Origin of the sequence: Streptomyces griseicoloratus, from assembly GCF_014534645.1 — a bacterium.
GTDB classification, from domain to species: Bacteria; Actinomycetota; Actinomycetes; order Streptomycetales; family Streptomycetaceae; genus Streptomyces; species Streptomyces griseicoloratus.
Map to the genome: position 1 here is coordinate 1 of NZ_JACVQF010000222.1, position 55687 is coordinate 55687.

At 74.0% G+C, this 55687-nt stretch carries 53 protein-coding genes (1 of these 53 cut by a window edge); 35 read left to right on the forward strand and 18 right to left on the reverse strand.

What is annotated here, in order from left to right; translation table 11 throughout:
* Nucleotides 1-668 precede the first annotated feature (668 nt).
* From H0H10_RS29600 to H0H10_RS29610, 3 genes are all read left to right on the forward strand, one after another.
* Nucleotides 669-1337: a TetR/AcrR family transcriptional regulator gene (locus H0H10_RS29600; RefSeq protein ID WP_188184210.1), complete on the forward strand. Its 669-nt coding sequence runs from the start codon at nucleotides 669-671 to the stop codon at nucleotides 1335-1337.
* A 175-nt stretch (nucleotides 1338-1512) separates the two neighbouring features.
* On the forward strand, nucleotides 1513-3135 hold the full coding sequence (locus H0H10_RS29605; RefSeq protein ID WP_188184348.1) for an MDR family MFS transporter: 1623 nt from the start codon (nucleotides 1513-1515) through the stop codon (nucleotides 3133-3135).
* Between the two features lie 225 nt (nucleotides 3136-3360).
* Nucleotides 3361-3813 carry a flavodoxin family protein gene (locus H0H10_RS29610; RefSeq protein WP_188184211.1) on the forward strand — a complete coding sequence of 151 codons (453 nt, stop codon included), beginning with the start codon at nucleotides 3361-3363 and terminating at the stop codon, nucleotides 3811-3813.
* A 42-nt stretch (nucleotides 3814-3855) separates the two neighbouring features.
* Here the strand turns inward: H0H10_RS29610 and H0H10_RS29615 are convergent, their stop codons facing one another.
* Together H0H10_RS29615 and H0H10_RS29620 are read right to left on the reverse strand one after the other, a co-directional pair.
* On the reverse strand, nucleotides 3856-4788 hold the full coding sequence (locus tag H0H10_RS29615; protein WP_188184212.1) for a M56 family metallopeptidase: 933 nt from the start codon (nucleotides 4786-4788) through the stop codon (nucleotides 3856-3858).
* Between the two features lie 6 nt (nucleotides 4789-4794).
* A complete protein-coding gene (locus H0H10_RS29620) occupies nucleotides 4795-5181 on the reverse strand; it encodes a BlaI/MecI/CopY family transcriptional regulator (protein ID WP_188184213.1) in 387 nt (128 codons plus the stop codon).
* Between the two features lie 309 nt (nucleotides 5182-5490).
* On the opposite strand from H0H10_RS29620, the gene H0H10_RS29625 reads away from it, so the two are divergent.
* On the forward strand, nucleotides 5491-6738 hold the full coding sequence (locus tag H0H10_RS29625; RefSeq protein ID WP_373566921.1) for a phytase: 1248 nt from the start codon (nucleotides 5491-5493) through the stop codon (nucleotides 6736-6738).
* Between the two features lie 23 nt (nucleotides 6739-6761).
* Here the strand turns inward: H0H10_RS29625 and H0H10_RS29630 are convergent, their stop codons facing one another.
* From H0H10_RS29630 to H0H10_RS29640, 3 genes are all read right to left on the reverse strand, one after another.
* Complete coding sequence (locus tag H0H10_RS29630; RefSeq protein WP_188184215.1) at nucleotides 6762-8450, reverse strand: tetratricopeptide repeat protein; 1689 nt, start codon at nucleotides 8448-8450, stop codon at nucleotides 6762-6764.
* Between the two features lie 121 nt (nucleotides 8451-8571).
* The gene (locus H0H10_RS29635; protein ID WP_188184216.1) at nucleotides 8572-9243 is read right to left on the reverse strand and encodes a lytic polysaccharide monooxygenase auxiliary activity family 9 protein; all 672 of its coding nucleotides are present in this window, start codon (nucleotides 9241-9243) and stop codon (nucleotides 8572-8574) included.
* A 209-nt stretch (nucleotides 9244-9452) separates the two neighbouring features.
* Nucleotides 9453-11471: a DUF1996 domain-containing protein gene (locus H0H10_RS29640; RefSeq protein WP_188184217.1), complete on the reverse strand. Its 2019-nt coding sequence runs from the start codon at nucleotides 11469-11471 to the stop codon at nucleotides 9453-9455.
* Nucleotides 11472-11742: 271 nt separating this feature from the next.
* On the opposite strand from H0H10_RS29640, the gene H0H10_RS29645 reads away from it, so the two are divergent.
* The 18 genes from H0H10_RS29645 (at nucleotide 11743) to H0H10_RS29730 (ending at nucleotide 28171) form a co-directional block, all read left to right on the forward strand.
* Nucleotides 11743-12195 carry a hypothetical protein gene (locus H0H10_RS29645; RefSeq protein ID WP_188184218.1) on the forward strand — a complete coding sequence of 151 codons (453 nt, stop codon included), beginning with the start codon at nucleotides 11743-11745 and terminating at the stop codon, nucleotides 12193-12195.
* A gap of 119 nt (nucleotides 12196-12314) precedes the next feature.
* Nucleotides 12315-12968: a class I SAM-dependent methyltransferase gene (locus H0H10_RS29650; protein WP_188184219.1), complete on the forward strand. Its 654-nt coding sequence runs from the start codon at nucleotides 12315-12317 to the stop codon at nucleotides 12966-12968.
* Nucleotides 12969-13081: 113 nt separating this feature from the next.
* Nucleotides 13082-13399 (forward strand): gas vesicle protein GvpO, encoded by a 318-nt coding sequence (locus H0H10_RS29655; protein WP_188184220.1) that lies wholly within the window; start codon nucleotides 13082-13084, stop codon nucleotides 13397-13399.
* A gap of 34 nt (nucleotides 13400-13433) precedes the next feature.
* The gene (locus H0H10_RS29660) at nucleotides 13434-13946 is read left to right on the forward strand and encodes a gas vesicle structural protein GvpA (protein ID WP_188184221.1); all 513 of its coding nucleotides are present in this window, start codon (nucleotides 13434-13436) and stop codon (nucleotides 13944-13946) included.
* A complete protein-coding gene (locus H0H10_RS29665; protein WP_188184222.1) occupies nucleotides 13943-14716 on the forward strand; it encodes a GvpL/GvpF family gas vesicle protein in 774 nt (257 codons plus the stop codon). Before H0H10_RS29660 ends, H0H10_RS29665 begins: the two co-directional genes overlap by 4 nt.
* Before the next feature lie 4 nt (nucleotides 14717-14720).
* A complete protein-coding gene (locus tag H0H10_RS29670; RefSeq protein ID WP_188184223.1) occupies nucleotides 14721-14981 on the forward strand; it encodes a gas vesicle protein GvpG in 261 nt (86 codons plus the stop codon).
* Nucleotides 14978-15688, forward strand: coding sequence for a hypothetical protein (locus H0H10_RS29675; protein ID WP_188184224.1), 711 nt, complete (start codon nucleotides 14978-14980; stop codon nucleotides 15686-15688). The genes H0H10_RS29670 and H0H10_RS29675 overlap by 4 nt, the downstream gene beginning before the upstream one ends.
* A gap of 55 nt (nucleotides 15689-15743) precedes the next feature.
* A complete protein-coding gene (locus H0H10_RS29680; RefSeq protein ID WP_188184225.1) occupies nucleotides 15744-16088 on the forward strand; it encodes a gas vesicle protein in 345 nt (114 codons plus the stop codon).
* The gene (locus H0H10_RS29685) at nucleotides 16085-16927 is read left to right on the forward strand and encodes a GvpL/GvpF family gas vesicle protein (protein WP_309141926.1); all 843 of its coding nucleotides are present in this window, start codon (nucleotides 16085-16087) and stop codon (nucleotides 16925-16927) included. The genes H0H10_RS29680 and H0H10_RS29685 overlap by 4 nt, the downstream gene beginning before the upstream one ends.
* Complete coding sequence (locus H0H10_RS29690; RefSeq protein WP_223180628.1) at nucleotides 16924-17172, forward strand: gas vesicle protein; 249 nt, start codon at nucleotides 16924-16926, stop codon at nucleotides 17170-17172. The genes H0H10_RS29685 and H0H10_RS29690 overlap by 4 nt, the downstream gene beginning before the upstream one ends.
* Nucleotides 17169-17471, forward strand: a complete 303-nt coding sequence (locus H0H10_RS29695) for a gas vesicle protein K (RefSeq protein ID WP_188184226.1) — start codon at nucleotides 17169-17171, stop codon at nucleotides 17469-17471. Before H0H10_RS29690 ends, H0H10_RS29695 begins: the two co-directional genes overlap by 4 nt.
* 91 nt (nucleotides 17472-17562) lie before the next feature.
* Entirely contained in the window at nucleotides 17563-18723 is a 1161-nt protein-coding gene (locus H0H10_RS29700; RefSeq protein WP_188184227.1) for a substrate-binding domain-containing protein, read from the forward strand.
* Between the two features lie 118 nt (nucleotides 18724-18841).
* Entirely contained in the window at nucleotides 18842-20173 is a 1332-nt protein-coding gene (locus H0H10_RS29705; protein ID WP_188184228.1) for an ABC transporter substrate-binding protein, read from the forward strand.
* A 25-nt stretch (nucleotides 20174-20198) separates the two neighbouring features.
* Nucleotides 20199-21188 (forward strand): carbohydrate ABC transporter permease, encoded by a 990-nt coding sequence (locus H0H10_RS29710; RefSeq protein WP_188184229.1) that lies wholly within the window; start codon nucleotides 20199-20201, stop codon nucleotides 21186-21188.
* The gene (locus H0H10_RS29715; protein WP_188184230.1) at nucleotides 21185-22048 is read left to right on the forward strand and encodes a carbohydrate ABC transporter permease; all 864 of its coding nucleotides are present in this window, start codon (nucleotides 21185-21187) and stop codon (nucleotides 22046-22048) included. Before H0H10_RS29710 ends, H0H10_RS29715 begins: the two co-directional genes overlap by 4 nt.
* The gene (locus tag H0H10_RS29720; RefSeq protein ID WP_188184231.1) at nucleotides 22045-23076 is read left to right on the forward strand and encodes a hydroxyacid dehydrogenase; all 1032 of its coding nucleotides are present in this window, start codon (nucleotides 22045-22047) and stop codon (nucleotides 23074-23076) included. Before H0H10_RS29715 ends, H0H10_RS29720 begins: the two co-directional genes overlap by 4 nt.
* The gene (locus H0H10_RS29725) at nucleotides 23073-24977 is read left to right on the forward strand and encodes a DUF2264 domain-containing protein (protein WP_188184232.1); all 1905 of its coding nucleotides are present in this window, start codon (nucleotides 23073-23075) and stop codon (nucleotides 24975-24977) included. Before H0H10_RS29720 ends, H0H10_RS29725 begins: the two co-directional genes overlap by 4 nt.
* Nucleotides 24978-25891: 914 nt before the next feature.
* Nucleotides 25892-28171 carry a catalase gene (locus H0H10_RS29730; RefSeq protein WP_188184233.1) on the forward strand — a complete coding sequence of 760 codons (2280 nt, stop codon included), beginning with the start codon at nucleotides 25892-25894 and terminating at the stop codon, nucleotides 28169-28171.
* 54 nt (nucleotides 28172-28225) lie between these two features.
* On the opposite strand, the gene H0H10_RS29735 is transcribed toward H0H10_RS29730, so the two are convergent.
* Nucleotides 28226-29107, reverse strand: coding sequence for a diacylglycerol/lipid kinase family protein (locus tag H0H10_RS29735; protein ID WP_188184234.1), 882 nt, complete (start codon nucleotides 29105-29107; stop codon nucleotides 28226-28228).
* Nucleotides 29108-29180: 73 nt separating this feature from the next.
* Nucleotides 29181-30776, reverse strand: a complete 1596-nt coding sequence (locus H0H10_RS29740) for an FAD-binding oxidoreductase (protein WP_188184235.1) — start codon at nucleotides 30774-30776, stop codon at nucleotides 29181-29183.
* 71 nt (nucleotides 30777-30847) lie between these two features.
* Between H0H10_RS29740 and H0H10_RS29745 the strand changes: the two genes are divergently transcribed.
* Together H0H10_RS29745 and H0H10_RS29750 are read left to right on the forward strand one after the other, a co-directional pair.
* Nucleotides 30848-31465 (forward strand): TetR/AcrR family transcriptional regulator, encoded by a 618-nt coding sequence (locus H0H10_RS29745; RefSeq protein WP_188184236.1) that lies wholly within the window; start codon nucleotides 30848-30850, stop codon nucleotides 31463-31465.
* A complete protein-coding gene (locus H0H10_RS29750; protein WP_188184237.1) occupies nucleotides 31462-33042 on the forward strand; it encodes a glycerol-3-phosphate dehydrogenase/oxidase in 1581 nt (526 codons plus the stop codon). Before H0H10_RS29745 ends, H0H10_RS29750 begins: the two co-directional genes overlap by 4 nt.
* Nucleotides 33043-33064: 22 nt before the next feature.
* Here H0H10_RS29750 and H0H10_RS29755 read toward each other — a convergent pair whose 3' ends face one another.
* Complete coding sequence (locus H0H10_RS29755) at nucleotides 33065-33319, reverse strand: hypothetical protein (RefSeq protein ID WP_309141927.1); 255 nt, start codon at nucleotides 33317-33319, stop codon at nucleotides 33065-33067.
* A gap of 171 nt (nucleotides 33320-33490) precedes the next feature.
* Between H0H10_RS29755 and H0H10_RS29760 the strand changes: the two genes are divergently transcribed.
* A complete protein-coding gene (locus H0H10_RS29760; RefSeq protein WP_188184239.1) occupies nucleotides 33491-33856 on the forward strand; it encodes an STAS domain-containing protein in 366 nt (121 codons plus the stop codon).
* 31 nt (nucleotides 33857-33887) lie between these two features.
* On the opposite strand, the gene H0H10_RS29765 is transcribed toward H0H10_RS29760, so the two are convergent.
* Together H0H10_RS29765 and H0H10_RS29770 are read right to left on the reverse strand one after the other, a co-directional pair.
* Nucleotides 33888-34238, reverse strand: coding sequence for an ATP-binding protein (locus H0H10_RS29765; RefSeq protein WP_223180629.1), 351 nt, complete (start codon nucleotides 34236-34238; stop codon nucleotides 33888-33890).
* A 347-nt stretch (nucleotides 34239-34585) separates the two neighbouring features.
* Nucleotides 34586-35920, reverse strand: coding sequence for a glycoside hydrolase family 10 protein (locus tag H0H10_RS29770; RefSeq protein ID WP_188184241.1), 1335 nt, complete (start codon nucleotides 35918-35920; stop codon nucleotides 34586-34588).
* A gap of 353 nt (nucleotides 35921-36273) precedes the next feature.
* Between H0H10_RS29770 and H0H10_RS29775 the strand changes: the two genes are divergently transcribed.
* A complete protein-coding gene (locus H0H10_RS29775; RefSeq protein ID WP_188184242.1) occupies nucleotides 36274-38835 on the forward strand; it encodes a SpoIIE family protein phosphatase in 2562 nt (853 codons plus the stop codon).
* A 112-nt stretch (nucleotides 38836-38947) separates the two neighbouring features.
* On the forward strand, nucleotides 38948-41701 hold the full coding sequence (locus tag H0H10_RS29780) for a SpoIIE family protein phosphatase (RefSeq protein ID WP_188184243.1): 2754 nt from the start codon (nucleotides 38948-38950) through the stop codon (nucleotides 41699-41701).
* A 139-nt stretch (nucleotides 41702-41840) separates the two neighbouring features.
* Here the strand turns inward: H0H10_RS29780 and H0H10_RS29785 are convergent, their stop codons facing one another.
* Entirely contained in the window at nucleotides 41841-42014 is a 174-nt protein-coding gene (locus H0H10_RS29785) for a CsbD family protein (RefSeq protein WP_188184244.1), read from the reverse strand.
* A gap of 150 nt (nucleotides 42015-42164) precedes the next feature.
* On the opposite strand from H0H10_RS29785, the gene H0H10_RS29790 reads away from it, so the two are divergent.
* Nucleotides 42165-42311, forward strand: coding sequence for a hypothetical protein (locus H0H10_RS29790; RefSeq protein WP_188184245.1), 147 nt, complete (start codon nucleotides 42165-42167; stop codon nucleotides 42309-42311).
* 33 nt (nucleotides 42312-42344) lie between these two features.
* Here the strand turns inward: H0H10_RS29790 and H0H10_RS29795 are convergent, their stop codons facing one another.
* Nucleotides 42345-43856: an MFS transporter gene (locus H0H10_RS29795; protein ID WP_188184246.1), complete on the reverse strand. Its 1512-nt coding sequence runs from the start codon at nucleotides 43854-43856 to the stop codon at nucleotides 42345-42347.
* A gap of 198 nt (nucleotides 43857-44054) precedes the next feature.
* On the opposite strand from H0H10_RS29795, the gene H0H10_RS29800 reads away from it, so the two are divergent.
* Nucleotides 44055-45419 (forward strand): FAD-dependent oxidoreductase, encoded by a 1365-nt coding sequence (locus H0H10_RS29800; protein ID WP_188184247.1) that lies wholly within the window; start codon nucleotides 44055-44057, stop codon nucleotides 45417-45419.
* Between the two features lie 76 nt (nucleotides 45420-45495).
* Here H0H10_RS29800 and H0H10_RS29805 read toward each other — a convergent pair whose 3' ends face one another.
* The 4 genes from H0H10_RS29805 to H0H10_RS29820 form a co-directional block, all read right to left on the reverse strand.
* Complete coding sequence (locus tag H0H10_RS29805) at nucleotides 45496-45870, reverse strand: roadblock/LC7 domain-containing protein (RefSeq protein ID WP_188184248.1); 375 nt, start codon at nucleotides 45868-45870, stop codon at nucleotides 45496-45498.
* Between the two features lie 63 nt (nucleotides 45871-45933).
* Nucleotides 45934-46461: a roadblock/LC7 domain-containing protein gene (locus H0H10_RS29810; RefSeq protein WP_188184249.1), complete on the reverse strand. Its 528-nt coding sequence runs from the start codon at nucleotides 46459-46461 to the stop codon at nucleotides 45934-45936.
* A gap of 38 nt (nucleotides 46462-46499) precedes the next feature.
* Nucleotides 46500-47279: a hypothetical protein gene (locus H0H10_RS29815; RefSeq protein ID WP_188184250.1), complete on the reverse strand. Its 780-nt coding sequence runs from the start codon at nucleotides 47277-47279 to the stop codon at nucleotides 46500-46502.
* The gene (locus H0H10_RS29820) at nucleotides 47276-47674 is read right to left on the reverse strand and encodes a hypothetical protein (protein WP_188184251.1); all 399 of its coding nucleotides are present in this window, start codon (nucleotides 47672-47674) and stop codon (nucleotides 47276-47278) included. The genes H0H10_RS29815 and H0H10_RS29820 overlap by 4 nt, the downstream gene beginning before the upstream one ends.
* A gap of 232 nt (nucleotides 47675-47906) precedes the next feature.
* Between H0H10_RS29820 and H0H10_RS29825 the strand changes: the two genes are divergently transcribed.
* Together H0H10_RS29825 and H0H10_RS40275 are read left to right on the forward strand one after the other, a co-directional pair.
* A complete protein-coding gene (locus tag H0H10_RS29825) occupies nucleotides 47907-48968 on the forward strand; it encodes a YihY/virulence factor BrkB family protein (RefSeq protein WP_188184252.1) in 1062 nt (353 codons plus the stop codon).
* Between the two features lie 39 nt (nucleotides 48969-49007).
* Nucleotides 49008-49340, forward strand: a complete 333-nt coding sequence (locus tag H0H10_RS40275) for a hypothetical protein (RefSeq protein WP_223180630.1) — start codon at nucleotides 49008-49010, stop codon at nucleotides 49338-49340.
* A 3-nt stretch (nucleotides 49341-49343) separates the two neighbouring features.
* Here the strand turns inward: H0H10_RS40275 and H0H10_RS29835 are convergent, their stop codons facing one another.
* Nucleotides 49344-50138, reverse strand: a complete 795-nt coding sequence (locus tag H0H10_RS29835) for an SDR family NAD(P)-dependent oxidoreductase (protein WP_188184253.1) — start codon at nucleotides 50136-50138, stop codon at nucleotides 49344-49346.
* Nucleotides 50139-50329: 191 nt separating this feature from the next.
* Between H0H10_RS29835 and H0H10_RS29840 the strand changes: the two genes are divergently transcribed.
* Nucleotides 50330-51493 carry a hypothetical protein gene (locus H0H10_RS29840; RefSeq protein ID WP_188184254.1) on the forward strand — a complete coding sequence of 388 codons (1164 nt, stop codon included), beginning with the start codon at nucleotides 50330-50332 and terminating at the stop codon, nucleotides 51491-51493.
* Here H0H10_RS29840 and H0H10_RS29845 read toward each other — a convergent pair.
* Nucleotides 51486-52172 carry a maleylpyruvate isomerase N-terminal domain-containing protein gene (locus H0H10_RS29845; protein WP_188184255.1) on the reverse strand — a complete coding sequence of 229 codons (687 nt, stop codon included), beginning with the start codon at nucleotides 52170-52172 and terminating at the stop codon, nucleotides 51486-51488. The genes H0H10_RS29840 and H0H10_RS29845 overlap by 8 nt on opposite strands.
* A gap of 339 nt (nucleotides 52173-52511) precedes the next feature.
* Between H0H10_RS29845 and H0H10_RS29850 the strand changes: the two genes are divergently transcribed.
* The 3 genes in view from H0H10_RS29850 to H0H10_RS29860 are tightly spaced (at most 28 nt apart) and all read left to right on the forward strand, a layout consistent with a single transcriptional unit that may run on beyond the window.
* Complete coding sequence (locus tag H0H10_RS29850; RefSeq protein WP_188184256.1) at nucleotides 52512-53072, forward strand: (2Fe-2S)-binding protein; 561 nt, start codon at nucleotides 52512-52514, stop codon at nucleotides 53070-53072.
* The gene (locus tag H0H10_RS29855; protein WP_188184257.1) at nucleotides 53069-54061 is read left to right on the forward strand and encodes an FAD binding domain-containing protein; all 993 of its coding nucleotides are present in this window, start codon (nucleotides 53069-53071) and stop codon (nucleotides 54059-54061) included. Before H0H10_RS29850 ends, H0H10_RS29855 begins: the two co-directional genes overlap by 4 nt.
* Nucleotides 54062-54089: 28 nt before the next feature.
* Nucleotides 54090-55687 carry the 5' portion of a xanthine dehydrogenase family protein molybdopterin-binding subunit gene (locus H0H10_RS29860; RefSeq protein ID WP_188184258.1) on the forward strand. Its footprint extends 532 nt past the window's final position, so only the first 1598 of its 2130 coding nucleotides appear in the window; it begins with the start codon at nucleotides 54090-54092; its stop codon lies beyond the right edge, outside the window.

Below are 55687 nucleotides of genomic sequence, written 5' to 3' on the forward strand. Positions count from 1 at the left end.
AGCCGTGCGGCCGGGGGCGAGCCCGGAAGAAGCGGCGCTCCTCCAGCCGTGCGGCCGGGGGCGGGCCCGGAAGAGGCGGCGCTCCTCCAGCCGTGCGGGCCCCTGCGCCCCGTCCCGCGGCTGCGGGCCGCCGCCGCGGGACACTGCGGCAGGCTCGTGGCCCTGATCGAGACTCCCCGCGCGGTTCACCGTCGTCGCTGTACGCTCCCCCGGCGAGTGCGCCGGCTGCGCCTCCCAGGTGCTCACGGCGTCCCGCCGGACCGCATCGACGACGCGGCGGAGGCGTTGGCGGCTGCCGCCGCGCGCGGGCCGCTGCTGATCGTCTGCTCCTCCGGGCCCGATCCGCCATGGGCTGTGCCCGGCCGGCGGACCAGGGTGTCGATGCGGCGCGCCGGCCTGGTCCGGCGGACGGTCACCCGGCCGAGCGCCCGGCCGGGGCACGGCCCCGTGGCCCAACCGGCCCACCGAGGGCGCCGTCCCCGGAGACCTGATGCGGCTGACGGCCGGCTGAGGAGCCGCCCAGGTCACGGCACCGTGCGCCGCCCCTCCGGCCCGGGCAGGGAAGCCGCGTCGGCCGGCTGCCTCGCGGGCGCCGCGCCTCGGGGACGGTCCGGGCGATCAGCCCCGGGACCCGCGATAATTTTGCATGTCATGCATCTTTGCATAGCATGCAACTTATGTCGGAGAAGGGCGCCGCGGGGGGCGGACTGCGCGAGCGGAAGAAGCGGGCGACGCGAGCCGCCCTCGCCGAGGCGGCGATACGGCTCGCGGCCGCTCACGGGGCGGAGAAGGTCACCGTCGAGGCCATCAGCGCGGCCGCGGGGGTGTCGGTGAGGACGTTCTTCAACTACTTCGACACACGCGACGACGCCTACGTCGTCATCGACGCGGACGCCGGTGCCCGCATCCGGCGCTCGGTCCTCGACGCGCCGGCGTCGCTCACCCCCCTGGAAGCCCTGCGCGAGGCCATGGCGGCGGAACTCGCCGAGGCGGAGCAGCAGCACGAACTGTGGCGGCTGCACGCCGAGGTGCTGCACGCTTCGCCGCACCTCCTGGTGCGCAGCCTCGGCGCGCACATGGCGGACGAGACCCTGCTGGCCGAGGCCATCGCCGCCCGGATCCGCCCCGGCACCCGCACCGGCGACCCGGCCGCCACCGACGAGCAGCGGCGCGAGGCGCTCGACCTCTACCCGCGGCTGCTCGCCGCGGTGGCGGCCACCGCGGTGCGGACCAGTGTGGAGCACTGGTTCGCCCGTCAGGAGGAAGCCGCCTTCCTTGACGTCTTCCAGGAGGTGTTCGACCTCCTCGCCGCCGGACTGCCCGCACCGCGCGCGTAGTCGCCGCACCGGCCGCCCGCCTCCCGGAGGACGGCCGTCGCCCCCCCGTTCGTCCCGCGCCCCCGGTGCGCCGACAGCAGTCGTCGTCCGGTCCCGTGCGGACCACCAGCCGATCACCACCGAAAGAGATGCCGTGACCGCAGCCCAGGCGCCCGCCGACGCGCCACCCACCTCAATGGACCAACGTCAGATACTCCAGGCGATGTCGGGCCTGATGGCCGGCATGTTCGTCGCCATCCTGGCGGGCACCGTCGTGTCCAACGCGCTGCCCACGATCATCGCCGACCTGGGCGCCAGCCAGTCCTCGTACACCTGGGTCGTCACGGCCGAGCTGCTGGCCATGACCGCGACGGTGCCCCTGTGGGGGAAGCTGTCCGACCTCTTCAACAAGAAGCTGCTGCTCCAGCTCTCGCTGGGCATGTTCGTGGTCGGCTCGCTGCTGGCCGGCTTCTCCCACGACACGACTCTGCTGATCTTCAGCCGGGTCGTGCAGGGCATCGGCGCGGGCGGCCTGACCGCGCTCGCGCAGGTCGTCATGGCCGCCGTCATCCCGCCCCGGGAACTGGGCAAGTACTCCGGCATCTTCGGTGCCGTCTTCGCCATCGGCACCGTGGCCGGGCCGCTGATCGGCGGTGTGCTGGTGGACACCGACTGGCTGGGCTGGCGCTGGTGCTTCTTCATCGGCGTGCCGTTCGCCCTGCTGGCCATCTTCCTGTTGCAGCGCACGCTGAAGCTGCCCACCGTCAAGCGCCAGGTGAAGATCGACTGGCTCGGCGCCTTCCTCATCGTCGCCGGCGTCTGCGCGCTGCTCATCTGGGTCTCCCTGGCGGGCAACCAGTTCGACTGGGCGTCCTGGCAGACAGCCGCACTGGTCATCGGTGGCGTGCTGCTGCTGGGCCTGGCGGTCCTCGTCGAGGCCCGCACCGCCGAGCCGGTCATCCCGCTCGACATCTTCAGGAACCGCACGGTCACCCTGACCACGGTCGCCAGCCTCCTGGTCGGTGTCGCCATGTTCGGCGGGACCGTCTTCCTCTCCCAGTACTTCCAGGTCTCCCTGGGCAAGTCGCCGACCATCGCGGGTCTGATGAGCCTGCCGATGATCCTGGGACTGCTGGTGTCGTCCACCGTCGCCGGGCAGCTGATCAGCCGGACCGGCAAGTGGAAGAGCTACCTGGTGGCGGGCGCGGTCATCATGACCGCCGGCCTCGCGCTGCTCTCCCTGATCGACGCCGACACCCACTTCGGGCTGCTCAGCATCTACATGGCGGTGCTCGGCATCGGCGTCGGCATGCTGATGCAGAACCTGGTGCTCGCCGCCCAGAACGACGTTCCAGCGGCCGAGCTGGGCGCCGCGACCTCGGTGCTGTCCTTCTTCCGCAGCATGGGCGGCACCATCGGCACCAGCGTCCTCGGCGCCATCCTCGCCAACCGGGTCGCGAGCGAGATGACCAAGGGGCTGGAGAAGGCAGGCGTCGCCGGCGCGGCCGAGGGCGGCTCCGGCGGCGGCGAGGGCAGCGTCCCGGACATGAGCACGCTGCCCGGCCCGATGCGGGAGATCGTGGAGCACGCCTACGGTGTCGCCACCGCCGACCTGTTCCTGATCGCCACGCCGTTCGCGCTGCTGGCGCTGGTCGCCGTGGTCTTCATCAAGGAGAAGCCGCTGAAGACCACCAGCGGCATGGAGCGGCTCGCCGAGGAGGCCGGGGAGGCGGCCGTCGAATCGGCCGTCGTCCCCGGACAGCGGTCCGGCGGCAGCCCGTCGACCGCGGACAGCGGACCGGCGGCCCCGGTCGGCTGAGCCGTCGGCCGGTACCGTCGCGGGACCGTGCGGGGCTGCCCACCGTGAGTGGTGGTCAGCCCCGTCCGCATGTCCGGCCGGTACGGCCGTCGAGAACGGAACGGAGTCCGCCTGTGCGGTGACCGTCCCGGACCGGTGCCGTTCCAGGGCGTTCCCCGGCGTTCCCCCGCGTTCCCCGGCGTCGCCTCTTGCGGGCGCCGGGGGCGGGGCGGCAGGCTGCCGGCTGTGGCCACCTTGCTGATCGTCCATCACACGCCGTCGCCGAACTGCCAGGCGATGCTCGAAGCCGTCGTCTCCGGGGCGACCGCGCCGGAGATCGAGGGGGTGCGGGTGGTGCGGCGGGCGGCGCTGACGGCCACGGCGGTCGACGTACTGGAGGCCGACGGGTACCTGCTGGGCACGCCGGCGAACCTGGGCTACATGTCCGGCGCCCTGAAGCACTTCTTCGACCAGATCTACTACCCGTGCCTGGACGAGACCCGCGGCCGGCCGTTCGGCTACTACGTGCACGGCGGCAGCGACACGACGGGCGCGGTGCGGGGCATCGAGTCGGTCACGACGGGGCTCGGCTGGCAGCGGGCGGCTCCGGCGGTGAACGTGACCGGCGAGCCCGCCAAGGCCGACCTCGCCGCATGCTGGGAACTGGGGGCGGCCCTGGCCGCCGGGCTCATGGACTGACCGCCGCCCCGCGGGCCGTGGCCGGGGCGGGCCGGCCGGTGCTCACAGGGGCGTCGCGGCGCGGAGGATGAGGAACATCGTCACGGCGGAGTTCGCCGACGACATCGCCGACACGGCGGTGCCGGCCGCCGCGGCCCACGCCGCGAGTCCCACCGAGGCGAACGCGGACGGCCAGTCGCGCACCGCGGGGGCGGGGCCGAGCAGGGCCGCCACCCGGCGCGGCACCGGGCCCGGCGCCGCGAGTCCGGCCAGCGTGGCGACCGGGGTGCCCCGGGAGACGAGGGCCGCCCTGCCGATCGCCCTCGCCACCGTCCGGCGGCTGCCGACCGCCCGCGCGGCCTCCTCGTCCGCCCACCGCTCCGCGGTGTAGGTCACGGACGTCCGCAGGGGCCGCAGGAAGGGGTTGGCGATGGCGGCGAGCCGGACGGCGAGCAGGAACCGGTGGTGCCGGGCGGCCAGATGGGCCCGCTCGTGGGCGAACAGCGCCCGGCGCTCCGCGGGCCGGAGGCAGCCCAGCAGGCCCGTGGTCACCACCACCCGGTCCCGGCGGCCGCCGGGCAGCGCGTACGCGTAGGGCACGTCGTCCGGAAGGACGGCGACCGAGGTACCCGGCAGCCCGGCGAGCGCGCGGTGGGCGCCGCGGCGCACCCGGCCGTGCCGCCACAGCATCCGCGCCGAGGCCGCGACCACCGCGCACAGCGCGGGGATCGCCGCCTTGCCGACCACCTCGTCGTACGGCACCGCGGCCCGGACCTCCGGGTCCGACCAGCCGTCGGGCAGCGGGTTGCCGGGCAGTTGCGCGGTGCCGACCACCATGACCAGCGCCAGGCACACGGTGCTGCACACGGCCATGACCGCCGCCACGCCGGTGAGCAGCCGCGTCGCGGTCCGCGGGTGCAGACGCTGCTCGGCCAGACGCGCCATCGGCCACGCCGTCAGCGGCAGGACCAGCGGCAGAAAGACGAAGAGCCCCATGAGGCGTCAGTCTTCCCTCTCGTCGCGCGAGTGATCCAGCAGCTCGCGCAGCAGCCGCTCGTCGTCCGGGCCGAGGCCGGTCACGAAGCTGGCCAGCACCGCCCCCCGGTCGCTCTCGGCGTCCAGGACCTTGCGCATCTTCCGGGCGGCCAGGCCGGCATGGTCCGAGGCGGGCGTCCAGGCGAAGGACCGGCCCGCGCGCTCCCGGGTGACGGCGCCCTTGTCCAGCAGCCGGGTCAGGATCGTGATCACCGTGGTGTAGGCGAGGTCGCCGCCCAGGCGCTCCTGCACCCAGCCGGCCGTCGCCGGGCCGTCGGCCTCGCGCAGCGCCGACAGCACGAGCGCCTCCAGTTCGCCCTGCCCCCGTCGCCGGGGACGCCGGTGCTCCGTCACGGCCTGTCTCCCTTCCGCCCGCCGTCCGTTTTCCGAGGCGCCATCGTATAGACGCCGGGCGCGGCCCGTGTGGCCCGGCCGGACGGGCCGGGGAGACCGGCCGCCGGCCCGGCCGCGACCGGCACGTCCCAGCCGGCCGGGGGACGCCGTTCCCCCGGCGGACGCCCTTCCTTCACCGGAAGGGCTCCGTCCCGACGGACTCGACGCACAAGATCACCCGGTGCACTCTGTCATGTCTTCGACTTTAGGAGTACCGGCGTGACCAGGTACCACCTCGGCCGGCTGGCCGTCTGCGCCCTCACCGCGGCGGTGGCCGTCCTGCCCGCGACACCGGCCGCGGCCCACGGCGGCGCCGTCCTGCCGGCCATACAGCCCCGGGCCGAGACGCCCACCCTGTACGACGACGAAGCCGGCGGGAACGCCGACGCCGACGACCCGGCCATCTGGCGCAACCCCGCCGACCCCGACCGCAGCCTCGTCGTCGCCACGGCCAAGGAGGGCGGGCTGCGCGTCTACGACCTCGACGCGCACCTGGTGCAGTCGATCGCCGCTCCCCCGGCACCGGGCCCCGACGACGCGCCCGGCCGCTTCAACAACGTCGACCTCGTCCACGGCCTGCGCCTGACCACCGGCCGGGCCGACCTCGCGGTCACCACCGACCGGGGCAGCGACCGCCTGCGCATCTACCGCGTCGACCCGGCCGCCCCGGGCCGCCCCCTCACGGACGTCACCGACCCGGCGGCCGCGCCGGTCTTCTCCGCCGACCAGGCCGAGATCAACGAGGAGCGCACCGCGTACGGCCTCGCCACCTGGACGGACCGGTCCACCGGCCGCTCCTACGCCCTGGTCAGCCGGCGCGAGCGCACCACGCTCGCCCTGCTGGAACTGACCCCCACCGCCTCCGGACGCGTCGGTTACCGCAAGGTCCGCACCCTCGACCTGCCCGCGTCCTTCCGCCTGCCGGACGGCACCTCCTGGTCCCCCTGCGCGGAGCCCGGCGAACTGCCCCAGGTGGAGGGCATGGTCGTCGACCCGGCGAACGGCACCCTCTACGCCGGGCAGGAGGACGTCGGCGTCTGGCGTCTGCCCGCCGACCTGACCGGCACGCCGCGGCTGGTGGACAAGGTGCGCGAGTACGGGGTCGCCGCCACGTACGACGAGGCCGCCGACGAATGCGTCGCCGGCCACGACCCCGGGTACGGCGGCGCCCGTCTGTCCGCCGACGTCGAGGGGCTGACGCTCCTTCAGGAGAGCGACGGCGACGGCTACCTGCTGGCGTCCAGCCAGGGCGACGACACCTTCGCCGCCTACGACCGTGAGCTCGGGGAGGACAACGAGTACGAGGGCGGCTTCCGCGTCACCGCCGCCTCCGCCGCCCTGGACGGCTCCGAGGAGTGCGACGGCGCCGCGGTGCTGAACCAGCCGCTTGGCGACCGCTTCCCCGACGGCCTGCTGGTGGTGCAGGACGGCCACGACACGCCGGGTGACGGCGAACGGGCCGCCACCGGCTTCAAGTTCGTCGACCTCGGCGACGTCAAGGACGCGCTCGACGACTGACGGCCGGCCCGGTCGGGGCCCGGTCAGTGGTCCGTGGCGCAGCAGCCGCCGGCCTCCCCGGCGGACGGGACGGCTTCGAGACGGCAGAAGCAGGACGCCCCGATCGGCACGTCCGCCAGCGCGGTGGCGAGCTGGAGCTGCTGCGCCACGATCCGCGCCTCCCCCTCCCTGCCCAGACGCGTCAGGCACTCGTGGAGTCCGTGCAGGGACCAGACGTTGCCGGGGTGCCGCAGGGGGCGGGGAAGGGTGTCGTCCAGTCCCAGGTCCGCCCGGTAGACCGCCTCGGCCTCGGCCACCCGCCCCTGCTCCAGCAGCAGGGCGCCGTAGGCGTGCCGGGTGGGCTGCATCCAACCCCACGGTTCGTCGTAGGGGAGGTTGTCGTCCAGCTCGATGGACCGTCTCAGGGCGGCGAACGCGGCGTCGTGGTTGCCCTTGCGGTACTCCAGTTCGCCGTCGAGCATGGCCGCGGCGACGGCGAGGATGTCGACGCAGGTGTTGTTGAACAGGGTGCGTGACTCCGGCACCCGGGCCGTCGCCTCGTGGAACAGCGTGCGCTCGGCCTCGGCCTCGGCGGTCCGGCCGGTGGCCGAGAGCGCGACCCCGCGGGCGTAGTGCAGCATCGCGGTCGTCACGCAGTACAGGCGCGGGTCGCCGGGCAGCGGCAGCCGGAGGATGTCGTCCCAGCGGCCGAACCGGATCAGGACGTGCACCCGCATGGCCAGGAAGCCCTCCAGCCAGTCGGCCATCGGCGGGCTCTCGACGCGCAGGAGTTCCTCGGGGATGGACTCCTCCAGCTGCGCGGCGGTCTCCAGGGCGAGCCGGGAGCGGCCGAGGAACATCGCGCCGTAGATCTTGAAGTGGTAGTTGTGCGACCGGTAGAGGGTGTAGAAGTTCATCGTCCCGGCGCGGGCGCGGTACCTCTCGTCGGCGGCGATCGCTGCGGCGTTGTCCGAGACCACGCGCCGGTAGTCGCCGCAGAGGACTTCGAGGTGCGACGGCATGTGGAGGAGGTGCCCGGCGTCGGGGACCAGGTCGCGCAGCCGGTCGGCGACCGTCAGGGCGGCCTCGGGGGTGGCGGACATCTCCATCAGGTGGACGTACATGTGCACGACGCCCGGGTGCTCGCGGCCGGCCTCGGTGGCCAGCGCCCGGTCGAGCACCGCCTTCGCCTCCAGGGTGCGGGCGCCCTCGGCGGGCAGGCCCGTGCGCAGGTCCCACAGCTGCCAGGGGGTGAGGTTCATCAGCGCGTCGGCGTACAGCGTGGCGACGTCGAGGTCGTCGGGGGCGAGTTCGTACGCCGCGCGCATGCTCTCGGCGTACGGCAGGTTCCACACCGAGCAGTCCTCGGCGGCCCGCGCCTGCGGGTAGCGGGCGCGCAGTGCGCCGATCAGGGCGCGTTCGACGGGGCCGGCACCCTCCGCCTTCTCGTGGGCGAGCTCCACGGCGGCGTGGGCCCGGTCGACGGCCCGTGTCAGCTCCCGCTCGTCGAACGCCTCCCACGGCTTGTTGTAGTTCGGGCCGAGGGCGTAGGCGATGCCCCACTGGGCCATGGCGCAGTCGGGGTCGGCCGCCGCGGCGGCCTCGAAGCAGGAGACGGCCTCCTCGTGGTTGAAGGCGTACGTCCACACCAGCCCGCGGTCGAACCACGTCTGGGCCTCGGGGGACGAGGTCGTCACGGGGCGGCCGTGGGCGCCGAGGTCGTAGTAGTCCATGGGGGGACGTATACCGCAGACCGGGTGGGCCACGCGGCGCTTCGCGGGACGCTCACGCCGAGCGGTGTCCCCGCCGGGCGCGGCGCGCCCGGCGGGGGTGGGGGGACGGGAGTGGCCGGGATCAGCGGAAGTCGACGTCGCTGCACAGGAAGTAGGTCTGGTCCATGTGCGACGCCTGCCAGATCGTGTAGACGACGTGCCGGCCGCTCAGGCCCGAGGTGCTCACCGGGATCTCGTAGTTCTGACTGGGCGCGTAGCGGCCGGTGCGCGCGACCAGCTGGAGGTCGTCCCAGCCCAGGGCCTGTGTGGCGGGGTCGAAGCCCTGCCGGGTGACGTAGACCAGGAAGTAGTCGGCACCGTGACTGGCCTGGTCGTAGAGCTTGACGGTGAAGTCGTCGCCGACCTGCGTGGTCTTCCAGGCGCCCACGGCGTCCAGGGAGTTGTAGCGGCCGCCCTCGGTCCGGCCGCCGCTGCACAGCTGGCCGTCGGGGACGACGGCCTGGAAGTTGCCCGCGGAACCGTTGCGGTACAGGCCGTTCCAGTTCCACATGGCGTTGGGGTTGTCCTGCCAGGCCTGCCAGCACATGGGGTCCTGCTGGGCCATCGCGGGGTTCTGGAAGTCGCTGCCCCAGCGCAGCCAGCAGCCGTAGTTGCGGGAGGCGGGGTCGACGACGGAGCCGTGCGCGACGGCGGTGCCGCTCCACGGGATCAGGGTGAGCAGGGCCGCGGCCAGGGCGCTCAGGACGAGAGTCGCACGACGACGCCGCCCGTTGACGCGATCATGACAAGCCATGAAGACCGGAATCCTTCCTTCGCGTGGGGGGATCTCAGACGGTGGGAGCGCTCCCAGGCATAGGCTGCAACCGACGAAACAGAACGGCAACATTCGATTGCGCCAGTTCCCCTTCGACGGTGGCCGGTTCCCTGCGTTGGGCACGACGGCGGGCGGGGACCCCGCCCCGCCCGCCCGTCGTCAGGGTGTCGACAGTGTCGCCGGGGACGTCACCCCGTACGCCGCCTGGACCGGAAGAGCACCAGACAGCCGACGGCGACCAGGACTCCGCCGGCCGCGGCCGGCCACAGGCCGAGACCCGAGCCCGTCTCGGCGAGCCCGCCCCGCGTCGCCTGCGGTTCGGACGCCGGGGCGGCGGCCGCGGCGTCGGCGTCCGGTGTGACCTCGGGCGCGGTGGTGGCGGCCGCCTTCGGTGCGGGGCCGCCGGAGGCGTTCTGCTGGGGCTGTGCCGGGGGTGGGGGGTTCTCGGTGGTCTCGGCTGTGTCGCCGTTGTCCTTGTTCTGGTCGTCGTCCCTGTTCTCGCCGTTGTTCTCGTTCTCGCCGTTGTCCACTCCGGGTCGGCCGTTCTGGCCGTTCTGGCCGTCCTGGCCGCTGCCGCCGTCCGGGGTCTCGGAGGCGTCGGGGGTCTCGGAGACGTCGGGGCTCTCGGGTGCGGGGGTCTGCGTCGGCTGCTCCTGCGGGTTCTCGCCCTCGCCCTCGCTCTCGCCGGGGTCCGGTGCGGGAGGCGCACCCGCTCCGCACTCCCGGCCGCTGTTGATGCAGTCGACCATCTCCCGCATCAGGTCCTCGTCGAAGACGTTGATGAAGTCGCTGTGGTCCGTGACCGGCTTGTGCAGCTGCTCGGGGAAGGAGTCCACGGCGAACAGCGGCGTGGTCCTGCCCCCGTCCCGGAGGCTGGGCGCGTCGACGTCGTACACGATGCGCTGCACGAGCCTCGGGATGGGCCGGAACCCGTCGGGGCAACTGCCGTCGGCGGCGGCGAAGGCCACGTGGGTGCGGTGGTTGGCGCTGTCGGTGTTCCGGCCGTCCCAGCAGCTCTGGAAGGTGAAGGTGCGCACCACGTCGCTGCCGGCCGGGCAGAGCGGGTACTTGTCCTTCAGCTGCCGGTCCTCGAAGCCGGTGCAGCTCCAGGAGGCGTTCGCGTTGGCGGTGCCGTTGACGAACGCCTTGGCATCGCCGGTGATGATGCGCAGCAGCCGCGGCATGGCGGTGACCTCGCCGCGCTCGTTGCCCACGAACGTCAGCGTCACCTCGGCCGGGGTGACGATCTCGCCGGCGTTGCCCTCGATGCCGCCGCCGGGTGACTCGGCGTCCTGTTCACGGGTGCCGTTCTGGAGGCGCAGCACGGGCCAGTAGTAGGACGACTTGTCGCGCTGGTCGGCGCAGCTGGTGTCGGCGGCGGCCAGGTCGTCGTCGCCGGCGAAGGCGTTGTTGGCCTGGTTGCCGACGTAGTCGTGGAAGTGGTGGGCTCCGTTGGTGACGCCGGGGGCGGCGATGACGTTGTCGGAGTTGAACAGACCCTCCGCGTTGACACCGCAGCTGGTGGTGAAGGTGCCGCGCGAGGCGTCCGCCGCCTCGCGCGCGCCGGCCGCTTCGGGCCGGACGGTGGTGATGTCGGCGTAGTCCCCGGCGACGGGCCCGTTGCCGGCCTGTCCGCCGTTGCCCGGCTGCCCGGCGTCGGCCCCGTCGTCCGACTTCCCCTCGCCGCCGCTCGGTCGGCCGGCCCCGTCCTGGCCGCCGTCCGTCGTCCCGGCGTCCTCGGTGGTGACCTCGACGCGGCGCAGCGAGCAGTCCGCCAGGGCTTCGAGGCCCTCAGGACGGTCACCGGCGCGGTCGATCGCGGCCGTGATGCGTTCGATGGTGGCGGCCCGTTCCTTCGCCAACGGGTCGAGCAGGGCGCTCTCGTCGAGGGTCCCGTCGTCCGCGGCGCGGGCCGTCTCCTGGAGTTGGCGGTAGGCCGCGGCGATCTGCTCGTCCAGGCGGGCGAGTTCGGTGTCGACGTCGGACCTGGCCTGCTCCGGGACGGTCGTCAGCCGCTCGCTCGGATCGGGGCAGTCGACGGTGGCCGCGACGCCGGAGGTGCCCAGCGGGACGGGGTCGTTCGGAGGTGCCGTCGCTGAGGCGTACACGTTGACGGCGACCAGGCCGCCGCCGCCCAGTATCAGCGCGGCGGCCGCGAAGGTCGCGCGTCGGGCGCCCGTCGGGCGTCTGCGCCTGTTGTGTCCCAAGGCGTGCTCCTACGTCATGGCGGACTCGGGCAAGGAAAATCCCCCGGCTCCATACGGAACCGGGGGCCGGAGCGTTCAACCGCCCCGCGGATTGCCGGAAACCCCTCACCTCACGTACGCGCCGCGACCCCACTGTCCGGGTACCGGTCCTCCCGCGGGACCGCGGCCGGCAGCAGCCGGGCGCGGTCGTTTGGCGGCCGTGGCCGGGGAACCCGGCTCCCAGTCGTGCACGCGCGCGTACCACCGCGCCCAGGCCGAGGGAGTCCCCCGCATGCGCTCAGTCACCAAGGGCCTGCTCGCCGGAGCCGCCGGCACCGCCGCGCTGAACCTCACCACCTACGGCGACATGCTGCTGCGCGGCCGCTCGTCCAGCGACACGCCGGCCCAGGTGGCGGGCCGGCTGGCCGACCGGGCCGGTGTCGGACTGGGTGAGGAGGCGTCGAAGTCCAACCGCGAACAGGCCGCCGGCGCGCTCCTCGGCTACGTCACCGGCCTCGGGGTCGGCGTGGCGTACGGGCTGCTGCGGCGCGGGCGCGGACCGCTGCCCGAGTGGGCGGCCGGGCCGGTGCTCGGCGCCGCGGCCATGGCGGGCAGCGACGTGCCGGCCGCCGCGCTCGGGGTGACCGACCCCACCCGGTGGGACCGCACGTCGTGGGTGTCGGACGCCGTCCCGCACCTGGTGTACGGCTTCACGACCGCGTCGGTGTACCGGGCGCTGCGCTGACCCGGTCACCGGCGGGTGCTCTTGTCGGCGGCCCGCCCGCGGTGGAACGATGCGGCGGTGCCCGGACCCGGACCAAGGCACCGGCACCGGCACCGGCACACCCCACCGGAGGAGGCGTCGTGACCGACGAGGAGCACCGGCCGCAGGCCGCCGCCGTGTTCGACGCGCTGGGCGCCGCCTACGAGAAGGCGTTCGCGGATTCCGAGGCGCACCGGCGCTCGCTGGAGTGGCTGCTCGGGCGGCTCGCGCCGGGCAGCCGGGTGCTGGACGTGGGCAGCGGCACCGGGCGGCCCACCGCCGCGACCCTCGCGGAGGCCGGCCACGACGTGCTGGGCATCGACGTCTCCCCCGTCATGGTGGACCTCGCCGCCCGGCAGGTGCCCGCCGCTTCCTTCCGCCGCGCCGACATCCGCGACACACCGCTCGAGGACGGCTCCTTCGACGCGGTGTGCGTGTACTTCTCGCTGCTCCAGATGGACCGTCGCGAGCAGGCCGAGGTCGTACGGCGACTGGCGCGGGCGCTGAAGCCCGGGGGGCATCTGGTCCTGGCCACGGTGCCGCTGGACGTCGAGGGCGTCGAGGGTCTGTTCATGGGGCAGCCCGTGCGCGTGACCAGCTTCGCCACGCCGGACCTGACCGGCCTGGTCCACGGGGCCGGCCTGGAGGTGCTGGACCGGGAGGAGCTGCTGTTCACTCCCGCCCACCCGGACGCCGTGCCGGAACCGCACGTCTTCCTGCACTGCCGGCGCCGGTTCGCGGCACCGCACGCCTGACCCCGGCCACGTACCCGGGGCGTGGTGCCGGCCGCCGTGCGCGGCCGGCCACCGCAGCCCGTATGGGGTAACAGCACACGCGCCGAACGGGCCGCGCGGCCAGAGTGGTCAGCATGACAGAACCTGGCGAGCGGCGGCGCGGCACGACTTCCCCCACCTCGCGCGGGCCTGCCGTGCGCAGCGCCCGGGACGCCGCCCGGCGCGCCGCGGACGGGTTGTCCGAACTCGTCCGTCACCGCATGGAGGGTGTCTCGGCGGTGTGCCGCAGCGAGGACGACGGCTGGATCGTCAACGTGGACGTGCTGGAACTGGCGCGCATCCCGGACACCACCAGTCTGCTCGCCACCTACGAGGTCGAACTGGACCCGGAGGGCGATCTGCTGCAGTACCGCCGGATCGCCCGCTACCGGCGCGGTGCCCAGGACCAGTGACCGGCCCCCGAGCCCCGCTCCCGGAAGGACCGCCGTGATCACCTACGACGACGACATAGTCTGCGCGCCCCGCGCCGGAACCCTTTACGACGTACTCGACCTCATCCTCGACCGCGGCATGGTGATCGACGTCTTCGTGCGCGTCTCCCTGGTCGGCATCGAGATCCTCAAGGTGGACGCCCGGATCGTCGTCGCCAGCGTCGACACGTATCTGCGGTTCGCCGAGGCCTGCAACCGCCTCGACCTGGAGCACGACGTGCGCTCCAAGACCGTTCCCGAACTGTTCGGCGGCCCGGTCGCCACGACCCTGGGCAGGGCCGGCGCCAGGCGCACGGCGCGCTCCCTGACCGACAAGGTGCGGGACCTGCTCACCCCCGAGGAGGAGCGGGAGGAGCCCGCGCGCCGCACCGGCGCCCGCGAGGAGCGCGGCCGGAGCCCCCAGCGGCCCCGGACCCGGCCGGCCGAGCACCCCCGCCACGAGCACCCCCGCCACGAGGAAGACCGGCCGCGCCCGCGCCCACGCCGGCGCCAGGAGACGGAGGAATGACCGTGCCCACAGCCACCGGCACCACCACTGCCGGCACCACCGCCCTCGACGCCCTGTACGTCTACGGCATCGTGCCCGCCGGTTCCCGTGCCCCGCGGTCCCCGGGGGTGAACGGCGCCCCGGTACGGCTGCTGACCGAGACCGGACTGTGCGCGGCGGTGTCGACGGCGCCCGTGCGGCTCCGGGCCCGGCGCCGCGACCTGATGGCCCATCAGGCGGTACTGGACGAACTGACGGCTCAAGGGCCCGTGATTCCCATGCGGTTCGCGGTCGTCTCTCCCGAAGCCGGCGTCCTGCGCTCGGAGTTGCGGACCGGCGCGGCGCACTGGGAGAAGCAGCTCGACGTCGTCCGGGGCTGTGTCGAGATGAACGTCAAGGGAACGGTCGTGCCCGGCTGTTTCGCCCAGCTGGTGCGCCGGGACGAGAAGCTCCGGGCGCTGGCCCGCCGGACCCGGCAGCGGCCGGACTACGAGGCCAACGTCCGGCTCGGCGAGGCGCTCGCCCGGGGCGTCCGCCGCGAGGCGCGGCGCGCGGCACGGGAGGTCCTGAACCATCTCGCCCCGCTCGCCGTCCGCTCGGTGCAGGGTTCGCTCGACGACGAGCAGGTGCTGAGCACGTCGTTCCTGGTGCGCTCCGCCGACGAGCCACGCTTCCGGCAGGCGGTGGACGCCCGGGCGCGCGACGTGGGGGACCGGCTGGCCCTCAGCGTGACGGGTCCCTTGCCGTGCTACAGCTTCGTCGACCCGCGTCCCGCACCGGCCAGGCGGTGAGGCGGTGGGCATCGTGAGCGGACTCCTGCTGCTGCCACTGGCCCCGGTACGCGGCACGATGTGGGTCGCCGACCACCTGCTCCAGGAGGCCCGGCGCCAGGCCCACGACCCGCGTACCGTCCACGCCCGCCTGGCGGCGCTCAACCGGGCTCTGGACGAGGGCGCCATCGGCGAGGCGGCCTTCGAGCGGGAGGAGGAGCGGCTGCTCGCGCTCCTCGAACGCCGGGCGACCACGCAGGGAAGGCATCAGGGAGGGCACCCATGAACGACAACAGAGCGGCCCTGACGGCGGCCGTGGCCGGCGGGTACTTCCTGGGCCGCAGGCGGAAGGCCACACTGGCCATCGTGGTCGGCGCCTGGCTGGCGGGCCGCCGTCTCGGCCTCTCCCCCGGCGACATGCTGTCCCAGGGACTGGGCAGGCTCCGGACACCTCAGTTCCAGGACCTGACGGACCAGGTGCGCGGCGAGCTGCTGACCGCCGGACGCGAGGCCTTCGCCGCCGCCGCGAACCGCCGCCTCACCGGCTTCGCCGACGCCCTCCGCGACCGGACGGACGCACTCAAGGGCACGAGCCGTCGCGACGGTGAGGAGTACTACGAGGACTACGAGGGCTACGAGGACGACGAGGACGGCAGGGAGTACGCGGACGACAGGGACAGGGAGTACGCGGAGTACGACGACACGGGGTACGACGACCGGTACTACGACGACGACTCGGACGGCTACCGCTACGAGGACGAGGAAGGTTACCCCGAGGACGAGGCGGGCGCGGACGAGGAGGAGGACGCCGGGCCCGCACCCGAGCCGCTCCGGAACCCGCCTGCGCGCAAAGCCGCACCCGGCCCACCGGCGAAGAAGACCGCCGTGAAGAAGACGGCCGCGAAGAAGGTCCCCGCCAAGAAGGCCGCTGCGAAGAAGGCCGCCCCGGCGAAGCGGACCACGGGGCGTCCGGACTCAGGTGGTCGCGGATGACGACCACCCAGGACATCCGCGTCCGCGACGACCACTCCACCCCGGGGAGCGCCCTGTGACGGACATCGAGCGCGGCTACTCCGGCCTGGAACCGCAGCCCTACGCGCCCGTCACCGGCAATCTCGCGGACCTGCTCGAACGGGTCCTCGACAAGGGCATCGTCATCGCGGGCGACATCAAGATCGACCTGCTCGACATCGAACTGCTCACCATCCGGCTGCGCCTGTTCATCGCCTCGGTGGACACCGCCAAGAAGGCCGGCATCGACTGGTGGGAGACGGACCCGGCCCTCTCCACGCGGGCCGCCCGGGACGCGCTGGCGGAGGAGAACGCGCGTCTGCGGGCCCGGCTCGACGATCTGGAGGGCGCCGCCGACGAGACGGTGGAGGCGGTCCGGTGAGCCTGCACCCGGCCGTGCCGCCGGCCGCCGCCGCGGACGAGGTGGGCTCCCCCACCGTCGTCTGCGCCTTCGCCGTCACCCGCACCCCGCCCCCGGACCACGCGCTGGTGTCGGCCACCGGGCACGAGGAGGGCGGTCCGCTGCGCGTCCTGCGCGCCGGGAACCTGTGCCTGATCGTCCAGGACGTTCCCGCGGCCCTCTTCGACTCGGCCGCGCTGACCGAGCGCCTCAACCGGCCCGACGACCTCGAACGCTGTGCCCGGGCCCACCACCGGGGCGTCGAGGCGGTCTTCCGGGCAGGTCCGGTCGTACCGCTGCCGATGGCGAGCCTGTACCGGGACGACCACAGCGCGGCACGGGCCGTCACCGCCCGGGAGGCGGCGCTCGCCGCCCTGCTCGACCGGCTCGGCGGCCGCACGGAGTGGGCGGTGAAGGTGCACGCCGTCGAAGCGGACGCCCCCGCCGACGACAGCAACGGCACCGGCACCGGCACCGGCACCGGCACCGGCGGACGGGCCTACCTCAGCCGCGCCAGCGCACGGCGACGCGCCCGGCAGGACGCGCACGGGAAGGCCCTCGCGGAGGCCGAGGCCGTCGATGCGGAACTGCGGCGTCATGCCGTGGCGGCGACACGGCACCGCCCGCAGAGCGAGCAGCTGACCGGCCGGCGCACCCCGCAGCTGCTCAACGCCGCCTACCTGGTGGACGACACGGAGCGGCCCGCCTTCGCCGCGGCCCTGGAGCGGGTCGGTGCGGACGGCCGGCACACCACCGTGGAGATCCATGTGTCGGGGCCCTGGATCCCGTACTCCTTCGCCCGGCTGGAGGACGGTTCATGACCGCCGTGGACCCCCGCTCGCCGGGCCCCGCGCCCGTGCCCTGGGGCGGCCCGGAACCGTACGCGCCGATCGGCGTCCCCCTCGTGGACCTGCTGGACCGGGTGCTGGCGACCGGCGTGGTGGTCAGCGGGGACCTGGTGCTGGCCATAGCCGACGTGCCCCTGGTGCGGATCTCCCTGCACGCCCTGCTGTCGTCGGTCAACGAGCGGGTGCCCGCTCCCTGGCCGGACAGCGGGCCGCTGTGACCGCGCCCCGGGCGGCCCGCGCCCTCGACCTGGACCCCGAGCGGGTCACGGACGACCTGGCCGCCCTCGTCCTGACCGTGGTGGAGCTCCTGCGGCAGCTGATGGAGCGCCAGGCCGTGCGCCGCTTCGACGAGGGCACGCTGAGCGCGGAGCAGGAGGACCGGCTCGGCACGGCGCTCATGCTGCTCGACGAGCGCATGGACGAGCTGTGCGCGCGGCACGGCCTGAGCCGGAGCGACCTCAACCTCGACCTCGGCCCGCTGGGTCCCCTCCTGGCCGACCCCGGCCCCGATCCCTGACGCCGAGGACACGGGCCCGGCCGGGCCGACCGGCGATCGTTATGATGACGCGGAAACGCTCAAACGAACATCTCCGGGTGGGGGAGGTCCGATGCGGGAGCCGGTCGATCTCAGGCGTCAGCGGATTCTGGCTGCGGTGCAGGCACGCGGCACCGCGCGGGTGCGCGATCTCGCCGCAGAGTTGCAGGTCTCGGTGGTGACGGTGCGCCGGGACGTGGAGGAACTGACGCGCGAGGGCAGGCTGCTGCGCGGACACGGTGTCGTCCGTTCGCCGGTGCCCGTCGGGGAGGCTCCCGAGGGCGGCCCCCCGGACGGGGACCGGGTGGCCGTCGTGGTCCCGGCCCGGCACTCGTACCTGACGGAGACCCTGCACGGCGCCCGCACGGTCCTGGAGGAGGCCGGACTGCGCTTCGCGCTGCACCTCGCGCCCCAGGCGGACGGCGCCGAGCGCCCGCTGGTGGAGCGGGCGCTGGAGGACGGCGCGCGGGGCCTGCTGCTCGCGCCCCGGTGGCGCAGCCTCGCGGCGGAGGAGGCCGACTACGCGTGGCTGGCCGCGCTGGAGGTGCCGACGGTGCTGATGGAGCGGCGCCCGCGGCCGGGCAGCGCGCCGCACGCGCTGGACTCGGTGTGCTCGGACCACGGGTACGGCGCGCATCTGGCGGTGGAGCACCTGGTGGGGCTGGGTCACCGGCGCATCGTGTTCGCGACGCGGGACGACAGCCCGACCGCGCGTTCGCTGCGGGCCGCCTTCGCCCGGATCGCCGGCGCACATCCGCTGGTGGAGGAGTGGACGTGGGCGCTCAGCGCGCCGGAGTCCGGGCAGGAGGGGCCGTACTCCGCGGACGAGACGGCCGAACTGCCCGCGCTGCTGCGCAAGGTGGGGGCGACCGCGGTGGTGCTGCACGGCGACGTGGACGCGGTGATGATCGTCCAGCGGCTGGCGGCCGAGGGGGTGCGGGTGCCGGAGGACTGCTCGGTCGTGGCGTACGACGACGTGGTGGCCGGTCTGGCCACGCCTCCGCTGACGGCGGTGGCCCCGCCGAAGGGCGAGATCGGCCGGGTGGCCGCGGACCTGTTGCTGCAGCGTCTGCAGGGCCTTTCGGGGACGGGAGGGGCGGTGCGGCGGGTCGAGTTGCTGCCGCGGCTGATGGTGCGCGGCTCGACGCGGCGGATCGACGACCCCGACGACGACCCCGGCGGTGCCCCGGGCAACGACTCGGGCAACGACTTGAGCAACGCTTCGACTGAATGAGCGTTTGAGCGTTTTATTTTCTTCTGATCGATCTATTGACCGTTTGCGTTGGGGCGTTGAGTATTCCCGTGTCCCGAACAGTCGTGTCCGCAGACACGCAGGAGCCGCGGGAGGCGCCATGCCCGGTCGACGCAGCCGTCGATCCGTGCTCGCCGCGATGGCCGCCGTACCACTGACAGGAGCCGTGAGCGCCTGCAGCGGGGAGAACGGCGAGCGGTCGGGCGGCACGAGCCGTACCACGCGCATCACTTTCTGGTCCGCCCTGCGCGGCAGCCAGGAGGTGGTCGACGCCTTCAATCGCACACACGACCGCATCCAGGTCGACTTCCAGCAGATCCCCTCCGGAGGGCAGGGCGGCTACGCCAAGCTCAGCAACGCCGCCCGGGCCGGCAACGCCCCCGACGTCGCCACGATCGAGTATCCGCAGGTGCCGGGGTACGCCATCGACGGCGTCGCCCGGGACATCACCGACCTGGTCAGCGACGGTCTGCGGCGCAAACTGCTGCCGCAGGCGCTCGGGCTGACCACCTTCGAGGGGCGGGTGTTCAGCGTGCCGCTGGACGTCGAGCCCATGGTGATGCACTACCGCGCCGACCTCTTCGACCGCTACGGGCTGCACGTACCCCGTACCTGGGACGAATTCGCCGAGCAGGCGTCGGCCGTGCGCCGCAAGGCACCCGACCGGAGGCTGGTGCTGTTCCCCACCGACGGGATGACGCAGTTCGCCGCGTACGCCTGGCAGGCCGGCGCACAGTGGTTCGACACCTCCCGCGGGGCCTGGAACGTCTCCCTCGCCGACGCCCCGACCCGACGGGTCGCGGCGTACTGGCAGCGGCTCATCGACCGGGACGACGTCTTCATGAACGCCGTCGAGAGCAGGCAGTCGGACGCGCAGATCGGCAACGGACTGGTCCTCACCCGGCTCAGCGGGGCCTGGGACGCGGGCGCGCAGATGAACGCGCGGCCCGGGCAGAAGGGCCAGTGGCGGATCGCCCCGCTGCCGCAGTGGGACACCGGCCGCCCGGCCGTCGGCACGCACGGCGGCTCCACCTTCGCCGTCACCAAGGACAGCCGGCACCCCGAGGCCGCCATGGAGTTCATCGAGTGGCAGGTCTCCCACCCGGACGCCCTGCGCGCCCGGCTCTCCAGCGGCACCAGCAGCCAGTACCCGGCCGCGCCCGGTCTGGTCGCCGTCGGCCGCGAGGCGTTCGACCGGTCGTACTACGGCGGGCAGGACATCTACGGCCTGTTCGAGGAGGAGGCAGAGAAGATCGGCGAGGGCTGGGTCTGGGGCCCGCGCATGAGCGCCACCCAGAAGGTGATGCAGGACTCCTTCGCCCGCGTCGGCGCGGGCCAGGGCAGCCTCGTCGAGTCCCTGCGCACCGCCCAGGAGGGCACCATGCCCGACCTCAAGGCCCTGGGCCTCGCCACCACCCAGCACAGCACCTGAGCCGTCGAAAGGCAGGTGACACCCCATGACCGCGACCACCCAGCAACGGGTGCCGGCCGGCACCGCCCGCGCCGCCGCCCCGTCCCCCTCCACCGCCGGACTGCGCGCCCGCCGGGCGGCGAGGCGCCGTCAGCTGACCGCCTGCGGCGTGCTCATGACGCCGTTCTTCGCCCTGCTGGTCACCGTTTTCCTGATCCCCGTCGGCACGGCCGTCTACCTCAGCTTCTACAGCGACGACCAGCCCGGCCTCGGCTTCGGCCCGGAGCGCACCGTCTTCGTCGGGCTGCGCTCCTACGCGGCCGTCCTGACCGACCCGACCTTCCTCGGCGGGCTCGGCACCGTCGCGCTGTACTGCCTGATCTACATCCCGCTCATGGTCGCCGGCGCGCTCGCCCTCGCCCTGCTGCTGGACTCCGGCGTGGTGCGCCTGCGCGCCTTCGCCCAGCTCGGCCTGTTCCTGCCGCACGCGGTCCCCGGCATCATCGCGGCCCTGATCTGGCTGTACCTGTACACGCCGGGCATCAGCCCGGTGATCGACCTGTTCGCCCGCGCCGACATCACGATCGACTTCCTCGGCGTGCACACGGTGATCCCGTCCATCGTGAACATCGCCCTGTGGAGCAACCTCGGCTACAACATGGTGGTCTTCTACGCCGCCCTGCAGGCCGTGCCCCGCGAGGTGATCGAGGCGTCCGTCGTCGACGGCGCCGGGCCGGTGCGCACGGCGCTCCAGGTCAAGACCCCGCTCGTGCGCGCCTCCATCGTCATGGTCGCGATCTTCACCCTGATCTGGGCGCTGCAGCTCTTCACCGAGCCGATGCTGCTCAGCCAGTCCTCCCCGATGATCAACTCCCGGTTCTCGCCGAGCATGTACATCTACGACGCGGCCTTCACCCGCAACAACTACGGCCTGGCGGCGGCCGCCTCGGTGGTCCTGCTGGTGTGCACCATCGCCCTGTCCTACGGCGTCACCCGCTTCACCAGCCGCGCCGACGTCGCCGAGGAGGCCCGATGAGCGCCACCGACAGTTCCCTGTCACGCCCGAAGCTGCTGGGCCGTACCACGGTCAACGTGGTCGTCGCGGTCTCCGTCCTCTACACGCTGCTGCCGGTGCTGTGGCTGGTGCTCGCCGCCGCGAAGAACCGGGACGCGCTGTTCGGCAGCGACCTGCTGTCCCTGAGCGACTTCTCGTTCGTGCAGAACCTGGAGGACCTGTTCGCCATGGACGGCGGACTGTACGGCCGCTGGTACCTCAACAGCCTGCTGTACGCGGTGCTCGGCGCCGCGGTGGGCGCGCTGCTGAGCGTGGCCTGCGGCTACGCCTTCGACAAGTACCGCTTCCGCCACAAGGAGAAGCTGTTCGGCCTGGTGCTGGCGGCGGTCATGGTGCCGCAGACGGTCCTCGCGCTGCCGCTGTACCTGATGGCCTCCGAGGCCGGCCTGGTCAACACCTTCTGGGCGGTGTTCGTCCCGGTGCTGTTCAACCCGTTCGGCGTCTACCTCGGCCGCATCTTCAGCCGGGGCTATGTGCCCGACGAGGTCCTGGAGGCGGCGCGGGTGGACGGGGCGGGCGAGCTGACCACGTACGCCCGGGTGGCGCTGCGGATGCTCGGCCCCGGTCTGATCACCGTGTTCCTGTTCCAGCTCACCGCCATCTGGAACAACTTCTTCCTGCCGATGGTGATGCTGTCCGACCAGGACCTGTATCCCGTCAGCCTCGGCCTGTACCAGTGGAACAGCTCCGCGTCCGTCTCGCCGGAGTACTACCCCGTGGTGATCATGGGCTCGTTGCTCGCCGTACTGCCGCTCATCCTCGCCTTCGTGCTGCTCCAGCGATTCTGGCGCAGCGGCCTGACCGCCGGAGCAGTCAAGTGACCCTGCACGTTCCCGGCCCCGGTTTCCGGCCCCGTGCCGCCGTGGCCATGTCCAAGGACGCCGCCTCGGCCGTCCTCGACCCGGAGTCGCTCGCCGCGTTCCGCGCGCTGTGCGACCTCGCCCCGTTCCCGGTTCTGGACGACCTGTCCACACCGCGGGCGAGGTCCCTGCTGGCCGACGCCGACCTGCTGATCACCGGCTGGGGCTGTCCGCCGCTGGACGCGGACGTGCTGCGGGCGGCGCCCCGGCTGCGGGCCGTGGTGCACACCGCCGGCAGCGTCCGCGGCCATGTCACCGACGCCTGCTGGGAGCGCGGCATCGAGGTCTCCTCCGCCGCCGCGGCCAACGCCGTGCCGGTGGCCGAGTACACCCTCGGCATGATCCTGCTGACCGGCAAGCGGGTCCTGGAGCGGGCCCGCGACTACCGGGCCTCCCGGACGCGCGGCAACTGGCTGCGCACCCCGCGCTCCGTCGGCAACTACCACCGCACCGTCGGCATCCTGTCGGCGTCCCTGATCGGCCGCCGGGTCATCGAACTGCTGCGCCCGCACGACGTCGAGGTGCTGCTGCACGACCCGTACGTCACCGACGCCGAGGCGGCCGGACTCGGCGTGGAGCGCGTGGAGCTGCCGGAGCTGTTCGCGCGCTGCGACACGGTCAGCGTGCACACTCCGCTGCTGCCCACCACCCGCGGCCTGGTGAGCCGTGCGCTGATCGACGCGATGCCCGACGGGGCCGTGCTGATCAACACCTCGCGCGGCGCGGTCGTCGACCAGGAGGCGCTGACCGACGCCGTCCTCGCCGGCCGGGTGCGGGCCGTGCTGGACGTGACCGACCCCGAGGTGCTGCCACCGGAACACCCCCTGTGGGACGCGGAGCACGCCCTCATCACGCCCCACCTCGCCGGTTCCGAGGGCAACGAGTGGCGCCGCCTGGCCGACCTCGCGCTCGCCGAGACCGCCCGCTGGGCCTCCGGCGCCGGCTTCCTCCATCCCGTACGACGCGAAAGGCTGGCCTTCCTCGCATGACCATCCCGTTCGAACTGCCCGCCGAGGACCGTGCGTCGAGCCCGTACACCGGGTACACCCGGGCCCACTGGGAGGCCGTAGCCGACGGGCTCCTGACCGCTGCCTGGCGCTGGAGCACTCCCGGCTGCGCCCTGCTCGACCTGCCGGGCCGGCCCTCGCGTTCGGGGGTGCGCTCCGACGGACTGGAGGGCTATGCGCGAACGTTCCTCGCGGCGGCCTTCCGGGTGGCGGGCGCCGGCGGCGACGATCCGCACGGGTTCCTGGACCGCTACGCGCGGGGCCTGGCGGCGGGCACCCGCACGCCCGGCCGCGACGACACCGAGTCCTGGCCGCTGATCCTCGACCACGACGTGCAGGGCCAGCCCATGGTCGAGTCGGCATCGGTCGCGCTCGGGCTGCGGCTGACCGCGCCATGGCTGTGGAAGAACCTCGACGCCGGCGTCCAGGACCGGGCGGAGGAGTGGCTGCGCGGGGCGCTGCGGCACGTGCCCGCGCCGAACAACTGGTACCTGTTCCCGTACACGGTCGCCGGGTTCCTGGAGTCGGTCGGCCGCGGCGACGCCGAGACGGCGGCGGCCCGGCGGCGCGCGCTGGAGCTGATGGAGGGCTGGTACCGGGGCGACGGCTGGTACGCCGACGGGGACGGCCGCGCCTTCGACCACTACAACGGCTGGGCCCTGCACCTGTACCCGGTGCTCGACGCGCACCTGTCCGGCGACGACACCGCGCTCGCCGCCCGGTACGGCGACCGGCTGCGCGCGCACCTGGACGGCTACGCCCTGATGTTCGGCGCGGACGGGGCGCCGCTGCACTACGGCCGGTCGCTGGCGTACCGCTTCGCCGCCTCGGCCGCCGTCGGCCTGGGCGCGCTGACCGGGTACACCCCGCTGACGCCGGGTGCCTCCCGGCGGCTGGTGAGCGGCAGCCTGCGGCACTTCCTGGAGCGAGGGGCCCTCACCGGCGACGGGCTGCTGAGCCTGGGATGGCACGGGCCACACGAGGCCACGCTGCAGCCGTACTCCGGTCCGGCCTCGCCGTACTGGGCGTCGAAGGCGTTCGTGTCGCTGCTGGCGCCCGCCGGGCATCCGCTGTGGACGACGACGGAGGAACCCGCGCCGGTGGAGAGGACCGACCGGGTGCTCGCCCTGCCGGCGCCGGGGCTGCTGGTGCAGGCGACGCGGGCCGACGGGATCGTACGGCTGCACAACCACGGCAGCGACCACGTACGGCCGCACGAGGGCGAGTCGGCCGCCGAGGACGACCCGCACTACGGGCGGCAGGCGTACTCGACGCGGACCGGGCCGACGGCGCCCGGCAACGTCGCGGACAACCATCTGTCGGTGGAGGTGAACGGCCGGCGCAGTGTGCGGCGCCGTATCCACCCGCTCGGCGCGGGGCACGGCGACGGCTGGGGCTGGGCGGCGTCCTGGCACCGGCCCGTCTTCGCCGGCGGCCCCCCGATGGTGCCGGGGCTCCGGGTGGAGAGCGTGACGGTGGCGCACGGGCCGTACGAGCTGCGGGTGCACCGGGTGGTCGGGGCGCCGACCGGGACCCGTGTCACGCACACCGGGTGGGCGACGGGGCCCGAGGAGGCCCTGGTCTCGGCGCTGCACGGCCTGCACGGCTGGGATCCCGGCGCCGAGACGGTCCGCGCCCCGCAGGGCACCGCCTACACCCCCTGGGCCGAGATGCCCCGCCTGAGCGGCGAGGCGGGCGGCACGACCCTGCACGTCTGTCTGGCCGCGCTCACCGCCGCGCCGGGCACCGGTCCGCTCGCGGGGGCCGTCACCGAGGTCGTCGCCGACGACGCCGGTGTCGAGGTGGCCTGGGCGGACGGCGGTGCGCGCACGCGGATCTCCTTCGACCCGGTACGGGTGACGCAGCAGCCGGACCGGACGTAGCCGCGGCCCGCCCGCGACGGTCCCCATCCCCCCGTCCGTTCGCCGGGAGCGTGGCCGGCACCAGCGGCTCTCTTGCCACGGGCCTGGCGGACGGAGGGGAACAGGACACTGCCGCCGCGGGCCACTGCCCGGGGCGGCAGTGTCCAGCACGGGCGGGCACACCGCCCCGCTCTATCACGGCACCGGCCGTGATCCGCGGGCGCCGGCACCCCGACGGAGCCGGTGCGCTGCACCTCGTGCCCGCCTCGGGTGCCCCCGGCACTGCGGCACGCCCACGGCGTCGGCGCCCCGACCAAGCCGGTGCACCACCCAGCGCGCCCCCCTCGGCCGACTCCCGTTGCCACACCCGCACAACGTCCGCCTTCAACCTGGCCAGTGCGCCACTCCCCGCCCGCCAGCCGCAGCCGGCACGCCCCCAGCGGCCCGGCACTGCGACACCCGCACGACGTCCACCCTCGACCGGGCCGGTACGCCGCTCCCCCGCACGCCCGCCCCAGGTGGCGCGCCGTAGTGGGGGCGGTGACGCTGGTACGGCACCGGTGAGAAGGAGCTCCCCCATGGACGAGTCGTCGTGCGCCGTGTCCGACCGACGGGCCGTGCCCCCGCGCATGTCCGGGTGACGGTACGGCGACCGGGCGCGCCCGGGGCGGAGCGAGTGTGACGCCGGCGGACGGCAACGGGACGGGCTCCTCCACGGCACGCTCCCGGGGCGGGACCCCCGGCGGTGGAGACCCTCGCTCGAGCGGACGACTCCCGTCCGCACGCACCGCCCTTTCTCGTCGGCCGCGCCCTCGCCGCAACTGCGCATGCCTTGAGGCCCGGTGTCCGGGTACGCGGTCACGGCCACCACGGCAGTCGGTACTCGAACACATCCGGCCGCGTGCAGCGGCCCGCCCAGAACGGAGAAGAGGCTGATGAGCGAGGCCAACCCCCTCAAGCGGGTAGCCAACAAGGTCACCGAGAGCCTGAAGGGCGGCGGTGACGGACCGCCCGAGGGGATTCCCGGCAGGCCCGCTGTCGAGTCCCCCTCGGTCGCCGAACCCACCGAGCCCCGCGAGCCGCTGCCCCCCAAGCCGGACCAGAGCGGCCCGGACACCGTGTCGCCGACCGGTCAGCCGACGGGGGCCGACCAGGCCAGGATGGCGCAGTCCGGAAGCTATCTGACGACCGCTCAGGGCGCCCGGCTGTACGACACCGACCACTCGCTGAAGGCCGGGCCGCGCGGGCCCGTGCTGCTGCAGGACCACCACCTGCGCGAGAAGGTGATGCACTTCGACCACGAGCGCATCCCGGAGCGCGTGGTCCACGCCCGCGGCGCGGCGGCGCACGGTGTCTTCCAGAGCTACGGCACGGCGGCCTCCCTGACCAAGGCCGCGTTCCTCGCCGAGGACGTGGAGACGCCGGTGTTCGTGCGTTTCTCCACGGTGGTGGGCTCCCGGGGCTCCGCCGACACCGTGCGGGACACACGCGGTTTCGCGACGAAGTTCTACACCAGCGAGGGCGTCTTCGACCTGGTCGGCAACAACATCCCGGTCTTCTTCATCCAGGACGCCATCAAGTTCCCGGACATCATCCACGCCGTCAAGCCGCAGCCGGACCGGGAGATCCCGCAGGCGCAGAGCGCACACGACACCTTCTGGGACTTCGTCAGCCTGCACACCGAGGCCACCCACCACACCCTGTGGCACATCTCCGACCGGGGCATCCCCCGCTCCTTCCGGATGATGGAGGGCTTCGGCGTCCACACCTTCCGCCTGGTGAACGCGGAGGACGGCACGACGCTGGTGAAGTTCCACTGGAAGCCCAGGCTCGGCGTGCACTCCCTGGTGTGGGAGGAGGCGCAGATCATCAACGGCGTCGACCCCGACTTCCACCGCCGGGACCTCGCCGACGCCATCGAGTCGGGGGCGTATCCGCAGTGGGAGCTGGGCATCCAGACCTTCCCCGACACCCCGGACCAGACCTTCGAGGGCATCGACCTGCTGGACCCGACGAACATCGTCCCCGAGGAGCTGGCGCCGGTGCAGCCGGTCGGGCTGCTGACCCTCAACCGCAATCCGTCGAACTTCTTCGCCGAGACCGAGCAGGTCGCCTTCCACGTGGGGCACCTCGTGCCGGGCATCGACATCACCGACGACCCGCTGCTCGCGGGGCGGCTGTTCTCGTACCTGGACACCCAGATCACCCGCCTGGGCGGCCCCAACTTCCCGCAGATCCCCATCAACCGCCCCCACGCGCCGGTCAACGACATGCTGCGCGACGGCATGCACCAGACGGCCGTCCACCGGGGCGTCGCCCCCTACCGGCCCAACTCGGTCGACGGGGGCTGCCCGTTCACCGCGGGCGCGGACACCGGGGCGTACATCGAGGCGCCGGTGCGCGTGCCGGAGGCGACGAAGGTGCGCGCGGCGCCGGAGTCGTTCGCGGACCACTTCAGCCAGCCCCGCCGGTTCTGGCTGAGCATGAGCCCGGTGGAGCGGGAGCACATCATCGGCGCCTACACCTTCGAGCTGGGCAAGTGCTACGAACAGGCCGTCAAGGAACGGGCGCTGCAGGTGCTGGCCAACATCGACCCGGAACTGTGCGAGGCCGTCGCCACCGGCCTGGGTCTGCCGGCCCCGAAGCCGACCGAGCCGCTGGCCGACGTCGAGCCCAGCCCGGCGCTGTCGCAGCTCGGCCGGACCTGGCCCGCGGACGGCCGCATCGTCGGCATCGTGACCGGCGAGGACGGCGACGTGGACGGTGTGCGTGCGGTGCGGGAGGCGGTCCTGAACGCCGGCATGGTCCCGCTGGTCGTGGCGCCGACCGGCGGCACCCTCGGCTCGGGCGACGGGGCGCTGAGCGTCCAGCGCACCTATGCCACCGCGCGGTCGGTCGAGTTCGACGCCGTCCTGCTGGCGGGGACGCCGGGCGTGGGCAGCGACGCCTACACCGCTCGGGACGCCAAGTCCGCCCCGTCTCCCGCGCAGCCGGGGACGACCGACCCGCGGGTGAGCCTGCTGGTGTCGGAGGCGTTCCGGCACGGCAAGGCCATCGGCGTCTGGGCGGGCGGCGAGGCCGCCCTCGAAGCGGCGGGCGTCCCCACCGACGCACCCGGCGTGATCGTCTCCGACTCCGGTACGGCCGCGCTGTCGCGGGTCACCGAACTGCTGGGCGCGCACCGGGTGTGGGAACGCTTCAACACCCAGGTCTGAACGGTGCCGTCCGCCGGGCCGGCCGCCGCGAGGGCGTCCGGCCCGGCGGGGTGTTCAGTACAGGACGCGCAGGGCGCCGGGCAGCACCCTGGCGGTGACGGGCAGGACGGCCTCGACCTCGCCGTCGGCGCCGTACGGTATCGCCCGGTCGGCCTCGATGCGGACCTCCCTGCCCCGCACCACCCGCACCTGCGGCCGGCGCACGTGGGTGCCCGACTCGAGTTCGTTCATCAGGGCGAAGAACAGCCGGCGCGGCGCTTCGTGGATCATGACGACTTCGAGCAGGCCGTCGTCGACCCGGGCGCCGGGGGCGATGAGCCGGTTCGAGCCGTAGTAGCCGGAGTTGGCGGCCACGACGGTGTAGCCGCCGAAGGCGTGCTCCTGCCCGTCGACGGTGACCCGGTAGCGGGTCCGGCGCCAGGTGGTGATCGCGCGCAGCGCCCCCGCGTAGTAGGAGGCGGTGCCGCGCAGCAGCCGTGCGTGGTTCGCGTGGCGGTTGGCGAGCGCGTCGACGCCCGCGTAGACGCTGCCGAGCACGACGGTGCGGTCGTGGACGGCGGAGGTGACCTCGACGGTGTCGACGGGGCGCGGCTCGCCGTGCAGGAGCAGGCCGGCGAGGGCGGCGGGCTCCCGGGGCAGTCCCAGCATGCGGGCGAAGTCGTTGCCGCGGCCGGCCGGGACCAGGCCGAGCACGGCCCCGGTTCCGCTGAGGGCGCCGCCGATGCCGCCGGCCATGCCGTCCCCGCCGACGGCGAGCACCACCCGGCCGCGGTCGCCGGCCTGCCGGGCGAGTTCCGTTGCGTGGGCGAGGCTCCGGCTGTACTCGGTCTCCAGCTCGGCCCCCGCCTCCCGCAGCAGCCGGGCCACCTGGAGCAGTGCCGCGGCCGAGGTGGATCCGCCCGCGGTGGGGTTGACGACGGCGGTGAACTGTCGCATCGATGTGCCTCCGGGCCTGCGGCTGGTGCCGGACTGTTGTCTCACGGGGATGGGTGGCGTCGGTCTGTGGGGGTCAGTCGGAGGGCAGCAGGACACCGGGGTTCAGCAGCCCGTCGGGGTCCAGCCGCCGCTTGACGGCACGCAGCGCCTCGACGCCGAGGGGGCCCGCCTCGCGGACGTACCAGTCGCGGTGGTCGGTGCCCACGCCGTGGTGGTGGGTGATGGTGCCGCCGGCGGCGAGGATCGCCTCGTTGGCGGCGTGCTTGGCGCGGGTCCAGTGCGCGACGGCGTCGTCGCCCTGGGCCGAGACCACGGTGAAGTACAGGGAGGCGCCGTTCTCGTAGACGTGCGAGATGTGGCACATGACCAGGGGCGGGGTGCCGGCCTCGGTCAGGGTGGCGGTGAGCGCGTCGCGTACGGCGGTGTACAGCGCGGGGACGCGGGACCAGTAGGTCGCCGTCTCCAGCGTCTCGGCAAGGGCGCCGGCGTCGAGCAGGGAGTCGCGCAGGTAGGGCGCCGAGTAGCGGCCGTGGGCCCAGCGCTCCCCGGGTTCCTCCCCGGCGAACGTGCCGCCGGACGCGCGCAGGACGGCCGCGGCGCCCTCGCGGCGGTGCGCGGTGTCCTCCTCGGTGCCCTCGAAGCCGACGACCGCCAGGCATCCGGCGGACTGTTCGAGGGCGGTCCCGATGGCGTCGGGCTGGGCGAGGCCGATCAGCGTCTCCGTCTCGTCGGACAGCCGCAGGACGGTGGGGCGCGGGCCGTCCTGGGCGAGCCGGCGCAGCGCGGCGGTCCCGTCGGCGAACGAGGCGAAGCGCCAGCCCTCGTAGCGGCGGACCCGCGGCACGGGCCGGATCCGGACGGTCACGGACGTGATGACGCCGAACGCGCCCTCCGAGCCCAGCACGAGCTGGCGCAGGTCGGGGCCGGCCGCCGAGCGTGGTGCGCGGCCCGTGTCGAGGGTGCCCTCGGGGGTGGCGAGGGTGAGGGCGAGAACCATCTCGTCGAAGCGTCCGTAGCCGGCGGAGGCCTGGCCGCTGGAGCGGGTCGCGGCGAAGCCGCCGAGGGTGGCCCACTCGTAGGACTGGGGGAAGTGGCCGAGGGTGTAGCCGTGTCCGGCGAGCAGCGCCTCGGCCTCGGGGGCGCGCAGGCCGGGTTGCAGGGTGGCGGTGCGGGAGACCGGGTCGAGGTCGAGCAGCCGGTTCATGTGCCGCAGGTCCAGGGCGACGAAGGCGGCCGGCCGGCCGGGGGCGAGGCCGCCGACGACGGAGGTGCCGCCGCCGAACGGGACGAGGGGCAGCCGGTGTTCGGCGCAGGCCCGCAGGACGGCGACGACCTCGTCGTGGCTCTCGGGGAGGACGACGGCGGCCGGGGTGTCGGTGACGTCGCCGTCGCGCATCCGCAGCAGGTCGGGGGTGGACTTGCCCCGGGTGTGGCGGATGCGGGTCTCCGCGTCGGTGCGCACGCGGTCCTCCCGGTCGCCGACGGCGGCGAGCAGGGCGCGGTGGGCGGCGTCGGCCAGGGGGGACGGGGGGACGTCGATCTCCGTGAGGCGGACGGACGCGGCCTCGCGGGGCTTGACGCCGAGCAGGTCGCGCAGCAGCCCGGTCACGGTGTCGGGCAGCGGCGTCGCCCTCGCCGGGTCGCCCCAGCCGTTCCACAGCATGTCCATTGCCTGTCGTCCTCACCGGTCGATTCGGGGGATGCCGTCTGCACGGCCTCATGGGCGTTACACTGTTACACATGACGCCTAACCGTCACAAGGACTCGGCCCGCCCGAACCCGCCGGACAACGACGCCGTCCTCGACGCCGTGCGCGACTGCGTCCTGGCCGTCGGCGTCCGCCGGACGACCATGACCGACGTGGCCCGCCGCGCGGGCGTCTCCCGGATGACGCTGTACCGGCGCTGGCCCGATGTGCGGTCCCTGGTCGGCGACCTGATGACGCGGGAGTGGATCGCCGTGGCCACCGGGAACATGCCCGAGCCCCGGCCGGGCACGGGCACCCGCCCGCGCATCGTCGAGGGGCTCGTGGCCGGAGTGGCGGCGTTCCGCGCCCATCCGCTCTTCCGCAAGATCGTCGACGTCGACCCGGAGCTGCTGCTGCCCTATGTGCTCGACCGGCGCGGGGCGAGCCAGGAGGCGCTGCTGGAGCTGCTGGCCGCCGCGCTGCGCGAAGGGCACGCCGACGGATCGGTGCGCGCGGCGCACCCCGGACGGCAGGCGCGGTCCGTGCTGCTGGTCGTCCAGTCCTTCGCCCTGTCCCTGCGCACCATGACCGACGAGGACGACGCCGACCTGACCGCCGCGGCCTTCCTCGCGGAGCTGCGGACCATCCTGGAGAGGACCCTCACCCCATGAGCCCGACCAGCAGCCCCGCCGGGGCCTCCCTGTCCGCGGCCCGGCGCGCACGCGAGCTCGCCGACGCCGCCGGCGGCCGCGTGGCGGACGTCCTCGTCGTCGGTCTCGGCGCGACCGGTGCCGGAGCGGCCCTGGACGCCGCGGCCCGGGGCCTGGACGTCGTCGCCGTGGACGCCCACGACCTGGCCTTCGGCACCTCCCGCTGGAGTTCCAAACTCATCCACGGCGGGCTGCGCTACCTCGCCTCCGCCCAGCTCGACGTCGCCCACGAGAGCGCGGTGGAGCGCGGTGTGCTGATGGAGCGCACCGCGCCCCACCTGGTGCACGCCCAGCCGTTCGTGCTGCCGCTGACCCCCCTGGTCTCCCGTGGCCAGGCCGCCCTGGCGTGGGCCGGCTTCCGGGCCGGGGACACGCTGCGGCTGGCGGCGCGCACCGCCCGGGACACGCTGCCCGCGCCGCGCCGGCTGTCCGCTCTGGAGACCCGCCACCTCGCCCCGGCGCTGCGCTCCGGCGGGCTGCGCGGCGGACTGCTGTCCTGGGACGGCCGGCTCACCGACGACGCCCGGCTGGTGACGGCCCTCGCCCGGACCGCCGCCGCGCACGGCGCCCGGGTGCTGACCCGGATCAGGGCACTGGAGCTGACCGCGTCCGGCGCCCGGATACGGGACGAACTCACCGGCGAGGAGGGCGAGATCCGCGCCCGAGCCGTGATCAACGCCTCCGGCGTGTGGGCCGGCGACCTCGTGGACGGCATCCGGGTCCGGCCCTCCCGCGGCACCCACCTCGTCCTGCGCTCCGACGACCTCGGACCGCTCCCGGCGGGCCTGCACGTGCCGATCCCCGGGGAGACCAACCGCTTCGTCCTCGTCCTGCCCCAGGACGACGGCCGGGTCTACGTCGGGCTCACCGACGAGCCCGTGGAGGGGGAGATCCCGGACGTCCCCGAGGCTCCCGAGACGGACATCGGCTTCCTGCTCGACGTGCTCGGCTCGGTGCTGGACGTCCCCGTCCCGCGCGATGCCGTGGTGGGAGCCTTCGCGGGGCTGCGCCCCCTGCTGGACACGACGCCCGAGGGCCGGCCGGGGACAGCGCCGCGGACGGCGGACATCTCCCGCCGGCACGCCGTGCTCACCTCGCCGGACGGGGTGGTCACCGTCGTCGGGGGCAAGCTCACCACCTACCGCCGCATGGCCGAGGACGCCGTGGACGCCGCCGTCGCCGCCCGCCGGCCGGCCGTCGGCCCCTCCCCCACCGCCACGCTGCCGCTGGTCGGCGCCGCCTCGCCCGGCGTCCTCGCCGCGCTGCGCGCGCCACGCCGCCTGGTGCGGCGCTACGGCACCGAGGCGCCGGCCGTCCACGCACTCGCCTCGGCCGACCCCCGGCTCGGCGAACGCGTCCTGCCGGGCCATCCGACCACGGGCGCCGAGCTGCTGTGGGCGCTGCGCCACGAGGGAGCCCTCGACGCGGCCGACCTGCTCGACCGCCGCACCCGCATCGGACTGGTCCCCGAGGACAGGGCCGCGGCCCTCGCCGTCGTACGCGACCTCGTCGGCGAGGCCGCGGCCCTGCGGGACTGACGCGGGAACGGCGTCCGCGCGGTCACATCCCCTGATCCCCGTCCTGAACGGCCTTGCGTACCTTGGCCTCGATCTTGTGGAGGGACTGACCCCCCTCCTTGACGTACTCCGTCATCGCGGCCTGCGCGTCCCGGTCGAGGTCGCGCCATGCCCGTACGGCGGTCTCGTAGGTGGTCGACTGCCGCCGGGTCCACTGCTGCTGGGTGGGAGGCCCGTACGAGTCACGCAGCTGTTCGACCCGGTGGTGTGCCTGGTCGGCCGCGCGACGCTTCTGCACGAGCTCTTCGAATGTGTGAGCCACACATGAAGACCCTAGTCAGAGGACCGTCATCGCGCTCGTCGAGCCGCCGCCGGCGGCACAAGCGGCCCGCACGGGGGCCGAGGGGCCTTAGCATGAGCCACCGGCGACGGCGGGGCATGCCGGGCATGTCCGGGAGGCGGGGGAAGCGTGGCGGACATCGAGGGAGCGGCGGTGCCCGAGCGGCTGCTGATCACGCGTACCACCGCGGACGGCGGCGTCAGCCTCGTCACCGTCACCGGAGAGGTCGATCTCGACGGCAGCGGTCAGCTCCTCGACGTGCTGCTGTCCTGTGTGCAGACGGCGCCGGGCACGGTGGTCGACTTCAGCGAGGTGCACTTCCTGGACTCCAGCGGCATCAACGTGCTCATCGCCGCCCACCGGGCGGCCGAGTCCCGGGGCGTCTGGTTCCGCCTGGCCGCACCGCGGCAGGGCGTCCTGCGCGTTCTGCAACTGGTGGGCGTCGACACGCTCATCGTCTGTCACCCCACCGTCGAGGAGGCCCTGACCGCCTGAGGCCGGGCGGCACGGCGCGTCCCGCCCCCGGTCACCGCAGCGGCAGCCGGGCGTAGACGGTCTTCCCCGCGGCGTGGGGCCTGGTGATGATCTCCTCGCACAGGCGCGTCACCACCTCCAGACCGTGCCGGCCGACCCGCAGCGGGTCGCGCGGCAGGAACGTCGGAAAGCCCTCCCCCGTGTCCGACACGGCGATCTCGACACTGTCACCCACCAGCGTCAGCCCCAGCCTGCAGGGGCCGGGCGCGTGGCGCAGCGCGTTGGTCACCAGTTCGCTCGCGACCAGCCGGGCGGCGTCCAGGAAACCGTCGGCCATGTCCACGCCCGCCTCACCGAGCCGTGCGACGAACCGCTGCACGGCGTCCCGGGCGGCGGGGATCATCGCCGATCCCCCTCTGAAGTCCACCACCGCGGCCACGGCAGAGGGGTCCGAGGCATCGGGTGTGTGCGCGGGAGTCATCCAGAGCCTCACCGTCCGGTCCGGGGCCCGGGAGTGGCGGCGCAGGGCCCACGGCCCTTCACGATACGCATCGGGACGGTCACACCACGGCCTGCTCGCCCCGGCTTGCGCCGGACACACCCTGTTCGGGACACGCCTCGAACCGCAGTACGACGGGAACCGCGGTGCGACGGAGACGACGTCGCCCGGTCCGCGGCCGGAACCGACGGACCGGGGCGCGCCGGGTCCGGGCCCCGGCGGGGTGATCCGGACCCGGCGCGCCGGCCGGTTCAGGAGGCGGTGCAGGCGCCCACGACGGGCACGGCGTTGCTGCCGTTCTTCATGACCGTGAACCCGAAGCTGGTCGACGCCCCGGCGGCCAGGCTGCCGTTGCCGTTCGGCCGCATCGTCATGACGTTGCCGCTGCTGTCCCACGTGGGACTGCCGTTCCAGGTGGCGGAGATCTTCTGCGGCGGGGTCAGGGTGACGGTCGTCGTCCAGTTGCTGATCGCGGAACCGCCCGCGGTGATGGTGACCCTGCCGTTGTAGCCGTCGCCCCACTCCTCGGCCTTGCTGTACGTGGCCGTGCAGGTCGCACCGCCGCCACCGCCACCGCCCGAGCCGGAGCCGCCGAGGGCGGACAGGACGGCGTCGTAGGCGGGCTTCTTGTTGTAGTTGGAGTCGAACAGGAGCGGGGTGCCGCTGCTGCGCCACGAGTACTTGTCGGTGACGCCCCACACGGTGATGCCGGTGCAGCGGCTCACCGCGAGGCAGGCCCTGACCACGTTCGCGTAGCTGTTGGCCTGGGAGGTGCCGGAGCCCTCGATGTCGAGTTCCGTGATCTGCACGTCGACGCCGAGGTCGGCGAAGCGCTGCAGGTTGGCCTGGTAGTCGGAGGGGACCGGGGAGGCGCTGTTGAAGTGGGACTGGAAGCCGACGCAGTCGATGGGCACGCCGCGGGACTTGAAGTCCTTGACCATGGCGTAGACGGCATTGCTCTTCGCGTTGACGCCGTCGGTGTTGTAGTCGTTGTAGCAGAGCTTGGCGGCCGGGTCGGCGGCGCGGGCGGTGCGGAACGCCTCCTCGATGAAGCCGTTGCCCAGCTTGTCCTGGAACGGGGAGCTGCGGCGGGCGCCGCTGCCGCCGTCCTGGAACGCCTCGTTGACCACGTCCCAGCTGTGGATCTTGCCCTTGTAGTGCTGCATGACCCGGGTGATGTGGTTGTTCATCGCCGTCCGCAGGTCGGCGGTGCCGAGGCCGCCCACCCAGGAGGGCAGCTGGGAGTGCCAGACGAGGGTGTGGCCGCGGACCGTCATGCCCTGGCCGAGTGCGTGGTTCACGACCTGGTCGGCGGCGCCGAAGGTGAAGGTGTTGCGGTTGGGCTCGGTGGCGTCCCACTTCATCTCGTTCTCGGGCGTCGCCGAGGTGAACTCGCGGTTCAGGGTGGTGGCGTAGGCGGACTCGCCGAGGTGGCCGGCGGCGACGGCGGTGCCGAAGTAGCGGCCCTTGGCGGTCGCCGCCGACCCGAGCGTGTCGGCGGCCTGGGCGGAGTGGGCCGCGGCCGTCAGCGCCGTCACCGCGAGGAGCCCGGCTCCGGTGGCTCTCGCCAGATGTGTCAGAGACATGTCATCCCTTCTCTTGCGGTGCCGATGAGAGGTGGTGCGGAAATGCGGGTGGACCGAAAGTTTCGGAGTGATTTCCGAATATCGCGGAGGAGGTTACGGAGTTGTGTCGGCGAGGTCAACGCCCTCCACCGCTTCTTTTCTCCCGGAGGCGGGACACGCTCCCCCCAGCCTCCGTATTCAGCCATTCCGCTCGGCCGGCTCCGGCTGTACGGAGCGAGCCAAGGTGCCGAAATGACTCCGAAACTTTCGAGCACCCATCGCCACCCATGCGCCCGGATCGCGTGCACATGAGGATGCGGGGGCGCATTCTTGCTGTGTCGCCCGCGTGACGGCACACGGACGAGGTGGGGCCGATGACTGCAGGCGCCGAGGACGCAGGCCGGACGCCCGAGCGGCTGGCGGCACTGCTGATCGACGCCTCGACCGAGGCGATCAGCGCGACCGGTGGCCACGCGGGCGGGGTGTACCTGCGGTCCCGTACGCCCGGAGTGCTGCGGCTGTCCGTGCTCGCGGGACTGCCCGGGCCGCTGTTCCGTCCCTGGTGGCGGATGCACGCCGACCGCCCGTTCCCCGTCGCCGACGCCTACCGGCTGGGCGTCCGGGTGGTGCTGCCCAACGCCACCGAGACGATGCGCCGCTACCCCCAGTTCGCGGCCGGCCTGCCCTTCCCGTTCGGTTCCCTGCACGTGCCCGTCGCCGGCGCGCCGCGGCCCTACGGCGTGCTGTCCGTCATGCGCCCCGCGGTCCCGGACGTCGCCGAGCTGCTGGACGGCCTGGACGCGATGGAACGGCTGGCCCGGGGACTGGGTGCGGCCCTGGAACGCTGGGAGGACGACAGCGGGTCCCCCGTCGCCTGGGAGGGCGAGCCCCTGTGCGTGCGGCCACCGGCCTCCCGCCGGCCGGCCCAGCGCGCCGGGAGCTTCGCCTGTGACCCGGCGACGGGCACCGTGACCGCCGACGAGCCGCTGTGCGCCCTGCTCGGCGCGCACGGCGGCGGCGAGCGGCGCCCGACCACCCTCGACGCGCTCACTGCCGCCCTGGCCCCCGAGGACCGCCACCGCATCGCGGCCGCGGTGCGTCAGACCGCGGCCGGCAGCCCGCCGCCGCTGCCCCTGCACGTGCGGGCCCCCGACGGCGGGCTGCGCCTGCTCGAACTGTGGAAGCCGCATGCCGCACCGACCGGCGCCGGCCCGGTGCGCGGCGTGGTCCGCGATCCGGCCGCCGCGGCCGTGGCCGACGCGGCCGCCGACCTGCTGCCGGACGGCGTGTTCTGCATGGACCGGCTGGGCGTCGTCGTCTACGCCAATCCGCGCGCCGCCCAACTGCTGGGCCGGCCGCGGGCGAAGCTCCTCGGCCACTCCCTGTGGGACGCGGTGCCCTGGCTGGACCAGCCCGCGTACGAGGACCATCTGCGGGGCGCACTGCTCTCGCCCGAGCCGGTGCACTTCCACATCCGCCGCCCGCCCGACGACAGCCGCAGGACGCAACCGCAGCCCTACGAGGGCGACTGGCTCGCCCTGTCCGTCCACCCCGGGCCCGACATCCTGACCGGCACCCTGCGTCCGGCCAACCGGGTGGCCGACGCCTCGGCCGGCCTCACGCCCGAGCACGGCGCGTCCGCGGCGGCGTCCGCGCAGGCGCCCGCGGCCGGCGGCTCCGCACCGGGCGCCGCCTCGGCCTCTCCCCTGTACCGTCCCATCGTCCTGGCCGTGGCCCTGACCGAGGCGGTCACGGCCCGTCAGGTGTCGGCCGTGGTGGTCCGGGAGCTGCTCCCGGCGTTCGGCGGCCGCCGGCTCGCCATCTACCTGCTGCACGACCGGCATCTGTACCTGGCGTGGGAGACGGGTTTCCCGCCGGGCTTCCTCGCCCCGTTCCAGGGGGTCGCGCTGGATGCCCGGCTGCCCGGCGTGGAGACGCTCACCAGCGGCCGTCCGCTCTTCTTCGACTCCATGCAGGCGCTGGCCGCCGCCTACCCGGGCATTCCGCTGGACGCGACGGTCGGCGCCCGCGCCTTCCTGCCGCTGATCGCCTCCGGGCGTCCGGTCGGCTCCTGCATCCTCGGCTTCGACCGCTCCCGCAGCTTCAGCACCGAGGAGCGTACGGTGCTCACCGCCCTGGCCGGGCTGATCGCGCACGCCATGGAGAAGGCGCGGCGCTACGAGACCGAGACGGCGCTCGCCCGCGGACTGCAGCGGGCACTGCTGCCCCGGCGCCTGACGGCGCACCCGCTGGTGGAGACCGCCGGGCGCTATCTGCCCGGCACCGAGGGCATGGAGGTGGGCGGGGACTGGTACGACGTGGTCACGACGGGCAACGGCATGGCCCTGGTCATCGGCGATGTGCAGGGGCACGGCGTGCAGGCGGCGGCGACCATGGGGCAACTGCGCAGCGCGGTGCGGGCCTTCGCGCTCGGCGACCGTCCGCCGGACGAGGTGATGAGCGGGACCAACCACCTCCTGATAGACCTGGACCCGGGTCAGTTCGCGAGCTGCTGCTACATCCGGCTCGACCCGGCCACCGGACGGGCCTGCGCGGCCCGGGCCGGGCACCCGCCGCCGCTCCTGCGACACCCGGACGGACGCACCCGCCTGCTGGACGTGCCCGGCGGGGTCGTCCTCGGGGTGGACCCGCAGGCGCAGTACCCGCTGACGGAGTTCCGGCTCGACCCCGGTGCCGTCCTCGCCCTGTACACCGACGGGCTGGTGGAGCGGCCCGGCACCGACATCGACGACGGCATCACCGCCCTGCGGGCGGCCCTGGCCGAGTCCGGCGCGCCCTCGGCGGAGCCCGGCGGCCGCTCGTTGGCGGCCATCGCCGACCGGCTCACCGTGCCGGCGCGCCAGGCTGCCGACCGCCCCGACGACACCACCCTGCTGCTGGCCTTCCGCCGCCCCGGCGCCGGGAGTCCGCGGTGAGGCACCGGGGCGCGGCGCACGCCGCCCCGGCGTCGCCGGGTCCGGGGAACGGCTCCGGCACCCGGGGGGACGCCCCTCGCCTCCCACGGCCCGGCAGTGTAGACATGGGCACATGGTCCGACTAATGGGTCGATCGGGAGAGCGGTCAACCCGTCGCCCCAGCGGTCCGTACGCTCGGCGGCGGCGGGAGACGGACCGGTCCCGGCGGGGAGAGACCACGGGACCGCGGGGCCCGGTGGCGGGTCTGCGGTCGGCGCTGACCGGGCGCAGCGTCGCCGGGCAGGTCTTCGTACTGAACGTGGTGATCGTGCTGCTGCTCGTGGTGGCGGCGGTGGTCGCGCTGGTGCTCCAGGTGCGGCACGACAGCGAAACCGAGGCCCGCAACCGTTCGGTCGCCGTGGCCGCCACGTTCGCCGACTCCCCCGGCATGGTCCAGGCACTGCGCGGTCCGGACCCCTCGGCGGTGCTCCAGCCGCGCGCCGAGGCGGCGCGCGAGGCGACGGGAGTGGACTTCATCGTCGTCATGAACACCGACGGCATCCGCTACACCCATCCCGAGCCCGACCGCATAGGCAGGAAGTTCGTCGGGGACATCGGCCCCGCGCTGGCCGGGCAGACGGTGACCGAGGAGATCACCGGCACGATCGGTCCGCTGGTCCAGGCGATCGTGCCGGTCACGGGGCCCGGCGGAGAGGTGGTGGGCCTGGTCTCGGCCGGCATCACCACGGAGAACGTGGGAGGCGCGGCCGACCGGCAGCTGCCGCTGCTGCTGATCGCCGCGGGCATCGCCCTCGCCCTCGCGACGGCGGGCACCGCCCTCGTCAGCCGGCGGCTGCTGCGCCAGACGCACGGTCTGGGGCCGCACGAGATGACCCGGATGTACGAACACCACGACGCGGTCCTGCACGCGGTCCGGGAGGGCGTGCTCATCGTCGACGGGGAGGGCACGCTGCTGCTCGCCAACGACGAGGCGCATCGCCTGCTGGACCTGCCCGCCGATGCCGAGGGGCGGCACGTCCTGGAGCTGGGCCTCGACCCGGACACGGCGGCGCTGCTGGACTCGGGGCGGGTCGCCACCGACGAGGTGCACCTGGTCCGGGACCGGCTGCTGGCGGTCAACCAGCGGCCCACGGACATCGAGGGCGGTCCGCCCGGCAGTGTCGCCACGCTGCGCGACTCCACGGAGCTGCGGGCCCTGTCCGGCCGGGCCGAGACCGCCCGGGAACGCCTGAACATGCTCTACGAGGCCGGTGTGGGCATCGGCACCAGTCTGGATGTCACCCGTACCGCCGAGGAACTGGCGGAGCAGGCCGTCCCCCGGTTCGCCGACTACGCCACCGTGGACCTGTACGACGCGGTCCTCGGCGGCGGCGAGCCGGAGCCGGCGACCCCGGTGCTGCGCACCGCGCTCAGCGGCATCCGCAGGGACATGCCCCTCTACCCGGTGGGCCGGCAGATCCGTTTCGTGGCCTCCTCCCCGCAGGGCCACACCCTGCGCACCGGCCGGCCCGTCCTGGAACCGCGCCTGGACCGGGAGAGCGGCTGGCGGGCACAGGATTTCGAACGGTCCGCGCACGTCCTGGAGCACGGCATCCGCTCGCTGATCACCGTGCCCCTGCGGGCGGGCTCCCTGGTGCTCGGGGTGGTCAGTTTCTGGCGCGCGGAGAAGCCCGAGCCGTTCGACGCGGACGACCTGACCCTCGCCGAGGAGCTGGTCGCCCGGGCGGCGGTCTCCATCGACAACGCGCGCCGGTACACGCGCGAGCACAGCATGGCGGTGACGCTGCAGCGCAGCCTGCTGCCGCGCACGCTGCCCGACCAGGACGCCCTGGACATCGCCTACCGGTACCTGCCCGCGCAGGCGGGCGTGGGCGGGGACTGGTTCGACGTTCTGCCGCTGTCCGGGGCGCGGGTCGCCCTCGTCGTGGGCGATGTCGTCGGCCACGGGCTGCACGCCGCGGCCACCATGGGGCGGCTGCGGACGGCGGTGCACAACTTCGCCACCCTGGACCTGCCGCCCGACGAGCTGGTCACGCTGCTGGACGAACTGGTCGGCCGCATCGACCAGGACGAGACGGCCGAGGCCGGCAGCGCGCCGGTCACCGGTGCGACCTGTCTGTACGCGATCTACGATCCGGTCTCCCGTGCCTGCGTGATCGCCCGGGCCGGCCATCCGCCGCCGGCCCTGGTCCGGCCCGACGGCAGCGTGGAGTTCCTGGACGTGCCCGCCGGCCCGCCGCTCGGGGTCGGCGGTCTCCCGTTCGAGGCGACCCAGCTGGAACTGCCCGAGGGCAGCCGGCTCGTGCTGTACACGGACGGGCTGGTCGAGGACCGGGAGCACGACATCGACGTCGGGCTGGAGCAGCTGCGCGGGGCCTTGGAGACGGCCGGGGAGTCGCCCGAGGAGACCTGCCGGGCCGTGCTCGACGTCCGGCTCCCGGACCGGCCCCGCGACGACGTCGCCCTGCTCGTCGCCCGCACCCGCGCCCTCGGCCCGGACCGGGTCGCCGAGTGGCAGGTGCCCTCCGACCCGGCGGCGGTCGGCCAGGTGCGCTCCGAGGTCACCCGGCGGCTGGCTCAGTGGGGGCTGGACGACCTGGCGTTCACGACGGAGCTGATCCTCAGCGAGCTGGTGACGAACGCCATCCGGTACGGCGAGGAGCCCATTCGTGTGCGCGTGCTGCACAACCGCAGCCTGATCTGCGAGGTGTTCGACAGCAGCAGCACCTCACCCCACCTGCGCTACGCGGGCATGACGGACGAGGGCGGGCGGGGCCTGTTCCTCGTCGCCCAGGTGGCCGAGCGCTGGGGCACCCGCTATACGTCGGCGGGCAAGGTGATCTGGGCGGAGCAGCCGGTGCCCTGACGTGCGGGGGCGTGTCCGGCACCGGCCAGGGACGACCACCGCACCGGCCGGCCCGACCGGCGTCCGGGCAGCACGCGGGCCGCGGAGCCGGCCGTACGCCGGGCTCCGCGGCCCCTGTCGTGCTTCGTCCGGTCCGGCGTCAGTGCCGGAACGTGTCCTTGGCCTTCTCCTTGGCCTGACGGGCGTCGCCCTTGGACTGCTCGGCGCGGCCCTCCGCCGTCATCCGCTCGTTGCCGACGGCGCGGCCGATCGTCTCCTTGGCCTTGCCCTTCGCCTGTTCCATCTTGCCCTTGGACTTCTGGTTGCGGGCCACAGCTGCTCACCTCGCGGCGTTCGTTCGACCTGCTCCTGTCGTGCGGGTCGCCCCGTACGACGAGGTCAAACCCGGCCGGCCGGGGTGATCGCGGGACCGCCGGGTAGGAGGACTGCACGAAGCAGACCCGCCGTCGACCGGGAGGACCCCATGGCCGGACTCATGGACCGGATCAAGCAGTTCGCGCGCAGCCCGCAGGGCCGCCGCGCGGCGGAACAGGTGCGCCGCGCCGCCGCTGACCCACGCCGCCGTGCGCAGGCGCAGGAGATGCTGCGGAAGTTCGGCAAGCGCCGCTGAGCGCGTGGCACCGGGCCGGCTCGCGGGAGCGTCTCAGCCCTGGCTGGCGTGGGTGTGGCTGTGGGACGCCTCCGGCGGGCAGTGTCCGCGCCCGTCGGAGCGGTCCCGCCGCCAGTCGACGACGGCCACGGCCAGCGCGCACAGCATGACCGCGACGCCGGAGCCGACCGACAGGGCCACGGCGCCCCGGTAGTCGTCGTGGGTGGCGTTCAGCACCAGGTAGAACAGCCCCGGCAGCACGGCGGTGCCCACGGCGCCGCCCACCCGTTGCCCCGTCTGCAGCGCGCCCCCGGCGGCGCCCGCCATGCGCACCGGGACCTCCCGCAGGGTCATCGTGACGTTCGGGGAGATGACACAGCCGCTGCCCAGACCGCCTACGAGCAGCGCCGGGGCCGCGAGCCAGGCGGCCATGTCCTCGGGGGCCAGCCACAGCACCAGTGCCGTCGTCCCCAGTCCGGCCATGACGGCCACGAGCCCGCAGACGGTCAGCAGCCGTCCCAGCCGGTCCACCAGCCGGCCCGCGACGGCGGCGGCGGTGGCGGAGCCGACGGCGAACGGGGTCACCGCCAGTCCGGACCGCAGGGGCGAGTAGCCCAGCCCGTTCTGGAAGAACAGCGCGAAGACGAGCCACACCCCGCTGAATCCGACGAAGTACAGGGCCGCCAGACTCGCGCCGGTGGCGTAGCCGCGGGTGCTGGTGAGCAGCCTGGGATCCAGCAGCGGCTCCCCGGCACGGCCGGCGACCCGGCGCTCCCACGCGGCGAATCCCGCGAGCAGCAGCAGGCCCATCGGGAACAGCCACCACAGACGGCGCACCCCGTCGGCCTCGGCGAGTACCAGCGGCAGCATCACGGCCAGGATCGCGGAGCCGAGGAGCACGACGCCCAGGGGGTCCAGGCGTCCCCGGCCGCCGGGAGCCACGCGGGGCAGCAGCCGGCTGCCGAGCAGCAGGGCGACGATCCCGACCGGCACGTTGACGTAGAAGATCCACCGCCAGCCCTGGGGGCCGTCGGCCAGGGCCAGGATCAGTCCGCCGACGACCGGGCCGACGGCGCTGGAGACGCCCACGGTGGCACCGAAGAGTCCGAAGGCCCGCCCGCGTTCCGCACCGCGGAACAGCTGCTGGATGAGGGCCGAGTTCTGCGGGGCCAGGCTGCCCGCGGCGACCCCCTGGGCCAGCCGGGCCACGACGAGCAGCGCGACGGTGGGCGCGGCGCCGGCGGCGGCGCTGCACACCACGAAGGCGGTCAGGGCGAGGAGGAAGACACGGCGTCTGCCGAAGGCGTCGCCGATCCGTCCGGCCGTCACCAGGGTCAGGGCGAACGCCAGGGCGTACCCGGAGACGACCCACTGCACGGCCGCGGGCGAGGCGTCCAGGTCCCGCTGCATGGACGGCAGCGCCACCGCGACGATCGTCACGTCGAGCAGGATCATGAATCCGGCGACCAGGGTCACCCACAGGGCCCGCCACCGGTTGGGGTCGGGCCGGTCCTTCGCCGGCCCGTCGCCGCGACTGCGTCCGCCCGTCCACGTACCGCGGTCCACTCGGGCTCCCTCCGCGCTCGGTGCGATCGGTCCGCACTCACGCCTGCGTCACCCGCGGCCGGGACTTCAAACCCGCACCATGAGATCCCATAAGCCGGCCTTATGGCCTCATAGACGGGACCCGCGTACCGACTTAGGGTTGCCTCAGCTTAGGCTTCCCGTCGAGTCGATCTGTCACCGCTCGAAGGGAACCTGAACATGCCCCGCCCTCTGCGGGTAGCCATCGTCGGATCCGGCCCGGCCGGAATCTACGCCGCCGACGCCCTGCTCAAGTCCGAGGTGGCCGCCGATCCCGGCGTGTCCATCGACATCTTCGAGCGCATGCCCGCCCCGTTCGGACTGATCCGTTACGGCGTCGCCCCCGACCACCCGCGGATCAAGGGCATCATCACCGCCCTGCACCAGGTGCTCGACAAGCCGCAGATCCGTCTCTTCGGCAATGTGGACTACCCGACCGACATCAGCCTGGACGACCTGCGCTCGTTCTACGACGGCGTGATCTTCGCCACGGGCGCCATGGCCGACCGGGCGCTGCCGATACCCGGGATCGACCTGGACGGCTCCTACGGCGCCGCGGACTTCGTCTCCTGGTACGACGGCCACCCGGACGTGCCGCGCACCTGGCCGCTGGAGGCGGAGAAGGTCGCCGTGCTCGGCGTCGGCAACGTCGCCCTCGACGTGGCCCGCATCCTCGCCAAGACGGCGGACGAACTGCTGCCGACGGAGATCCCGCCGAACGTCTACGAGGGCCTGAAGGCCAACAAGGCGCTGGAGATCCACGTCTTCGGCCGCCGCGGCCCGGCGCAGGCGAAGTTCAGCCCGATGGAGCTCAGGGAGCTGGACCACTCCCCGAACATCGAGGTGATCGTCGACCCCGAGGACATCGACTACGACGACGGCTCGATCGCGACCCGGCGCGGCAACAAGCAGGCCGACATGGTCGCCAAGACGCTGGAGAACTGGGCGATCCGCGACGTCGGCGACCGCCCGCACAAGCTGTTCCTGCACTTCTTCGAGTCGCCGTCGGAGATCCTCGGCGAGGACGGCAGGGTCGTCGGCCTGCGCACCGAGCGCACCGCGCTCGACGGCACCGGCAACGTCAAGGGCACCGGCGAGTTCAAGGACTGGGACGTCCAGGCGGTCTACCGGGCCGTCGGCTACCTGTCCGACCAGCTCCCCAAGCTGCCCTGGGACCTCGAGTCGGGCACGGTCCCGGACGAGGGCGGCCGCGTGATCCAGGAGTCCGGCGAGCACCTGCAGTCCACGTACGTCACGGGCTGGATCCGGCGCGGCCCGGTCGGTCTGATCGGCCACACCAAGGGCGACGCCAACGAGACGGTGGCCAACCTGCTGGACGACTTCGCGAACGGCCGGCTGCACACGCCCGACTCGCCCGGTCCGGAGGCCGTGGACGCCTTCCTCGCCGAGCGGAACGTCCGCTTCACCACGTGGGAGGGCTGGTACAGGCTCGACGCCGCCGAGAAGGCGCTGGGCGAGCCGCAGGGCCGTGAGCGCGTGAAGCTCGTCGAGCGCGAGGACATGCTCCGCGAGAGCGGCGCCTGAGCGGCGCGGACGCACACGGGCGTGGGCCCGGCGGGAAGGCCCGCCGGGCCCACGCCCGTCGGCCGGCCCGCGGCGGTCAGACCTCTAGCTCGCTCTCGATCCGGCGCAACTGGTGCCGGGCCATCGCCAGGTTGGCACGGCCGGAGTCGAGGACGAGGTACAGGAACAGCCCGTTGCCGCCGCGCCCCTTGAGCAGGCGGATCAGGTGGTACTGGGAGTTCAGGGTGATCAGGATGTCCTCGATCTCTTCCTTCAGACCGAGGTGTTCCATCGTGCGCAGTTTGGCCCGCACGACGTCGGTGTTGCCGGCGGCGGCGACCTCCAGGTCGAAGTCCTTGCTCCCGCCCAGCGTGCCGAGGGCCATGCCGCTGGTGTAGTCGACCAGTGCGGCGGCCGTCGCTCCGTCGATGGAGCTGAGGCACTCCTTGAGCGAGGTCTCCAGGTTGGTCATGCGTGGTTCCTTCCGTACGTGATCTTCGTGCGATCGGTGGGTGCTCGGTGGGTGAGCGGTGGATCAGACCGGCCGGCGATGGGCGCCGGCCTGGGGGCTGGGCTGGTGCTCGGGCCGCTGCGGTGTGCGCACCGGCAGGGTGCCGATGGGACGGCCGGCCGCGTCCGGGGCGGGCGTCGGCAGGTGCTCGCCGGGCGGGGCCGGCTCACGGCCGGGACCGGTCCGTACGGCCACCAGGCCGCCGATGCGCGCGCCGCTGCGGCGGCCCTCCAGGTGCAGCCGGCCCACGTTGACGCGGCCGTCCGCGAGCAGGGTGAGCACGGCGGCCGGACCGGCCGCGTAGGTGGCGACGTACCCGTCGGCCCCGCGCAGCAGCAGCTCGCGGAAGCCTCCGCGCGCGGTGGCCTCGGCCATGCGGTGCGCGACACCGAGGGCGGCGGCGGTGAGCGCGGCCAGCCCCTCGGGTTCGGTCCCCGGCGCGTCATGGGCCAGGACGAGCCCGTCGACCGTGGCCGCGAGGGACCCGGTCAGGTGGGGTACGCGGTTGCGCAGTCGGTGCAGTTCGTCCAGGACGTCGCTCTCGACGGCCATGAGCAGTCTCCTTTCGGCACGCCGGCGACGTGCGCGGATCACAGGGCCTCCAGGGCGTCTCGAAGCCGGCGCAGCAGGGCCGTGTCCGGGTCGTCCCACACGGCCGCGCCCGGGCCCGGCCGGTCCCGCGCCGGGGCGGGCTGGGCGGCGGTGACGAGTCCGTCGGCGGCCAGGCGGCGCAGTTCGACGAGGGTGTGGTAGGTGCGGCAGGCCAGTGCCGCGGCGATGTCCGCGGCGGTACGGACGCCGTCGACCAGCGCGAGGGTCCGGCCGCGCCGGAGGGGCAGGTCGCCGGAGCCGGCGTCGGCCACTCTCACGAGCGGCGCGGTGTCGATGCCGGGGTCGGGCCAGATGCGTTCCAGCAGCGCGCGGCGCCGTCTCGACTCGCGGACGACGACGTCCACGGGGACGGAGCGCACCGTGCCGAGCCAGTGCACGGCACCGGGCCTGAAGCGCCGGGGGCGCGTGTCGTGGGCGAGGACGAAGTAGGCGGCGTCGAAGAGGGCGCCGAGGTGGCAGACCTCCAGCGCACCGGCGGTGACCCGGCCGCTGTCGACGAGCCCGCGCCCGACCCGGTGGTGCCGTCCGCCCTCGTCGACCGCCTCCCACCAGCCGTCCGGCGCGACGGCTCCGCTGCGGGTGAGCAGGGTCGCGAGGTCCGGGGCGAAGGCCGACTCCGCGTGCACGACACGGCCCTCGGAGAGGTAGACGATGCCCCGCTCGCCGGACAGGGCGCCGGTCGCCCCTTCGGCCGCCAGCGCGCCGAGCGCGGCGGACGTCGTCGCGTGCGTGGCCCAGGCCGGGGTCCCTGCGGTCATCCGAGCACCAGTCGGTCGGCCATCTCGGCCAGGCGGATGCGGGCCAGGGCCAGGTTTCCGTCGTTGCGGTCCAGCCACAGGTGCAGGAAGACGGTGCTGTCGAACGGGGTGCTGACGAACCTCAGCAGGTGATAGGAGTCGGCGGTCGTGACGATCATGTCCTCGACGGGCGGTTCGTCGTCCCGCGGGGCCGTTCCACCGGCCGGTGCCAGGGAGCCGCTCTCCGCGACGTGACGGGCGAGTTCCGCGGTCTCGGCGGCCGTCGCCTCCAGGTCACCGCCCGGTGCGTCGCCCACCGCGCCCAGGGCGAGCCCGCTGATCCAGTCGACCAGCGACGCGCCCCGCGCGCCCGGCAGCCGCATGGCTTCCAGCAGACTCTCGTCGATTCCGGGCACGCCGGATCCCCTCCCCCTGGACGGCCGCACCGCTCCCCGCCGTACGACCGCACCGCGAACGTGACGCAGAGACTACGGAAGGTGCACGCATCCGGTGAGGGCTTTGGCATTTTCCAGAGGAACGTGCGGCCGGTACGGCACAATCGGGCCTTTCGGCCGCGCCGCCCCGTGCGAGCGGGAAGCGACACGCCGGTGGAGGCGTGGACATGGCGAGCCGGGCTACCCGTTCCGCATGGCCCGACTTCACCTCCCCCGCCTCGGGAAGCACGCGACCGGTGACGACCACGGCGAGGACCCGGCGCCGAGGGACTACGGCCCGGACGCCTCCACCGAGCGTGCCGCACCCGACTCGCCCACCGATCTGCCCAGGCGCTCCTGGTCCGCGCTGCTGCGGCGGGTCCTGTCCGAGTTCAAGGACGACGAACTCACCGACCGCGCCGCCGCGCTGACCTACTACGGGGTGCTGGCGCTGTTCCCGGCCCTGCTGGTGCTGGTCTCCCTGCTCGGCGTCGCCGGGCGCTCCGCCACCGAGGAGGTCCTGGACAACCTGCGGCGACTCGCGCCCGGATCCGTGCGGGACGTCATCTCCGACGCGGTGACACAGCTACAGGGCCAGGCCGGTCTGGGGTCGGTGCTGGCGGTGGTCGGCCTGGTCGGCGCCGTCTGGTCGGCCTCCGGCTACGTGGCCGCGTTCATCCGCGCGGCCAACGCGGTCTACGACGTCCCCGAGGGACGCCCCGTGTGGAAGGTGCTGCCGCTGCGCGTGGCCCTGACCGTGGTACTGCTCGTGCTCGCCGTGGTCAGCGCGCTCATCGTCGTGTTCACCGGCAGCCTGGCCGAGCAGGCCGGCACCGCGCTCGGCGTCGGGGACACCGCGCTGACGGTGTGGTCGATCGCGAAGTGGCCGGTGCTCGTCCTGCTGGTCACCGTCATGATCGCGATTCTCTACCGGGCCACGCCGAACGCCCGGGTGCGGGGCTTCAGGTGGGTCACGCCGGGCAGCTTCGTCGCCCTGCTGATCTGGCTCGTCGCCTCCGCCGGCTTCGCGTTCTACGTGGCGAACTTCGGCTCGTACAACAAGACCTACGGCACCCTGGCCGGTGTCATCGTCTTCCTGGTCTGGCTGTGGGTGACCAACCTCGCCATCCTCCTCGGCCTGGAGCTCGACGCCGAGCTGGCCCGGCAGCGCGTCATCGACGGCGGTCACCCCGCCGACCGCGAGCCGTACGTCGAGCCCCGCGACACCCGGGCCTGGGACGAGGCGGACCGGCGGCGCGCGTCACCGGAACGGTGACGCCCACATGGCCCGGGGCCGCGGGGGTACGCGGGGCCCATGACCGACGGCAAGACCCCCGAACCACCCAAGGACGAGGCCCGTACCGCGCAGGCCGCCCGGGCCTCGAAGGCCGAGGAGGAGCGCGCCGGGACCCGGCCCTTCAGCTACCGGTATCCGGAACGGCACGCCAATGTGCGCGCCACCCGGCACATCACCCGCGAGCAGGCCGACGCGGACAGCGTCCCCGGGGTACCGGGCGGCTACGGCACCACCGGCGGCGGCCGGAGCACGCCCCGGGCGGGCGAGGACACCGCCGACGAATCCGGAGTGACGGACATCGTCGGGGGCCGTGAGACCCGCTCGGGCGGCCGGAGGACCGGCCGGAGATAGGGCTCACGGCAGGATCGAGTCGACGTAACCGCCGTCCACGCGCACCGCGGCGCCGGTGGTCGCCGACGCCTGCGGGGAAGCGAGGTACACCACCAGGTTCGCGATCTCCTCCGGTTCGATCAGCCGCTGGAGCAGCGACTGCGGGCGGTGTTCGCGCATGAAGACCCGCTGCGCCTCGTCCCAGGGCAGGTCGCGGTCGACGAGCTGGTACACGAAGTCCTCGACGCCCTCGGTGCGGGTGGGACCGACGATCACGGAGTTCACCGTGACCCCGCTGCCCGCCGCCTCCTTGGCGAAGCCGCGGCTCACCGCGAGCAGTGCCGTTTTGGACATGCCGTAGTGGATCATCTCGGCCGGGATGACGACGGCCGAGTCGCTGGCGATGTACATCACCCGGCCCCAGCCCCGTTCCCTCATCCGGGGGAGATGGGCGCGGGTGAGCCGGACGCCCGAGAGGACGTTGATCTCGAAGTAGCGCCGCCACTCGTCGTCGCTGATCTCCAGGGCGGGCACGGCGCCGAAGACGCCGAGGTTGTTCACCAGGATGTCGACGTCCGGCAGCGTCCCGACGGCCCGGTCCGCGCCCTGTTCGGTCGCCAGGTCGGCCGCCACGGGCACGAAGTCGCCCTCCGGCACCGCGGTGCGCAGTTCTTCGACGCTCCGCTCCAGCCGGCCGGCGTCACGGCCGTTGACGCCCACGCGGGCGCCGGCGCGGGCCAGCCCGGCGGCGATCGCCGCGCCGATGCCCTGGGAGGAGCCCGTCACGAGTGCGGTCCGCCCGTCGAGGTCCAGGTTCATCAGGTCGCTCCTTGTCGTGCCGTACGGCCTGCGCCGTCGTCCCGCCCACCTTCGCCGACGATCCGCCCGCGGCACGGACGGCCGCACCGTGGCCGGTTCACGGCCCCCCGCTCGGCGGACCCCGAGTGGCTTCCCTTGACCTGCGGCGACGATACTGGCCTTCGCACGTGCCCCCGCTCCCAGATGGACTCATGCCGACCTCTCGCACCGCCCGAACCATGACTCCGCCCACGGTGTGGCCGGCTCGCGGCCGCCACGTCGGTACGGCGGCGGAGGACGTCGTACGGCACACCCTGCAGCAGCGCAAGGAAAGCCGGGCCATCGACGACTTCCTCGAACCGCCGGAGGACGGGACCGACGACGCACGGATCTTCGAAGCACGCTGGAAGGCGGCCGGTGCCGTCACCGTGCGCGCCCGGCTGATCATGGCGCCCGCCACGGCCGGCGGGCAGGAGTGGACCCTGCTGGCGGAGGCGGAGGAGGTCTGGGACCCGGCCTGGCCGTCCCCGGCGGCCATGTTCTGGCCCGACGATCCGGACGTCACCTGGGACCGCGACGCCGCCACGGGCCTGCGGCTGCGCGGGATCAACACCCTGCCCGACGACGACAAGGCGGTCCGCCGGCTGCTCAAGGACGCCGGGCACAGCCCGTGGAACATCCACGTCGTCGTGCACGAGGCGATGACGACCGACCACCGGGGCAGGGTGCCGCTGGCCGGGCGTCTGCCGGCGAGCCTGCGGCACCGCGTCGTGGAGCACCGCGCCGCGCCCCACCAACTGCGGGTCGTGAACTGGGCGCTGGACGACCTCGGCGTCCAGGTGCCGCGGGGCGGGGCCGTGGTGCTGCCCGGCAGCCCGGCGCCGTCGGAGTACGACGCCGGGAGGTTCTCCGTACGCACCGTCTTCCTGGACGGCTCCGAGCCCACCGAGCTGATCGCCGCGGTGACGGCCTTCGCCGAGCTGCCCCGGCCGCTGCCGGACGGCGCCGAGGAGGCGCTGACCGCGCTGCGGGAGGACTGGCGGCTGCTGACCCTGGAGGAGGAACTGGCCCGGGAGCGCAAGCTGGTGGCCATGTACGCCGAGGCGCTGGAGGCCATGACGAAGTCCCGGGACCTGTACCGGGAGGCGGCCGAACGGGCCAACGAGGCACTGGCCGCCTACCGCGACGCGGAACGGGCCGCCCCGGCGCCCCGGCCGGCCGTGCCGCACCCCGTCTCCCCGCTCCGCCAGCTCACCCGCACCCTGGAACGGTTCCGCGGCTCCGCGAAGACCCCGCGCCCGGCGCCCGGCGACGACTCGGCCGGCCCGGCCGCGGACACCGACCGGACGGCGTCCGAGGACCGGCCGGTCAGCTGAACAGCGGGAAGCGGTCGGCGTCGGCGCCCAGGGCGCGCCGCTCGGCCCGGGTCAGCGGCGTGCGCCCCGTGCCCGCGCGGGCGTAGTGCTCGTCGCTCCAGTCCAGGGGGACGGGCCGGCCCAGCAGGCCGTCGAGCGTGGCGCGGACCGCTGCCAGGCCGGCCGGTGACGGCCCCGGCGCGCCGGGCAGGGCGACGGTCAGGTCGAGGTGGTGGACGGCCGCCTCGACGCCGAGGGTGATCATCAGGTCGCCCGCGGTCAGGACGTGGCCCTGGGTGGCCACCGGCCGGTCCGGCCCGGTCGCCGCGGCGGCCCGCACGGCGGCCGCGGCCGTCTCCAGGTACAGCTCCTTCAGCTGACGGAAGTCCAGGAACATGCTCGCGGCGACGCGGTTCCAGCGCCGTCCGTGCGCGGCGCCGACGGGGTCGGGCGCCCAGTCCCGCCAGTACGTCACGGCGTCGCGGTCGGGCGGGTCGGTGGCGGGCGTGTGCAGGGCCACCAGGGCGCGCTGGGCGTCGCCGGTCAGATGGAAGAGCAGATCGCGCACCGCCCATCCGGTGCAGCCGGTCGGCCGCCAGGACTCCTCGTCCCCGAGCGGGCGGACGACCGCCGCCAGGGCCTCGTAGGCGTCGCGGACGATGCGGGCCGGTTCCGTCAGGTGGTCGATTCCCGTGCTCATGGCCGACACCCTAGGTGTCGCGTCGTCCGCCTGGCGGGCGGGTCCCACGGTTCCGGTGCGTGCTCCGGGGCCTCGCCGGCCGCGGGCCGAGGAGCGCCGGCCGGACGCCCGCTCACTGGTTCCCGGACGGCCGCCCGGCGCGGCGGTGGGGGCCCCGCCCACGCGAGCCAAGCCCGGCATGCCGGACGTCGCGCGGCAGAGGCGGCGTTGCGGACACCCCGTGGGCCGGGCCTCGCGGAGATCACCGGACGGCCGGGGAGCTGCCGACGTGTCAGCCCGCGGAACCTGGATACGCGGACCGGACAGCTGCTCGGCACGTCCCGGAAGGTCATCGACGCCATGGACAGCGATCGCGCGAGCGCCGGCTCCCGCTCCCCGGAGACCCACCACTCGGAGACCACGCTCCGGGTCAACGGCAAACCGCACACCCTCGTCGTCGACCACCGGCGCGTCCTGCTGGACCTCCTGCGGGAGGACCTAGGGCTCACGGGCGCCAAGAAGGGCTGCGATCACGGGCAGTGCGGGGCCTGTACGGTCCTGGTGGACGGCCGGCGCGTCAACAGCTGCCTGCTGTTCGCCGTCGCGCTGGACGGCAGCGACGTGACCACCGTCGAGGGCCTCGCCGGGGACGGCGAGGAGCTGCACCCGGTGCAGCGGGCGTTCCTGGAACGCGACACCTTCCAGTGCGGATACTGCACCCCGGGCCAGATCTGCTCCGCCGTCGGCGCGCTGGCCGAGGCGGCGGCCGGGCATCCCTCGCACGTCACGGACGCGGCCGCGCCCTCCGGCGAGCCCGTCCCGCTGGACCGCGACGAGATCCGGGAGCGGCTGAGCGGCAACCTGTGCCGGTGCGGTGCCTATCCGCGCATCGCCGACGCCGTGGAGGACGTGATCCCGTGAAACCCTTCGCCTACGTCCGGGCCGGCACCGTCGAGGAGGCCACCGACGCCTTCGCCGCCCATCCCGGCGCCCGCTACCTCGGCGGCGGCACCAACCTCGTCGACCTGATGAAGCTCGGCGTCGAGGCACCCGCCGCCCTCGTCGACGTCAACCGGCTTCCGCTGGGCGGCGTCGAGGAGCTGCCCGACGGTTCGCTGCGCATCGGGGCGATGGTGCACAACAGCGACCTCGCGGCCCATCCCCTGGTCCGCGACCGCTACCCCGCGCTGTCCCAGGCGGTGCTCGCGGGCGCCTCCGGGCAGCTGCGCAACGCCGCCACCACCGGCGGCAACCTGCTCCAGCGCACCCGCTGCCCGTACTTCCAGGACCTGTCCAAGCCGTGCAACAAGCGCGAGCCCGGCACCGGGTGCGGCGCGCTCCAGGGCGTGCACCGCGACCATGCCGTCCTCGGGTACTCCGACCAGTGCATCGCCACCAACCCGTCCGACATGGCGGTGGCGCTGGCCGCCCTCGACGCGAGTGTCGAGCTGTACGGCACCGAGGGCGCCCGCAGCGTGCCCGCCGCCGGCTTCCACCGGCTGCCCGGCGACCATCCGGAGCGGGACACCGAGATCCGCCCCGGCGAGCTGATCACCGGCGTGGTCCTGCCGGCCGGCTCGGCCGGGCCGGCGTCGGCGTACCGCAAGGCCCGGGACCGGGCGTCGTACGCCTTCGCCCTGGCCTCCGTCGCCGTCGTGCTGCATCTGGCGGACGGCGTGGTGGACCGCGTCGGGATCGCCTTCGGGGCGCTGGCGCACCGGCCCTGGCGGGCGCGGCGGGCCGAGGAGGCGCTGCTGGGCGCGGCGCCCACGACGGCCGCCTTCGAGCACGCCGTCGACCTGGAACTGGCCGCCGCCGAGCCGCTGCAGGACAACGCCTACAAGGTTCCGCTGGCCCGCCGGCTCGCCCTGGACGTACTGGGCCGGCTCGCGCCGCCGGCCGTGACCTGATGGAACCGGCGTCCACGAGGAGGACTCCATGACCGGCACCGAGACCGTCCTGGGCGCTCCCGCCGAGCGCCGGGAGGGGCGGGAGAAGGTCACCGGCACCGCCCGGTACGCCGCCGAGTTCGACTTCCCGGGCCGCGCCCACTGCCGGCCCGTTCCGGCGACGGTCGCGCGGGGCCGGGTGACCGGCATCGACCCCGGGCCGGCGCTCGCGCTGCCCGGCGTGCTCGCGGTGCTCACGCACGAGAACGCGCCCCGGCTCGCCGAACCGGACGATCCCGTCCTGGCCGTGCTGCAGAGCCCCCGGGTACCGCACCGTGGCTGGTTCGTGGCCCTGGTGGTCGCCGAGACCCTGGAGGCGGCCCGGGCCGGGGCGGCCGCCGTCCGCGTCACCTACGAGGAGGAGCCCCACGACGTGACGCTGACGGCGTCGCATCCGCAGGCCTATGTGCCCCGGGAGGCGAACGGAGGCTACCCGGCCGTGAGCGAACACGGCGATCCCGATGCCGCGTTCGCCTCGTCGGCGACCCGGGTGGACGTCGAGTACCGGGTGCCGCCGCTGCACAACCACCCCATGGAACCCCATGCCAGCACCGCGTTCTGGGACGGCGACCGGCTGGTGGTGCGCACCTCCAGCCAGGGCACCAACGCGGTGCGGGCCGCGCTGGCCGCGATGTTCGAGCTGCCCGAGGACCGGATCTCGGTGACCGCCGAGCACGTCGGCGGGGGCTTCGGCTCCAAGGGCACGCCCCGCCCCGACGTGGTGCTCGCCGCGATGGCGGCCAGGCACACGGGCCGTCCGGTCACGCTCGCCCTGCCACGCCGCTTCCTGCCCGCCGTCGTCGGCCACCGCGCGCCGACCCTGCAACGGCTCCGCCTCGGTGCCGGGGCCGACAGCCGGCTCACGTCCCTGGTGCACGAGGTGACGACGCAGAGCTCGCGCGTCAAGGAGTTCGTGGAGCAGGCCGCGGTGCCCTCGCGCGTGATGTACGCGGCACCCCACAGCCGCACGCTGCACCGGGTGGCCCGGCTGGACGTGCCCACGCCGTCCTGGATGCGCGCACCGGGCGAGTCGCCCGGCATGTACGCGCTGGAGTCCGCCATGGACGAGCTCGCCGCCGAGCTCGGCATGGATCCGGTGGAGCTGCGGATCCGCAACGAGCCGGAGACCGAGCCGGACAGCGGCAAGCCCTTCAGCAGCAGGCATCTCGTGGAGTGTCTGCGCGAGGGCGCCCGCCGGTTCGGCTGGTCCGGGCGCGACCCACGGCCCCGGTCGCGCGCCGAGGGGCCCCTGCTGGTGGGTACCGGGGTGGCCGCGGCCACGTATCCGGTGCTGGTCGCGCCGTCCACCGCGTCGGCGCAGGCCCTGCCCGACGGCGCCTTCCTGGTGCGCGTCAACGCCACCGACATCGGCACGGGGGCCCGCACGGTCCTCGCGCAGATCGCGGCCGACGCCCTCGGCGTGCCGCTGGAGCGGGTCCGCATCGAGGTGGGCAGCAGCGACCTGCCGGCCGCGACGCTGGCCGGCGGCTCGTCCGGCACCGCCTCCTGGGGCTGGGCCGTGCACGGGGCGTGCGTCCGGCTGCGGGACCGGCTGGCCGGGCACTCGGGGCCGCTGCCCGCGGAGGG

What these genes read in the sequence shown, in the direction of transcription:
- H0H10_RS29835 (WP_188184253.1), bottom strand. Translation starts at nt 50,138, where the DNA reads ATGAACCTGGACCTCGACGGGCGGACCGCACTCGTGACGGGCTCCTCC.
- H0H10_RS29740 (WP_188184235.1), bottom strand. Translation starts at nt 30,776, where the DNA reads ATGGACATGCTGTGGAACGGCTGGGGCGACCCGGCGAGGGCGACGCCG.
- H0H10_RS29770 (WP_188184241.1), bottom strand. Translation starts at nt 35,920, where the DNA reads ATGTCTCTGACACATCTGGCGAGAGCCACCGGAGCCGGGCTCCTCGCG.
- H0H10_RS29775 (WP_188184242.1), top strand. Translation starts at nt 36,274, where the DNA reads ATGACTGCAGGCGCCGAGGACGCAGGCCGGACGCCCGAGCGGCTGGCG.
- H0H10_RS40275 (WP_223180630.1), top strand. Translation starts at nt 49,008, where the DNA reads ATGACCGACGGCAAGACCCCCGAACCACCCAAGGACGAGGCCCGTACC.
- H0H10_RS29645 (WP_188184218.1), top strand. Translation starts at nt 11,743, where the DNA reads ATGCGCTCAGTCACCAAGGGCCTGCTCGCCGGAGCCGCCGGCACCGCC.
- H0H10_RS29810 (WP_188184249.1), bottom strand. Translation starts at nt 46,461, where the DNA reads ATGGCCGTCGAGAGCGACGTCCTGGACGAACTGCACCGACTGCGCAAC.
- H0H10_RS29665 (WP_188184222.1), top strand. Translation starts at nt 13,943, where the DNA reads ATGACCGTGCCCACAGCCACCGGCACCACCACTGCCGGCACCACCGCC.
- H0H10_RS29690 (WP_223180628.1), top strand. Translation starts at nt 16,924, where the DNA reads ATGACCGCCGTGGACCCCCGCTCGCCGGGCCCCGCGCCCGTGCCCTGG.
- H0H10_RS29615 (WP_188184212.1), bottom strand. Translation starts at nt 4,788, where the DNA reads ATGGGGCTCTTCGTCTTTCTGCCGCTGGTCCTGCCGCTGACGGCGTGG.
- H0H10_RS29630 (WP_188184215.1), bottom strand. Translation starts at nt 8,450, where the DNA reads ATGGACTACTACGACCTCGGCGCCCACGGCCGCCCCGTGACGACCTCG.
- H0H10_RS29715 (WP_188184230.1), top strand. Translation starts at nt 21,185, where the DNA reads ATGAGCGCCACCGACAGTTCCCTGTCACGCCCGAAGCTGCTGGGCCGT.
- H0H10_RS29765 (WP_223180629.1), bottom strand. Translation starts at nt 34,238, where the DNA reads ATGATCCCCGCCGCCCGGGACGCCGTGCAGCGGTTCGTCGCACGGCTC.
- H0H10_RS29745 (WP_188184236.1), top strand. Translation starts at nt 30,848, where the DNA reads ATGACGCCTAACCGTCACAAGGACTCGGCCCGCCCGAACCCGCCGGAC.
- H0H10_RS29840 (WP_188184254.1), top strand. Translation starts at nt 50,330, where the DNA reads ATGCCGACCTCTCGCACCGCCCGAACCATGACTCCGCCCACGGTGTGG.
- H0H10_RS29705 (WP_188184228.1), top strand. Translation starts at nt 18,842, where the DNA reads ATGCCCGGTCGACGCAGCCGTCGATCCGTGCTCGCCGCGATGGCCGCC.
- H0H10_RS29730 (WP_188184233.1), top strand. Translation starts at nt 25,892, where the DNA reads ATGAGCGAGGCCAACCCCCTCAAGCGGGTAGCCAACAAGGTCACCGAG.
- H0H10_RS29735 (WP_188184234.1), bottom strand. Translation starts at nt 29,107, where the DNA reads ATGCGACAGTTCACCGCCGTCGTCAACCCCACCGCGGGCGGATCCACC.
- H0H10_RS29790 (WP_188184245.1), top strand. Translation starts at nt 42,165, where the DNA reads ATGGCCGGACTCATGGACCGGATCAAGCAGTTCGCGCGCAGCCCGCAG.
- H0H10_RS29635 (WP_188184216.1), bottom strand. Translation starts at nt 9,243, where the DNA reads ATGGCTTGTCATGATCGCGTCAACGGGCGGCGTCGTCGTGCGACTCTC.
- H0H10_RS29655 (WP_188184220.1), top strand. Translation starts at nt 13,082, where the DNA reads ATGACAGAACCTGGCGAGCGGCGGCGCGGCACGACTTCCCCCACCTCG.
- H0H10_RS29700 (WP_188184227.1), top strand. Translation starts at nt 17,563, where the DNA reads ATGCGGGAGCCGGTCGATCTCAGGCGTCAGCGGATTCTGGCTGCGGTG.
- H0H10_RS29605 (WP_188184348.1), top strand. Translation starts at nt 1,513, where the DNA reads ATGGACCAACGTCAGATACTCCAGGCGATGTCGGGCCTGATGGCCGGC.
- H0H10_RS29805 (WP_188184248.1), bottom strand. Translation starts at nt 45,870, where the DNA reads ATGACCAACCTGGAGACCTCGCTCAAGGAGTGCCTCAGCTCCATCGAC.
- H0H10_RS29675 (WP_188184224.1), top strand. Translation starts at nt 14,978, where the DNA reads ATGAACGACAACAGAGCGGCCCTGACGGCGGCCGTGGCCGGCGGGTAC.
- H0H10_RS29815 (WP_188184250.1), bottom strand. Translation starts at nt 47,279, where the DNA reads ATGACCGCAGGGACCCCGGCCTGGGCCACGCACGCGACGACGTCCGCC.
- H0H10_RS29750 (WP_188184237.1), top strand. Translation starts at nt 31,462, where the DNA reads ATGAGCCCGACCAGCAGCCCCGCCGGGGCCTCCCTGTCCGCGGCCCGG.
- H0H10_RS29800 (WP_188184247.1), top strand. Translation starts at nt 44,055, where the DNA reads ATGCCCCGCCCTCTGCGGGTAGCCATCGTCGGATCCGGCCCGGCCGGA.
- H0H10_RS29710 (WP_188184229.1), top strand. Translation starts at nt 20,199, where the DNA reads ATGACCGCGACCACCCAGCAACGGGTGCCGGCCGGCACCGCCCGCGCC.
- H0H10_RS29845 (WP_188184255.1), bottom strand. Translation starts at nt 52,172, where the DNA reads ATGAGCACGGGAATCGACCACCTGACGGAACCGGCCCGCATCGTCCGC.
- H0H10_RS29600 (WP_188184210.1), top strand. Translation starts at nt 669, where the DNA reads ATGCAACTTATGTCGGAGAAGGGCGCCGCGGGGGGCGGACTGCGCGAG.
- H0H10_RS29725 (WP_188184232.1), top strand. Translation starts at nt 23,073, where the DNA reads ATGACCATCCCGTTCGAACTGCCCGCCGAGGACCGTGCGTCGAGCCCG.
- H0H10_RS29780 (WP_188184243.1), top strand. Translation starts at nt 38,948, where the DNA reads ATGGTCCGACTAATGGGTCGATCGGGAGAGCGGTCAACCCGTCGCCCC.
- H0H10_RS29850 (WP_188184256.1), top strand. Translation starts at nt 52,512, where the DNA reads ATGGACAGCGATCGCGCGAGCGCCGGCTCCCGCTCCCCGGAGACCCAC.
- H0H10_RS29825 (WP_188184252.1), top strand. Translation starts at nt 47,907, where the DNA reads ATGGCCCGACTTCACCTCCCCCGCCTCGGGAAGCACGCGACCGGTGAC.